The 53,350-nt window shown below is 39.6% G+C and carries 42 protein-coding genes; 24 read left to right on the forward strand and 18 right to left on the reverse strand.

All coding sequences use genetic code 11. The features are described from left to right. Window positions 1–413 precede the first annotated feature (413 nt). The 3 genes from H5116_RS18035 to H5116_RS18045 form a co-directional block, all read right to left on the reverse strand. Window positions 414–3,335 (reverse strand): TonB-dependent receptor, encoded by a 2,922-nt coding sequence (locus H5116_RS18035; protein WP_182716764.1) that lies wholly within the window; start codon window positions 3,333–3,335, stop codon window positions 414–416. A 416-nt stretch (window positions 3,336–3,751) separates the two neighbouring features. Next, window positions 3,752–4,450, reverse strand: a complete 699-nt coding sequence (locus H5116_RS18040; protein WP_182716765.1) for a metallophosphoesterase — start codon at window positions 4,448–4,450, stop codon at window positions 3,752–3,754. Between the two features lie 214 nt (window positions 4,451–4,664). After that, the gene (locus H5116_RS18045; RefSeq protein WP_024595039.1) at window positions 4,665–4,913 is read right to left on the reverse strand and encodes a YfhL family 4Fe-4S dicluster ferredoxin; all 249 of its coding nucleotides are present in this window, start codon (window positions 4,911–4,913) and stop codon (window positions 4,665–4,667) included. A 596-nt stretch (window positions 4,914–5,509) separates the two neighbouring features. On the opposite strand from H5116_RS18045, the gene H5116_RS18050 reads away from it, so the two are divergent. From H5116_RS18050 to H5116_RS18060, 3 genes are all read left to right on the forward strand, one after another. Then, a complete protein-coding gene (locus H5116_RS18050; protein ID WP_182725241.1) occupies window positions 5,510–6,037 on the forward strand; it encodes an RNA polymerase sigma factor in 528 nt (175 codons plus the stop codon). A gap of 63 nt (window positions 6,038–6,100) precedes the next feature. After that, complete coding sequence (locus tag H5116_RS18055) at window positions 6,101–7,078, forward strand: FecR family protein (RefSeq protein WP_182716766.1); 978 nt, start codon at window positions 6,101–6,103, stop codon at window positions 7,076–7,078. A gap of 24 nt (window positions 7,079–7,102) precedes the next feature. Beyond that, window positions 7,103–9,958: a TonB-dependent receptor gene (locus H5116_RS18060; protein ID WP_182716767.1), complete on the forward strand. Its 2,856-nt coding sequence runs from the start codon at window positions 7,103–7,105 to the stop codon at window positions 9,956–9,958. On the opposite strand, the gene H5116_RS18065 is transcribed toward H5116_RS18060, so the two are convergent. Then, window positions 9,955–11,742: a metallophosphoesterase gene (locus H5116_RS18065; RefSeq protein WP_182716768.1), complete on the reverse strand. Its 1,788-nt coding sequence runs from the start codon at window positions 11,740–11,742 to the stop codon at window positions 9,955–9,957. The two genes, H5116_RS18060 and H5116_RS18065, sit on opposite strands and share 4 nt — an antisense overlap. Before the next feature lie 180 nt (window positions 11,743–11,922). On the opposite strand from H5116_RS18065, the gene H5116_RS18070 reads away from it, so the two are divergent. The 3 genes from H5116_RS18070 to H5116_RS18080 all read left to right on the forward strand — a co-directional run bounded on the left by H5116_RS18070 (window position 11,923) and on the right by H5116_RS18080 (window position 16,997). Next, window positions 11,923–12,984 carry a Ca2+-dependent phosphoinositide-specific phospholipase C gene (locus tag H5116_RS18070; protein ID WP_182692789.1) on the forward strand — a complete coding sequence of 354 codons (1,062 nt, stop codon included), beginning with the start codon at window positions 11,923–11,925 and terminating at the stop codon, window positions 12,982–12,984. Window positions 12,985–13,005: 21 nt separating this feature from the next. Next, window positions 13,006–15,729 carry a TonB-dependent receptor gene (locus H5116_RS18075; protein ID WP_182716769.1) on the forward strand — a complete coding sequence of 908 codons (2,724 nt, stop codon included), beginning with the start codon at window positions 13,006–13,008 and terminating at the stop codon, window positions 15,727–15,729. A gap of 374 nt (window positions 15,730–16,103) precedes the next feature. Further along, entirely contained in the window at window positions 16,104–16,997 is an 894-nt protein-coding gene (locus tag H5116_RS18080; RefSeq protein ID WP_182716770.1) for a LysR family transcriptional regulator, read from the forward strand. Between the two features lie 34 nt (window positions 16,998–17,031). On the opposite strand, the gene H5116_RS18085 is transcribed toward H5116_RS18080, so the two are convergent. Both H5116_RS18085 and yegQ read right to left on the reverse strand, forming a co-directional pair. After that, window positions 17,032–17,904 carry an EamA family transporter gene (locus tag H5116_RS18085; protein WP_002961284.1) on the reverse strand — a complete coding sequence of 291 codons (873 nt, stop codon included), beginning with the start codon at window positions 17,902–17,904 and terminating at the stop codon, window positions 17,032–17,034. Between the two features lie 224 nt (window positions 17,905–18,128). Then, the gene (gene yegQ, locus H5116_RS18090) at window positions 18,129–19,514 is read right to left on the reverse strand and encodes a tRNA 5-hydroxyuridine modification protein YegQ (protein ID WP_182716771.1); all 1,386 of its coding nucleotides are present in this window, start codon (window positions 19,512–19,514) and stop codon (window positions 18,129–18,131) included. 275 nt (window positions 19,515–19,789) lie between these two features. Here yegQ and ndk point away from each other — a divergent pair, with 275 nt between their 5' ends. From ndk to der, 9 genes are all read left to right on the forward strand, one after another. After that, window positions 19,790–20,221, forward strand: a complete 432-nt coding sequence (gene ndk, locus H5116_RS18095; RefSeq protein WP_002961288.1) for a nucleoside-diphosphate kinase — start codon at window positions 19,790–19,792, stop codon at window positions 20,219–20,221. 170 nt (window positions 20,222–20,391) lie between these two features. Beyond that, a complete protein-coding gene (locus tag H5116_RS18100; protein ID WP_002961289.1) occupies window positions 20,392–21,522 on the forward strand; it encodes a bifunctional tRNA (adenosine(37)-C2)-methyltransferase TrmG/ribosomal RNA large subunit methyltransferase RlmN in 1,131 nt (376 codons plus the stop codon). A 126-nt stretch (window positions 21,523–21,648) separates the two neighbouring features. Continuing rightward, window positions 21,649–23,487: a type IV pilus biogenesis/stability protein PilW gene (pilW, locus tag H5116_RS18105; protein ID WP_182716772.1), complete on the forward strand. Its 1,839-nt coding sequence runs from the start codon at window positions 21,649–21,651 to the stop codon at window positions 23,485–23,487. Continuing rightward, entirely contained in the window at window positions 23,484–24,350 is an 867-nt protein-coding gene (locus tag H5116_RS18110; protein ID WP_002961292.1) for a RodZ domain-containing protein, read from the forward strand. Before pilW ends, H5116_RS18110 begins: the two co-directional genes overlap by 4 nt. A gap of 5 nt (window positions 24,351–24,355) precedes the next feature. Then, window positions 24,356–25,474 carry a flavodoxin-dependent (E)-4-hydroxy-3-methylbut-2-enyl-diphosphate synthase gene (ispG, locus tag H5116_RS18115; RefSeq protein ID WP_154904108.1) on the forward strand — a complete coding sequence of 373 codons (1,119 nt, stop codon included), beginning with the start codon at window positions 24,356–24,358 and terminating at the stop codon, window positions 25,472–25,474. Window positions 25,475–25,610: 136 nt separating this feature from the next. Continuing rightward, window positions 25,611–26,891, forward strand: coding sequence for a histidine--tRNA ligase (hisS, locus tag H5116_RS18120; protein WP_008168943.1), 1,281 nt, complete (start codon window positions 25,611–25,613; stop codon window positions 26,889–26,891). Between the two features lie 19 nt (window positions 26,892–26,910). Continuing rightward, entirely contained in the window at window positions 26,911–27,531 is a 621-nt protein-coding gene (locus tag H5116_RS18125) for a tetratricopeptide repeat protein (RefSeq protein WP_002961300.1), read from the forward strand. A gap of 10 nt (window positions 27,532–27,541) precedes the next feature. Further along, window positions 27,542–28,720 carry an outer membrane protein assembly factor BamB gene (gene bamB / locus H5116_RS18130; RefSeq protein ID WP_002961301.1) on the forward strand — a complete coding sequence of 393 codons (1,179 nt, stop codon included), beginning with the start codon at window positions 27,542–27,544 and terminating at the stop codon, window positions 28,718–28,720. A 93-nt stretch (window positions 28,721–28,813) separates the two neighbouring features. Then, complete coding sequence (der, locus tag H5116_RS18135; RefSeq protein WP_024597862.1) at window positions 28,814–30,280, forward strand: ribosome biogenesis GTPase Der; 1,467 nt, start codon at window positions 28,814–28,816, stop codon at window positions 30,278–30,280. 230 nt (window positions 30,281–30,510) lie between these two features. Here the strand turns inward: der and H5116_RS18140 are convergent, their stop codons facing one another. The 3 genes from H5116_RS18140 to H5116_RS18150 all read right to left on the reverse strand — a co-directional run bounded on the left by H5116_RS18140 (window position 30,511) and on the right by H5116_RS18150 (window position 32,488). After that, window positions 30,511–31,269, reverse strand: a complete 759-nt coding sequence (locus H5116_RS18140) for a hypothetical protein (protein WP_154904106.1) — start codon at window positions 31,267–31,269, stop codon at window positions 30,511–30,513. 100 nt (window positions 31,270–31,369) lie between these two features. Beyond that, window positions 31,370–31,873, reverse strand: a complete 504-nt coding sequence (locus H5116_RS18145; protein ID WP_154904105.1) for a zf-TFIIB domain-containing protein — start codon at window positions 31,871–31,873, stop codon at window positions 31,370–31,372. Window positions 31,874–31,900: 27 nt separating this feature from the next. After that, window positions 31,901–32,488: a DUF4202 domain-containing protein gene (locus H5116_RS18150; protein WP_182716773.1), complete on the reverse strand. Its 588-nt coding sequence runs from the start codon at window positions 32,486–32,488 to the stop codon at window positions 31,901–31,903. A 226-nt stretch (window positions 32,489–32,714) separates the two neighbouring features. On the opposite strand from H5116_RS18150, the gene H5116_RS18155 reads away from it, so the two are divergent. After that, on the forward strand, window positions 32,715–34,442 hold the full coding sequence (locus H5116_RS18155; RefSeq protein ID WP_182716774.1) for a DUF885 family protein: 1,728 nt from the start codon (window positions 32,715–32,717) through the stop codon (window positions 34,440–34,442). Between the two features lie 119 nt (window positions 34,443–34,561). Further along, entirely contained in the window at window positions 34,562–35,869 is a 1,308-nt protein-coding gene (locus H5116_RS18160; protein WP_182716775.1) for a DASH family cryptochrome, read from the forward strand. A 29-nt stretch (window positions 35,870–35,898) separates the two neighbouring features. Here the strand turns inward: H5116_RS18160 and H5116_RS18165 are convergent, their stop codons facing one another. Next, a complete protein-coding gene (locus H5116_RS18165) occupies window positions 35,899–36,975 on the reverse strand; it encodes a YeiH family protein (protein WP_154904101.1) in 1,077 nt (358 codons plus the stop codon). 121 nt (window positions 36,976–37,096) lie between these two features. Here H5116_RS18165 and H5116_RS18170 point away from each other — a divergent pair, with 121 nt between their 5' ends. Further along, window positions 37,097–37,975 (forward strand): LysR family transcriptional regulator, encoded by an 879-nt coding sequence (locus H5116_RS18170; protein ID WP_182716776.1) that lies wholly within the window; start codon window positions 37,097–37,099, stop codon window positions 37,973–37,975. A gap of 123 nt (window positions 37,976–38,098) precedes the next feature. On the opposite strand, the gene H5116_RS18175 is transcribed toward H5116_RS18170, so the two are convergent. From H5116_RS18175 to H5116_RS18190, 4 genes are all read right to left on the reverse strand, one after another. Beyond that, the gene (locus tag H5116_RS18175) at window positions 38,099–38,536 is read right to left on the reverse strand and encodes a hypothetical protein (RefSeq protein WP_076925004.1); all 438 of its coding nucleotides are present in this window, start codon (window positions 38,534–38,536) and stop codon (window positions 38,099–38,101) included. A 462-nt stretch (window positions 38,537–38,998) separates the two neighbouring features. Continuing rightward, window positions 38,999–39,457 carry a thioredoxin family protein gene (locus H5116_RS18180; protein WP_076924979.1) on the reverse strand — a complete coding sequence of 153 codons (459 nt, stop codon included), beginning with the start codon at window positions 39,455–39,457 and terminating at the stop codon, window positions 38,999–39,001. Window positions 39,458–39,564: 107 nt separating this feature from the next. Next, window positions 39,565–41,532: a hypothetical protein gene (locus H5116_RS18185; protein WP_182716777.1), complete on the reverse strand. Its 1,968-nt coding sequence runs from the start codon at window positions 41,530–41,532 to the stop codon at window positions 39,565–39,567. Between the two features lie 242 nt (window positions 41,533–41,774). Then, window positions 41,775–42,686: a LysR family transcriptional regulator gene (locus tag H5116_RS18190; protein WP_039488765.1), complete on the reverse strand. Its 912-nt coding sequence runs from the start codon at window positions 42,684–42,686 to the stop codon at window positions 41,775–41,777. A 174-nt stretch (window positions 42,687–42,860) separates the two neighbouring features. Here H5116_RS18190 and H5116_RS18195 point away from each other — a divergent pair, with 174 nt between their 5' ends. From H5116_RS18195 to H5116_RS18220, 6 genes are all read left to right on the forward strand, one after another. Beyond that, window positions 42,861–43,538: a glutathione S-transferase family protein gene (locus tag H5116_RS18195; protein WP_182716778.1), complete on the forward strand. Its 678-nt coding sequence runs from the start codon at window positions 42,861–42,863 to the stop codon at window positions 43,536–43,538. A gap of 105 nt (window positions 43,539–43,643) precedes the next feature. Next, entirely contained in the window at window positions 43,644–44,771 is a 1,128-nt protein-coding gene (locus tag H5116_RS18200) for a zinc-binding dehydrogenase (protein ID WP_182716779.1), read from the forward strand. Window positions 44,772–44,992: 221 nt separating this feature from the next. Then, window positions 44,993–47,551 (forward strand): CotH kinase family protein, encoded by a 2,559-nt coding sequence (locus H5116_RS18205; RefSeq protein WP_182692305.1) that lies wholly within the window; start codon window positions 44,993–44,995, stop codon window positions 47,549–47,551. Window positions 47,552–47,628: 77 nt separating this feature from the next. Next, entirely contained in the window at window positions 47,629–48,543 is a 915-nt protein-coding gene (locus H5116_RS18210) for a polyphosphate polymerase domain-containing protein (RefSeq protein ID WP_182695248.1), read from the forward strand. Window position 48,544: 1 nt separating this feature from the next. Further along, window positions 48,545–49,132: a DUF4956 domain-containing protein gene (locus H5116_RS18215; protein WP_033022227.1), complete on the forward strand. Its 588-nt coding sequence runs from the start codon at window positions 48,545–48,547 to the stop codon at window positions 49,130–49,132. A 1-nt stretch (window position 49,133) separates the two neighbouring features. Beyond that, a complete protein-coding gene (locus H5116_RS18220; RefSeq protein WP_182716780.1) occupies window positions 49,134–50,228 on the forward strand; it encodes an OprO/OprP family phosphate-selective porin in 1,095 nt (364 codons plus the stop codon). A gap of 116 nt (window positions 50,229–50,344) precedes the next feature. Here the strand turns inward: H5116_RS18220 and H5116_RS18225 are convergent, their stop codons facing one another. From H5116_RS18225 to H5116_RS18240, 4 genes are all read right to left on the reverse strand, one after another. After that, window positions 50,345–50,830: a hypothetical protein gene (locus H5116_RS18225; RefSeq protein WP_182716781.1), complete on the reverse strand. Its 486-nt coding sequence runs from the start codon at window positions 50,828–50,830 to the stop codon at window positions 50,345–50,347. Window positions 50,831–51,287: 457 nt separating this feature from the next. Continuing rightward, window positions 51,288–51,698, reverse strand: coding sequence for a hypothetical protein (locus tag H5116_RS18230; RefSeq protein ID WP_182716782.1), 411 nt, complete (start codon window positions 51,696–51,698; stop codon window positions 51,288–51,290). 146 nt (window positions 51,699–51,844) lie between these two features. Continuing rightward, window positions 51,845–52,336 carry a hypothetical protein gene (locus H5116_RS18235; protein WP_182716783.1) on the reverse strand — a complete coding sequence of 164 codons (492 nt, stop codon included), beginning with the start codon at window positions 52,334–52,336 and terminating at the stop codon, window positions 51,845–51,847. A gap of 326 nt (window positions 52,337–52,662) precedes the next feature. Next, window positions 52,663–53,253 (reverse strand): transposase, encoded by a 591-nt coding sequence (locus H5116_RS18240; protein WP_259398868.1) that lies wholly within the window; start codon window positions 53,251–53,253, stop codon window positions 52,663–52,665. Window positions 53,254–53,350 lie beyond the last annotated feature (97 nt).

The following is a 53,350-nucleotide window of genomic DNA, read 5'->3' on the forward strand; positions in this document are numbered from 1 at the left end:
GAGTGCCCACACAGATGATTGCTTTATATTGTTAAAGAACGTTTTGAGTCGCTTTAGCGTCTCAAGGGATGCGAATAATACACCCTTTATTTTTCGAGTCAACACTTTGTTTTAAACTTTCTTTTGGAAGATTTAAAACCGAAGTTTTATTTAACTCTGTGAGTAGTTCGTGCCTTGCTATGCTTCAGCGTTTCCCGTCTCAGTGGGGTCGCATTATAGGGAGAACAGATTTTTACGCAAGCGTTTTATTGACAAAACTTTAAATAAATCACTGTTCGCTGAGAATTTGAGCTAAACGCATTAAAAACACAACATAACTAGCACTTTATTAACATTTAACGCCTATTAAAGTGTTTGTTATGGCCTGCGCTATCAAAAAATACTGTCTACAGACCAGCTATTAAGTCATTTATCTAAAAGCTATAGTTAAAGCCCGCGTAAAAACGACGACCTGAGTAGCTAGTATTGAGTAATCGCGCATCGGTGTCATTTCCTAAACGCGTTACTGATTCAGATTTAGTTAAATTAATAACCGCTGCGGTAAAGCTAAGCCCGTCGTATAAATTTACGGATGCATTTACATCGAGTTGCTCGTAAGGGTCTTGGTATACATTTAATCCGCTATTTAAACCGAGTACTGTTTCGCCGCGCTTATTATAAGAAGCACGTACATTAAAATAATCTCCTTCATAATAAACAGAGGTGTTGTACTGATACTTTGCACTACCTATTAAGGCCGACTGACCAAATTCTTCACCATTAATTGTTACATCTGCTTTATTGGTTTTGTTATAGGTGTAATTTGCGTAAAAGCCAAAACCACTATCAAAGGCATGCTGAATAAATACTTCCGCGCCTTTTGATACTGCATCGGTGCCATTACCTACAGTGCTGTAAGGGGCTATATTAATAGTCCCTGCATCCACTATATTATTTTTACCAGCAAAGTTTTGCTCTACGTCGATCACCAGTGGCACAACAAAGTTATCTACTTTTTTATGAAAAAGTGCCAACCCAACAGCAGAACCTTCGCCATAATAATACTCAATAGATAAATCAGCTTGAACTGATTCAAATGGTTTCAAGTTTTTATTTCCGCCACTACCGCTAAAACCAGGAAGCTCGTTAAATGCGGCTCTATCTTCTGCCCATTCACCTGATACATAGGTAATGCGCTGCTGCGCACCTAAATCACTATAGTCAGAACGAGATATTACTTTAGCTATTGCCCCACGAATAACTAAATCGTCGGTTGCATCCCACGCTATATTAAAGCTTGGCAAAACTTGAGTGTCTTTGTTTTGCTGAGTGACTAATTGATAGTCTTCTACAAAACGAGCGTCACCTGTTACTGGCTCACCTGTTTCATCATTTGTGTGATCTAATTGGTAGGTATATAAGTCAGTAGATGAAGTAAGTGTTTTTGTTTGCACAACACGCACACCCAAATTACCTCTGACTTCACTAAATTCAAAATCACCTTGTATATAAAAAGCCGATATTTTTTCTTCTATATCGTAAACAAAATTATCTTCAATGCGCGTATAAGGTACATAACTAGCAGTGACCATATCGCGGTATTTATTCCAGTCGATACTTGGCATTTGGTTTATATCAAAACCACCTGCAATATTATTCTCACTAGTAAATACATTTTGAGCTAATGGCATTCCACCATTCCATTGGTAGCTATCAAAACGGGTAATACCTTGTTCACTTGCTTCCCCTGCAGCAATATCAAAATTTGGATCTAAAAAGAAGGTGTTGCCGGTTTCACGGTGAAGAATTGAGTTGCGGTACTTAACACCGGTTCTAATTGTTTTTAAAAAGCCCCAATCTACATAAAAATCCACATCAGCTTGGTAGTAATCTTCTTCTAGCTCACTGCGTACAAAGCTTGAGTTTGAAGAGCCCGTATCACGACCGCCTCCAACTCCATTTTGTAAATTAACTAATGTATTAGGGTCGATATTAAGTGACACATTATTTTGATTGAGCGACCAGCCAGCCGTTTGAGCTGCGTTTTGAATAGTGGCTGCGTTTTCGCCCGCGTTAGAACTTTTATACGCCGCTTCCCAGCTTTCTTCTGGGCCGCCCTCTGATTGTGTATTACCAATTACAAAGCGCGCTTTAAAATTATCACCTTCATAGGTTAAATTAAAATCAAAGGTATCGGAGGTAGATTCCTCACGTACGTAGCTGCCACGCATCCACGGAAATTGCATATCATTTTCGACACCACTTGCCATTGCATCGTATTGCATACCAGTAACAATAGTGCCCGACTCATCAAGATTTACATCCGTCAAAAAATCAGGATTTAAAGACCACTCTGGTATATCAATCACAGATTCTGTTCTGTCTTGCCCAAGTGTAAAACCAAAATAATTAAAGCCAAGCTCTAAACGATTTGTTGGTCGCCACTGGGAACTAAATTGAATCCCTTCGCGCTCACGTTTTTCGTTAAGAACAGAACCTCGAACAACTTGCGGAAACCAAACGCCATCGTAACTGTTGCCGTTTGCATCATTAATAGTATCCCAACCGTTATTGTTATCAACTGTATTACCATGTATATCTGTTGCTTGCCCAGTGCCAGTATAGCGCCATACATTAGCATCAGTACCGCCCGAAAGCGTTCTGTTTGTCCGTTCCTGATAGGTATAGCCAACTAATACACCAAAGTTTTCGTTGTCATTTTTCCATGAATATAAACCCGTAAACTGCGGTTCGTACTCTTTTGTAACATCAGCGTAAGTACTCTCTACATTAAATACACCTGAGTTTGCATCCATACTCAGAGGTTTTCGGCTATGCATTAATACAGTACCACCAACCCCACCTTCATCTAAGCGTGCTTCTGGCGATTTATAAACCTCTACGCTTTCAATCATTGAAGACGGTAACAAAGCATAATCAAACGAACGCGAAGGCTCCCCCGGGGAAGACGCAATAAAATTACCATTAAGTTGTGTAAAGGTAAGTTCTGACGATAAACCACGAATACTAACCGATGAACCTTCCCCGCCGTCACGCTCAATTACCACACCGGGTACACGCTGAAGTGAGTCTGCAACGTTTTTATCAGGGAACTTTCCAATGTCTTCCGCGGTAATGGCATCAACTACAGATCCCGACATACGTTTTACATCTAAGTTTTCGGCCATACTTGAACGGATACCACGTACTTCTATTACTTCCATACCTTTTGCGTGCTGCGGGTTTTCTTGCGCTGCAAAAGCACACGTAGAACCCAAAGCAGAAAAAATTGATATATAAAGTGACGACTTACAAAACGTTGAAAAAGGGAAAGGGTATATGCTTGCTACTATCATGTGAGAGGCTGTTCCATTTAAATCTGCTTATATAAAACCTAAAGCGAGAAGTTAGTCCTTTTACGTAAATTATTTACGAAATGGCAAAAATTGTTCCCAATTCTACACAGCCAAACTTAACCGTTTGTTAATCATCAATATTAAAACTAAATAAACGTCTCATATAACTGTATTAATACCTATTGAATGAAACTTAAAATCCAACCCACACTTCAAAACCACTCTCAATTAACAAACTAAGAGCGGCTTTGTGGTATTTAATAGCTTAATGAATAATTACAATGCATAAATCATCATAAAGTGTATACAAAAATACGAAGGGGATAATTTGATGTGGTAGTCAGCAGTTTATACTTTAAAAAGCAAAACTGCCGGATGATATTTGAAAGAAGTAATAATTGCTAAATAGCGCTTGGTTAATCAAGCGTAGCAATAACCTCTGAAAGCTCGAGTAATGTCGGCTTTCCACCATAATAATTTGTATCTATATGATAACTATCACCAACCCAAAAAGGCGCTTTAGTTGAGTTATGTCCATGTATTGAAAAGTCGACTCCATGACTTTTAACTACCTTATTTTGTTTAACTACTTCGCGATCCCACAACAAAGATTGCACGATTAGCGATTTATCATCAGGGTAATTTTCCCAATCCCACGATTGTGCAAATGTATGAGACAACCCTATTGTATAACCACGATACTCTAGTACTATTGAAAGCGGTTTAGTTAGTAACTCATCGCACATAACACTGAGCTTTTCACTCGATACCGACTTGTGCCAATTGCCACCATTGTCAGTCCATAATTTAAAAGCCGCTATATCATTACTTAATAATGATTCCAACATTAAATGCTCATGATTACCTAATATCATACATGCCCTAATGGCTTGTAAGTATGTAAATAAGTCATATGTTTTATCCCCGCGATCAACAAAATCGCCTAGGCAAAACAAAGTATCTCTTTCAGGATTAAAATTTACGTTATTAAGTGCGTTTTTTAAGGCCGGTAAATCACCATCAAGATCGCCAATTACAAATACTCGGCACTCATCATTAATAAATATGGCTTGTTTTGAAGATACAGCCTGAATAGCGTTAATACCTATATCCAAAATAGACTCCTATAGAATGCAATCTAAAACTTAGATTAATACTTGAGTTTATAAAGCCTTAAGATAACACAATATAGTTGATAATTAATGAAGGTAATAAGATTTGATTGAAACTAAAAATGCATGACAGAGGACCTTAGCTACAACCTAAATAATTAATGTAAGTAGTGTTTTTAGCCTAAATTAAAAGCTGCTTAGCAAAATACCTGACGAGTTATTTGCCAGTTACCCGCACAAATTTTTCTGCTAGTTCGTCCAAAGTTTCACGCTTATTCGGATCGGGCTTTATGCAGTCAATAGGGCAAACACTTACGCAAGTAGGTTTATCATAATGCCCTACACACTCTGTACATTTGTTTGCATCTATTTGGTATATTTTAGCGCCCATATAAATAGCCTCATTAGGGCATTCTGGGTCACACATATCGCAGTTAATGCATTTACTATTTATGAGTAAAGCCACTTATAAGCCTTTTCAATTAATATCATTACAAAACAAAAAGATAGATTTAAATGAAATGTTTTTTGACTGCTTTTCATACAATCCAAGTTCAATAAAAAACCTTTGTTTTTCATTAAATCGTAGCACACATTCGTAACTCACCATTTTATTTTTAGGTGTAAATTTCAGCCATAAATTATGCCTATTTTTCTCTGTTGCTTTGTTGATCCTAATCAATAAAAATAGCTGCACTTTTACTAAGTTTGATACTATTATTTTAACTTTTCTATGTCATTTTTTAAGCTAATATAAAACTAGCTGATCTGCCGAAAAGCGCTTAAGCCCTCTAGTCATACGCTAATCTCGCCAAAAGAACATTCAAATAAGTGATAACAAGGGAATATAGTACCTCCAAAAATTTAGTCTTTCTCAAAGCGTTATTTGCTCAAATACTCTATGCCTAAAATTAAACCCTATCTAAAGCGTTAAGATGCTCTAAATGATAATTTATTCTTCGTATCATTACTTTAATTTACTTAATCGCCCAACCGTACCTGTAATCAATTGGTCATATTATTCACTTAGTATTTATTTAAAATAAAATTCTAGACTGAGTAATGAAGACTTTTAAAAGCCCCCTGCCATCGAATTTAAATATTTCTTCTGAACAAAGCGATGTAAAAAACGTTATCAGCCATATTCGTAAGTTTGTTAGTCGTCGAACAAATAATACCGATGACGTAGACGACCTAGTCCAAGAAGCTTTGCTGAGAACTTTAAATAGAAATGACACATTAGAAATTGAAAACTTTCAGGCGTACATAAATCAAGTCGCAAAGTCTGTTATGTATAGTGATTGGCAAAAAAATAAAAGCCAACCAAATAAAGCAGAAGATATTGAGCTTTTTACAGATGATAATAGCGATCCAGAGGCGCAGTCTATTACAGAGCAAAAGCTCGAGCTTGTTAAAAGCGCGTTGGAAGAGTTGCCACCTTTAAGAAGAAAAGTATTTAAGCTTCGACGTATTAACGGATTAAGTCGCGAAGAAATTAGTCTGCAGTTAAATATGAGCCAAGAATCTGTAAAAAAACATATTACGCGCGCAATGATACAAATAACGCTTCACATAGAAAAAAATCAATAAAAATGTCCCCTTTATTACACTTTTACGCTCTTTATATTTAATCAACGCAGGTTAGGTTTTTTAATGAACGAACAACGCTTAGAACAGGCAGCAGATTGGGTAGATCGGATTAATGATTTAAATGATCATGACCGTAAAGAACTATCGCTTTGGTTAAAATGCACAGAAAATAAGGCTGCATTTGAGAAAATAGCCAATGTATTTGGCGATCCTGCTGTTAAACAGGCTCTACACATTTACACTAAACAATATAGTTTACCGACTCCAATAATTACGCCTAATGCTAAACGTTCTAGGGCTTTCCCTATGCTCGCCTTAGCAGCTAGTTTTAGCGCTATTGCTTTTGCAGTGTACTGGCTTTCTATATCTCAACAAGCGTTTACACCAACACCTATTGCAAAAACAGCAGTTGAAACTAACCTACCTCAGCTTTTAGAAGCACGTTTAGGCAAACGTGTATCTAAGTTATTAGATGACGGTTCATATTTACACTTAAATGCAGATAGTGAGTTGACTGCGCACTTACTACCACACTCTAGGCAAATCGAATTAAAAAAAGGACAGGTTTTTTTTGATGTAGCCAAAGATAAAACACGGCCATTTATAATAAATTCCGGACAAGCAAGCATTAAAGTACTAGGTACTTCTTTTGATGTAGAGCGCAATAAGGATGAAGTAGTGGTAACAGTGTACGAAGGCAGGGTAGAAGTCTCGGCCTTAGATAAAGTGATATTAATTCCCTCTCAACAAGCTGTTATAAAAAATGGACATATAGCTGTAGATTATAGCCAGCAGTTGACACAACTCCCTGCTTGGCGAATGGGTTGGATTGATGCAAAAAAAGAACCTCTAACCACTGTTATTAAGCAATTGCAGCGTTATAGCCCTATGGTAATTAAAGTAGATAACGCACTAAATAATACTTTAATTAGCGGACGATTTAATCTCGAAACGCCGCAACAAAGCCTTATGCTAATAGCATCTACTTACAACTGGAATGTAGAAAAAAAGAGCAACGAACTTCATTTAACGCGACCTTAAATGAAGTATGTTGATTAAACTCTTATGCTAAAACATGTGTGTACATTAAATAAACGTATTTTAGTGTACTTTTTTATTGCTGTTAGTTGCTTAACAGCAATACCAAGTGCCGCAAAAAACATACATACGTTTGTTTATATACCTGCCGGTTCTCTCAGTGACAGCTTAAGAGAAGTAGCAAATGCGTATGCAGTCTCTTTTAGTAGTAACCCTTCACTTATCGACGACAAAACTACATCCACCTTAATTGGCGATCATACACTTGCTCAAGCATTGGATTATTTGTTAGAAGACAGTGAATTAACATATAAAATTCAAGACAAGGGTTTTGTTATTTTTCAACAAAAAATAACGACCAATAAAGAAACACTTGAAGAAATAACAGTAAAGGGTATCCGCTATTCGTTGGCTCGCTCACGAAACTTAAAACACAATAATAAAACGATTAGCGAAGCCATTTCTGCACAAGATATTACCGACATTCCCAATACTAACTTGGCTGAAGCCTTACAGTATATTCCGGGTGTAGCCATTACTCGCGAAGCAGGCGAAGGTCGCCAAGTATCAATACGTGGCAGTTATCCTGATTTTAGTTTGGTAACACTCAACGGTATGCCTGTATTGGCAAATAATGATTCACCAATGGATAGTCGAGTGCAAAAACAGCGCGATCGTTCTTTCGACTTCAATATTTTACCTGCCGAACTATTTAAACAAATTCATGTAATTAAAGCCTATTCTGCCGACAAAATTGCAGGTGGAATATCTGGCACTATGGCACTGCAAACTATAAACCCCTTAGATAATGAAGGATTTAAATTTATTATTACACCAGAAGTCGGCTACAACGACTATGTGGGTACAGGCGCAAAACGCTATTCAAGCTTAATTTCTAACACGTGGAATAATTGGGGGGTACTTGCAAGCGTTGCGTACACAAACAGAGAATCGTTAGAGCAAGGCGCTAATACATTTCGCTGGCGAAATATTGCCATAGAAGGCGCTGATCTCTCGGCGTTAACTCAATCACAAGCTCAGCATTTAACTCAAGGCGATTATATAATCCCTCGCGGTAATCGCTACTCGGTATGGCAAGCAACCCAGCAGCGATTTGGGGCAAACCTATCTGTAGAGTATAAAAACGAAACCACGCATTTTGATTTTGATATGCTCTCAGGTTTTTTAAAAGGAGAGCGGCATGAATATCATTTATACCCTAGAGGGGATCAGTCAACGCCTATAATTAAAGGGCTAACAACAATTAAAGACATTCAAGCTAATGAAAATAATGAGCTTGAGTATGCACGTTATGAAAATGCACGCGTGGCAACCGAAAGCCGAACTCAAAAAATAAATACGGCATATCAGCAAGGCGTGCTGTCATTTTCCCAGCAACTAGATAAAAATTGGAAAATAAACGCCATATTAGGAAACGAGCGCTCAAAGTATGACATTCCTTACAGCAATAAAATTTATACCCAAGGTATAAGTGACGTTACAATTGATTATCGTAAAACGCCTTTTTATGCAGATATTAAGTACAGCGAAAACTTGAAAAATCCGACGATGTGGCAAATGCATCATGGTGATATAGAGCAATACAATTCAAATAGTGAGTACACCTTCGCAAAATTAGATTTCCAATATGACGTTAATAGTTTAATAACTCTTCAATTTGGGGCTGACTGGACTCTGTTTGAAAATAAAATGAATAACGCACAGCAAAACGATATTTTTTTTAATGAAATATCCGATACACCACAACAATTAATTGACCTTCCTGCATCGTATGTTTCATCGCAAAATGCACATAAAAAACAGCAGTGGTTAAAAATAAACACTAATGAGGCACTTAAGCTTTATGGCATTGACCCATTTAATGTACAAGCCAATAATTTTTTAATCAAGACTAAAGCTGAACACATAAAGGAATATAGCAGAGGTGCTTATACTCTATTAAGTACAGAGCAAGAAAAATGGGAGGCTCATATAGGTGTACGTTACCAATCAGAATCTATAACATCTTACACTCAAGCGCCTTACTCTCCGATTTTGTATAGTCTATGGCTTCCAACTTTTAATGGGTCATATTTTATTAACGATAATTGGCGATTTCGTGCAGGACTTTCTAAAAACTATTCAAAACCATTACTAAATTCACTCAATTTTGATGGCTCAAACGATACCCCCAATAGTACAAAATACATATTTAACTCAAATCTAAAACCTTACTTATCTTATAATAGCGATATTTCCTTAGAGGCTGATTTTAGTAGTCGCAGTTCGTTTAACATATCACTTTTTTATAAAGATCTAGAGGATTACATAGTCACAACACAAGCGCCTTTATTTGAAGATTCGCCGCCTACAACCTCCGATAGTCAATTACTTTGGCTAAGTAATGCAGAAACGGGCTATCAGTGGGGAGCCGAGGTAAGTTTAAACTACTTAATACATAATTCTGATTGGGGCATTAATATACAAGCGGCTTATAATAAAGGTAAAGTCACCTATTATGACTCAAATAGTGGCACTGCTTTATTTAAAAAAAACCTGCCTTTTTTATCTAAAATTACCGCATCAAGTATGATTTTTTACGACCACCCTAAATTCAATTTTAAACTCGGCGCTATTTTTAGAGATAAATATTTAGTGCGTGCTGGCAGCCTTTTACTCGATGAAAACGAAACCGGATTTATGCCGACCACATATTGGGATGCAAGTGTAAATTATTATTTTTCTAATTATTGGAAACTTAAATTTAGCGCATTTAATCTCAGTAATGAACAAGAGCGACAATACAGTAATTCAACCCTCAGAGCTTACAACTCAACCACAAGTGGACGTACCTTTTACTTAGGGTTGAGTTATCAGTATTAAATGATTTTTCCTGTTCTTAAATCAACGCGGAAATTCTCCCCCTGGGTATGTTGACTAAATTTTGCCATTACTTTTATTAACAGGGCTAAGTATTGCTGTATTTGCGTATCTGTTTTACATGTCGATTGTGCTAAAAAAGTATTTAGTTGTTGATAAGTAAGACGCTTTTGAGGTGTTATATCTGCTGTTACATCACCATTTCTTAATAAATAAAAATCTTGAAGCCATTCTTTTGTCGATACAGCTTCAAGCTGAGAGAGCAAATTAGGCGGTGCTTCATTTAAACATTGCATATTTGTAAACCAATCGGCTAAATGATGATTGTCATTTAACCATGCCACTAAATTTTTAGGCCAATCGCGTTTTAAAAAACGCTGTTTAATCAGCCCAAATAAATGTTGCTTGGTAAAATCACCATAACTCTTTGAGTTCAAAATAGTGCGGTCAAAATTACTAAGATTATGCAAGTTACGATACTGCCATTCCTTTTCATATAAACTAAATAAGTTATTAAAACCCGGCACATCGTCTAATGTATGAGTACTAATAAGCGCGGTTTGCTTAGCTAAATTTAGCTCTACAACTTTATAGGCCGCTTTGTAAGCCGCTAAACTTGGCACTTGCACATTGACTAACTGGGAGTGCTGATTACTGGTTATCAGCGCCGTATCATTTAAATGCATATGCCCTGCAAAATGGAGCGTTAACCCTGTATCTGCCAGTATTTTTGCTGTACGTGGTGTTGGCACTCTTGGTAGAGAAAAATGACCACGGCTAAACACTTTATGTAATTCGTCATTTGCATTGTCGTAAAACTCCCCCATTGGAAAGTGACTAAATGCAACCAGTGTTTTATTTTGCGTTTTGGCTCTTTTTACAACCGTTTTTATCCACTTTAACAATAGAGGCTTTGCATCAATTAAAGCATTATAGCCAGCACCAGACGACCCTTTAAAAGTGAGCGGTGAGTTTTGCCATTGCGGTGCATAAACATTGGCATCAATTGCCATTAACCAAACCCCTTTTATAGGCTCAACTAAATAACTCGCATCGGGCATGGTGATACAGTGTTTTTTGTTATTGGGGTTACACCATATAAACTCTCGGTTTTTATAAGGTGTTTCATATAGCACGTCACTTTTATGTTTGCTAAATCCAAAGTCATTGAGTGTGCTTAGTATTTCAGCGTATCCCCAGTTTTTTAAACCATCATCACATACAGACTGCTTAGCCATACACTTTTCATGTTGATAACTATAAACACCAAACTCTTTACCTTGCGCCATTAAAAAGTCAGCTTTACCTGCCGGTGTTGTATATGGTTTTACGGGATCGTGATTACCCGGTATGGCAAAGAAACGCATTCCATATTTCTTTTCATAATGACCTAAAATACGCGCCAGTGCCCGCACATTAATAGGTTGACCATCATCAGTAAAATCGCCAGGTAAGGCGACTAGTTTTATTTTTTTTTCGGCTAATTCATCTAATACATGTAAAAAAACAAAATAATTTTCATTAAAAAGACGTGTTGAATGAAGCTGGGCAAGCATACTACGCACTAGTAATGGTTGCTTTGAGGTAACATCCTTTGGTAGTTCTATATTATCTACGTCATGTAAATTAGCAAAAATATCATGTAGATGAATATCAGCTAAAAATGCCACTTTAACCGTCTCCATCTGCGACGCACTTTTAACCTCAAAGTACTCAATAGCACTTACTTTGCATGTAATACATAACCCAATCCATAGTGCTAACCATAGTACTTTGACTCTAATCATGATGGCTTTATCCCGTTTTTATTTCACTCATTATTTAGAGCGAGGTAATGGATAAAAGGGGACATAAAATTTTATAAACATGCTTTTCTATTATGAAACTTTTATTAAATGCATATTTTTGTGTCCCCTAATTTATAAATGCTCGCTCTTAGATAGCAAACTCAACAATTGAGACGTGCTATGCCATTTTTTATTTTTATTTTTTTTGCAGGTTATGTAAGCAGTGTTAGCGCTAAGCCATTAAACACCCTGCAAATGATTGGCTCACATAACAGCTATAAAAAAACATTAAACGTAAGCGTTAAACATAAATTAAATGATTTAAGCCCCAAGCTAATGGCCCGTATTGATTACGGTCATTCATCTATTATTAAACAGTTAAATAGCGGTGTTCGCCATTTAGAAATTGACGTTTTAAAAGACCCTAATGGGGGTTTATACATAAAACCTTGGGCTAATACTTTTGCAACAACGCCTTTGTTTAATGAGTTAGAAAAAAAGCAATTAGCTACTCCTGGATTTAAAGTAATGCACATTCCCGACATTGATGTGCAAAGCCATTGTGTGTTGTTTAGTGGCTGTTTGAATACATTGAAAGCATGGTCAGAGGCAAATCCGCAGCACTTTCCAATTGTTGTAATGCTCAATGTAAAAGAAACACGATCTGATTTAGTTCTGGGGAATAATCCACTTAAATTTACACCGAAAGATTATTATTTACTCGATGAAGTAATTCAAAAATCGTTACCTAACTTATTATTCACGCCAGATGATTTACGCAAAACGCCATTATCTTTAAACCAAACAGTCGTTAAGTTTGGGTGGCCAAGTACACGTGCCTTAGCAGGTAAGTTCATATTCTTATTTGATGGCAATACACAACAATCCGCACTTTATAAACAAAATAGGCCTTCGTTAAAAGGGGCTAGCATGTTTGCCCATTATGATGAAAACCACCCCGAAGCTGCTTTTATGATTGTGAACAACCCTATACGCGACTTTTATAAAATTCAGCAACTTGTATTAAAAGGCTTCATGGTGCGTACCCGCGCAGATGCAAATTTAAGTGCCACTAATTCGCAACGAACAATGCAGTTTAATGCTGCAAAAAATAGCGGCGCACAAGTAATTTCAACCGATTTTATACCCGGCTCGCCACAGCAGGCGCGCTTTAACTATGTGGTGCAATTTGACGGAGGTCATTTAGTGCGCACAAACCCTTTTATTAATAATCAACTTTAAATTAAAAACCAAGGAAGCATCATGTTGAACAAACCATCTCGTACGCTTTTAGCAACGGCTATAATGAGTTCATTAGGCGCGTCTAATTATGTGTATGCAGAACAATCTGCGCAAACAGAAGTGGAAGAAATTGTTGTACAGGGTTATCGCAACAGTTTGTTAAAAGCAAAAGATTTAAAACGAAATGCTGTGGGCGCACAAGATTCTATTGTGGCTGAAGATATTGCAGATTTTCCCGATCTAAATCTAGCAGACTCACTACAACGTGTACCTGGCATTGCCATAACTCGAGAGGGCGGCGAAGGCCGACAAATTTCGTTACGAGGCTTGGGTCCAAACTTTACACAAGTACAACTCAACGGTATGGAAGCTTTAGGTACATCGTCTTCAGCAATGGATAGCCGAGGTTCCGTAAGTCGCTCTCGCGCTTTTGATTTTAATATATTTGCGTCTGAGTTATTTCAGCGCGTTGATGTGAAAAAATCCTTCTCAGCCGAAATGGATGAAGGTGGTATAGGTGGAACTGTTGGACTTCATACAGCAAAACCATTTGATTTTGATGGTTTTAATACTGCAATATCAGGTCAACTTGGCGACAACTCACAAACCGATGATGTTAGTCCACGTTTTGCAGCTCTGATCTCAGATACTTGGGATGATAAATTTGGCGCATTATTTTCAATTGCATACAGCAAACGTGATGTAAATGAGCAAGGTTACAATACGTATCGCTGGCGCAAAAAAAATGCTTCAGGCTCTGATATCTCAAATCTTTCAGGTGAACTACAAGACAAAATAAATAACGAAGAAGTGAGCTTTTCACGCGGTAGTCGCTATTCGTTATTTGAGAATGATCAAGAACGCTTAGGGACAACACTTGCCCTGCAGTATCGCCCGAGTAATAACCTTGAATTCGGTTTTGACGCTCTATATGGTGAACTGAATAATGACCGCAGTGAATACCACTTACAAAACAGAGGTTCTAGCTCAACAGCTATTGGTTGTACTGGACCAGCTTATAACAACGAGCAAATATGCTCAAAGCTCACAACTCTTGAAATAAATGAAAATAACGACGCTATTTATTCAGTATACGAAGATGCCGCAATACACTCAGAAAGCCGCAGCCAATATGCAGACACTAAAATAAGTCAGTTTGTATTAAATAGCGATTGGCAAATTACAGAAGATTTAAATATGACCGCCTTAGTAGGGCGTTCAGAAACCAAGTTCAATACAGGCAGTGTTAAAGTTTACCTAGAAACATTTGGCGATGAAACTATTGATTATCGCAAGGATGCTTATTATGGGGAAAATACATACGGGTTTGATCCTACTGACAGTAGTTTATTCCGCTATCACGAAATTGATATATCTAAAGAAGAAATCACCAATACATTTGACTCTATAAAATTAGATTTTAATTACACGCTTAACAATACTTCAAATATAAAATTCGGTGTATCTAATAAAAAGTTTGAAAGTGAAAACGGTGAAACTAAATCTGATAACGTTAACCGCATCGATTGGGAAAATGGCGTACTGGATGACACGGTAGATCCAAGCCTGACATTTACAAATACCGCGCACAATAAACAGCAATGGGTAAGTGTCGATGTACTAGGCACCCTAGCAAGTATGAATATCGATCCTAATTTAGATAATCCTGATTTTACCGATAACGTACAAGAAAAAACCTTTGGGGCTTATTTGCAATACGAAGCTGAATGGGAATTGGGCTCAGGTTATTTAATGGGTAATGCTGGTGTACGCCATTACGATACTAAGACCAACGCCGTAGGTTTAATAAATGGAGAAGTAGTTGATGTTGAAAACACCTACTCAGGACTTTTGCCTGCTATAAATTTAGTTTGGGATAGTAATAACAGTTTAGTACTTCGTGCAAGCTATGGCGAAAATCTCACCCGCCCTTCGCTCGGTGCATTAGTGCCAACAGGCGTTGTACAAAATGATGCCACATCAACCAATGGCCTTAGCATCAGTTCAGGAAACCCAAACCTTAAACCTTACGAATCTGTTAACTTCGACTTTTCAGTCGAGTACTATTTTGAAAACATTGGGTATGCGGCCGTAAGTTACTTCCATAAGTCTATCGATAACTTCATTATCACCGAAACATATGATATCCCGTACAGTCAAACCGGATATCCTCTTAGCTTTTTAGGCGACGTAGACGAAAACGGTAATCCGCAAACAGCAAATACTGTTTTCACCGTTATTCAACCACAAAACTTAGATGAAAGTGATATTAGTGGCTGGGAGCTCGCCTTTCAACGAGATCTCGACTTTTTGCCAGCTCCGTTTAATAACTTAGGTGTTATTGCTAATTATACATTTGCTGATGGTGAAGCGCTGTACCGTAACGTAGGTAATTCGGGTATTGATCAATATAAATCATTCCCTGGGCTGTCAGAACACTCTGGTAACTTTACAGTATATTACGATTCTGATTCATGGGGCGCACGCGTTGCAGCAGCTTATAGAAGTGACTATATTGCAGCGGTACAAGCGGGTAACGGCGATGAAGACGAAAACGGTTTTCATGCCAGTACATACATAGATGCATCAGCATTTTATCAGGTTAATGAAAAGCTAAAGCTCACTATAGAAGCCAGTAATTTGACTAATGAACGAGAAGAGCAATATTCAGACTCCAATGATCGTTTATACAACACAACGATTAATGGCCGTACTGTTTATTTAGGTGCAAGTTATCGTTTCTAAATTATAAAAATGAGGCTCTACTTTTGTGTAGAGCCTCTCATTATTCTTTAGGGGTTCATCAAAAAAGACGACGTATAAATTCACTTAATTAAGCGAATTTATATAAAGCACTCGATGTAAATCACTATTTTAAGTCTATTTTCAATCGCTTTAGCAAATATGACTTAAAACTACTTTTAATTAATTTGCTGAACAGATTAAGTTACGTTATTTACCAGTGCTTTTATTTTAAGGTCATGAAATCAAAGTTATATAAAATTTGATTGCCTAATTTCAGTTCTCCCCCCTTTAATCTCTAATGAAATATTAAGGCGCCGCTGTTAGTATTAAACAACATAATCAATAATTAAGTCTTAATATGATAAGTGGTTTTGATGGCAGCTAATTATTCTCTCGATGATTTACGTTACTTTTGCACCATAGTAAAACTAGGTAGCTTTAAAAAAGCATCAATAAGCCTTGATATGTCACTATCAACTTTGAGCCGTAGAATACGTTTATTAGAGCAAGCTCTGCAATTAACGTTACTAAATCGAGATGCTCATCGGGTAACACTTACGCATACTGGCGAGTTATATTACGATCGCTATCGTAAACTGTTCGATGAAGTAGAGTGTATAGAGCAAGCACTTTGTGATGAGAAAGAGCAACCTAAAGGGAAAATTAGGATCTCTGCACCCATTTACATGGGTAAACACTTTTTAAGTGCTATTTTTTGTGATTTTTTACTGCAATATCCCGATATTCAACTAGATTTACGCTTTTCAAATAACCTTATTGATATTGAAAAAGAAGCGATTGATATAGCATTTAGAGTAAGAAATCCTGCTATTGATAATTGGGTTATTAGGGAGCTTAAGCTTACTCACAATATATTATGTACTCACTTAAGTCATGATTATCAATCCATCACTCATCCTAAGCAATTAGAAGAGCAACCAAAAGTTACGTGCGTTGGGTTGGTACCGTGGCAGTTAAAAAATCAGCAAACGAGTGAAGAATACAGTTTTAATCCAAACACGCATGTCCGGTTAGAAGTTGATGAAATTCAAATGATGAAACAAGCCGTTGAGTCTGGTGTAGGCATTAGCTACATTCCTGATTATATAGCATTGCCTCTTATTGAAGCCACAAAGCTTAAACGTATCCTTCCTGACTGGCAAAGTGAAGGGCAGCCATTTTCTATGCTTTATCGCGACAGAAAACAAGTATCTTATCGGGTACGACTATTAATAGAGCATACATTGCAACACTTCAACGAAAAGTAGCAATGTATGCTTTTAAAAGGAAAGCTTTAAACGTTTAAAAACTAAGCCTAAGTACAATTACACCTAAAAATGCTGTTGCTAATCCTATCACTTCTTGGCGGGTAAAAGACTCTTTTAGAATGATGCGTGAGTAGAGCAAAATAATTAAAATGTTCATCCCCGAAATCGCCGAAACGAGCCCTGTATTACCAATTGCAAAAGCCGATATTATTGCCACCATACCTGCCACGTTTGTTAATCCAATCAGTAACCCGCATGAAAATGTTTTACTCGCAGACCAATACCCTTGAGAAGTGCCTTGCTCTGCTAGCATTTTTTTACGCTTTACTAACCAACTAACAGCAAAAAGAAAACTACCAAAACCAAACATAGACGTTAGCGTTGCAAACGTATCGGCCTCAAGAAGTGTTGATTGCTTACCCATTAAATCATTAAATGCAAAGGCAAGTGCAGCGAGTAATCCCCATTGCGCACCTTGTAGGTTGTTCAACGAAATATCGCTTGAATAACGAATGATATAAAGGCCACCAAAAATAATGAAAAAGCCAATTAATTGAATTGTTGTTAAGGTCTCCTGCCACAATAAAAAAGCAAATAAAAGGACAAACAAAGGCGTCAATCCTGATAAAATACTAATTAAAGACGCTTTACCAACCGAAAACCCCTTATGCAACAAACCATTAGCAGCAAAAGAGCCAAAACCTAACGCTAGCCCAACCGTAATGTCTGCCCAGCCATACCATGTATGTTCAAATACCACAGTACCTAGCGCACTAATAACAAATCCTACAAAAAATACACCGAATAATAATAAGTTACGGTTAATCTTTTTCTGCGACGTCCATTGATACAACACTCCTCGGGCACCAAAAAAAACGGTTGCGAGTAATGCAAAAATTATCCACATACAAAAATGATTCCTTTAAAAAGTAATGGGGTAACAGTGAGGAGCGATTTAACAACACGTGTTAAGTACGAATATCCATTATATTCGCTTTTAAAATTTTATAAATAAGCATTAATGATAAGATAAATTCCATAAATGGTATTTAAAAAATAGCAGATGAAGATATAACTGCTCAGCGTCACTCTATTTAATAAAATAGCTTTGAGCAGTTATTAGAGTGGATCCTAACTGACCTTTTTGAACGGATTACGGGTATCTTGGTGCGCGTCTAGATTACGCATTAAAATAGCGTGATCTAAGTTAATGCCCTCATCTAGCTGGATTTTTACAATATGACCAGAGCCTTTAGCATCGCCAATACTTTTGCCTCTTTTGTTTTCCATATATTCAAGCGTAAAAGTAATGTTACCTTGTGGTGTCATAAGCTCTAAAGAGTGACCAGTACAAAATTTATTTTTAACGTCTATTTCAACTAATCCACTTTCGCAGCGCCCAAGTACTTCACCCACAAATTGCTGCTTAGTTGATACAGAGTGACCGTATTCATAGTTTTGATAATCTTGGTGGGCATGGCGTTTTAAAAAGCCTTCGGTATAACCACGATGCGCCAAGTTTTCTAATGTTTTAAATAAGCTAGTATCAAATGGTTTACCCGAAGCCGCATCGTCTATTGCTTTACGATAAACTTGTGCAGTGCGCGCCACATAATAAAATGACTTAGTACGCCCTTCTATTTTTAAACTATGTACCCCCATTTTTGTTAACTGCTCTACGTATTGCACAGCGCGTAAATCTTTGGAATTCATAATATACGTGCCGTGTTCATCCTCAAACGCAGGCATATACTCACCAGGGCGACCTTGTTCCTCTAGAATAAATACATCGTTGCTTGGCGCGCCTTCCCCCAGAGTAGGTATCACCTGTTTGGGGTCAATTTTATGCACCATTTCGCCAGTTTCGTTCTCAACACCAGGTTTTACATCGTAATCCCAGCGACATGCATTAGTACACGTGCCTTGATTTGGATCGCGCTTATTTATGTAACCAGAGAGCAAGCAACGCCCCGAATACGCCATACACAGTGCGCCATGTACAAATACTTCAAGTTCGGTGTCTGAGCAGAGTGTGCGTATTTCGGTTATTTCTTCGAGCGACAGCTCTCTTGATAAAATAACCCGTTCGATCCCCTGCTTTGCCCAAAATTGTACACTCGCGTAATTTACCGCATTTGCCTGTACTGATAAGTGAATGGGCATCGCAGGCCATTTTTCACGAACAAGCATAATTAAACCAGGGTCCGACATAATCAGCGCATCGGGCTGCATCGCAATAACTGGCTCTATATCACGTAAATACGATTTTACTTTCGCGTTATGCGGCGCAATATTAGAGACCACATAAAACTTTTTATTTTGCGCATGCGCTTCACTAATACCAATTTGCAGCGTGTCTAAGTCAAATTCATTATTGCGCACACGCAAACTATAACGAGGCTGCCCCGCATAAACCGCATCTGCACCATAAGCAAACGCGTAGCGCATGTTTTTTAAACTGCCTGCGGGGCATAATAATTCAGGAATAAAAGGCATTGAAGAAATAACGGGTAACATGTGCGCTCCATACATCGAACTGGGTTTAAACCAGTTGCATGAGTTTTACCAATTTGATTGAAAAATTAAGCATTAATCCAGTGAAATTGGTGTTATTGAAAAATACATAAACACAAGCGCAGCAGTATAAATATGGCTAATAATTTAAATTTGATCGAGATCATAAAACAGCAATCAAACTGGTTTTTAATAAAATTAGGATTTTTCACTTAAAACGCGTATAATTCGCGCCCGTTAATATTCACACTTTTACTTAAAATTATTGGAGCATAAAGATGGCTTTAGAGCGTACTTTCTCAATCGTAAAACCTGATGCAGTTGCTAAAAACCACATTGGCGCTATCTACAACCGTTTCGAAACTGCTGGCCTTAAAATCGTTGCAGCTAAAATGGTTCACCTTTCACAAGAGAAAGCTGAAGGTTTCTACGCAGAACATAGCGAACGTCCTTTCTTTGGCGCTTTAGTATCTTTCATGACATCTGGTCCAGTAATGGTTACAGTTCTTGAAGGCGAAAACGCTGTTCTTAAAAACCGTGAAATCATGGGTGCTACTAACCCTGCTGAAGCACTAGCTGGCACTTTACGTGCAGACTACGCTGATAGCATCGACGAAAACGCTGTTCACGGTTCTGATGCTGTTGAATCTGCTGCTCGCGAAATCGCGTACTTCTTCGCTGACGAAGAGCTTTGTTCACGTACTCGTTAATTCGAATTCGTTAACAAAATGAAAAGGGCTTTCGGGCCCTTTTTTAGTCATTACGCAAAGTATCCATAAGTGCATTTTTTGATATTTTACTTAATGATTAAAGTGAGTGAATTGTGTACAATTCGTCCTCGTAAATTTTTATCTCCACCGTCACCGATTGAGGTTGTTTCATGACCGAGCAAAAAAAGATTAACTTATTAGATTTAAACCGAGATGCAATGCGCGAGCTATTTGCATCGTTCGGTGAAAAGCCGTTTCGTAGTGACCAGGTGATGAAATGGATTTATCATTTTGGCGTAGATAACTTCGACGAAATGACTAACGTAAATAAAAAGCTTAAAGAAAAGCTTAAAGCTGAGTGCGAAATTGTAGCGCCAGAAATAACAGTTCGCCAACAAGCAAGCGACGGTACTATTAAGTACGCGCTTATTCTTGAAGGCGGCCAAGAAGTAGAAGCCGTTTGGATCCCTGAAAAAGAGCGCGCTACGTTATGTGTATCATCACAAGTGGGTTGTGCGCTTGAATGTACTTTTTGTTCTACTGCTCAACAAGGCTTTAACCGTAACTTAAAAGTATCTGAAATTATTGGCCAAGTTTGGCGTGTAGCTAAAGATATAGGCCTTGATGGTCATAGCGAAAAGCGCCCAGTGACTAATGTTGTAATGATGGGTATGGGCGAGCCTTTACTTAATCTTAAAAACGTAGTGCCAGCAATGGAACTAATGATGGACGATTGGGGCTTTGGTTTATCTAAGCGCCGTGTAACATTAAGTACTTCAGGCGTTGTACCTGCTCTTGATTTACTAAAAGAAAAAATTGACGTAGCACTGGCTATATCTCTTCACGCACCCGATAACGCACTGCGTGATATTTTAGTGCCTGTTAATAAAAAGTACCCTATTGAAGAGTTTTTAGCGGCGTGTCGTCGTTATATCGACGGTTCAAAAGCTAATAAAGACGTAACTGTTGAATACGTTATGCTTAATGGCATTAACGACAGCACTGATCAAGCGCATGCATTAGTACAAACGTTAAAAGGCACACCGTCTAAGGTAAACCTTATTCCGTTTAACCCGTTCCCGGGTAACGAGTACACACGCTCAAGTAATAGCCGTATCGACCGCTTTTCAAAAGTACTACAAGCTGCAGGTGTAACCTGTATTGTTCGCCGTACTCGCGGCGATGATATTGACGCAGCTTGCGGTCAGTTAGTCGGTGACGTAGTTGACCGTACTAAACGTTTAGCTAAAAAGAAAATCCGCGACGATAACGCGATTGCCGTTAATATCCACCAAGCATAATCTGTAACAGCCTTATACGAATAAACCATATAAGGCTGTTAAGTTGTTTATTTTTAAATAAATGATGCAAGAGTAAAGCTTTTAGGTAAGATAGGCGACATGGACTAAAAATAAAGAGATAAGGTAATGCGATCTATACTTGCTATAACACTATCAACACTTGCCCTAAGTGGCTGTGTGAGTGAAAGTAGTTATAACGGCAGTAATAAACCCGTCGTCGAAAATAAAGTTAATAATACTGGCGCAGCACGAACACGAATTGCTTTAGCCCTACAGTATTTAAAAACGGGTAATAATTCTCAAGCCAAATACAATTTAGAACGTGCAGCAGCATTTGCTCCTGACCTACCTGAAGTACATTACTCTCTTGCTTATTACTACCAACAAGTGGGCGAAAACCCGCTAGCTGATAAAGCCTACCAAAAAGCACTTGAAATCAAGCCAGACGATCCTAACACCCTCAATAACTACGGTGTGTTTTTATGTGGTATTGATGAATACGATCGTGCAACTGATCAATTTTTAAAAGCCATTGAAGTACCAAGTTATATTCGCGTTGCCGAAAGCTACGAAAATTTAGCCCTGTGTGCTATTGAATTTGATGATTTTGAAAATGCAGAAAGCTACTTTCAACAGGCACTTAATCACAGCTCTCAGCGAACATCTACATTAATTAGCTTAGCCGCACTGTATTACGCTAAAAGTGACTTGTACAAAGCCAGTGAACTTTTAAAACGCTATGAAAGTTCGGGCCGAGTATCTTCTCGCGCATTAATGCTTAGCTATCTTGTAAAAAACCGAATGGGCAGAATTGAAGAAGCTGAAAAAATTTCCAACACTATTTTGCAAACTTACTCTACCAGCAACGAAGCCTATGCGCTAAAAGAGAAAAGAACACGTTTTAATGAGTTTGAAATACTGCGAGAAAAATACCGTAAAGCGCAGTTAAAAGAACTAAAAAATGACGCAAGCGGCGCGCACGTTAGTTCAAAACCAAAAATAAAAGTTATTAGAAAGAAACGTTCGCCAGAGGACGGTTCAACAAGCTTGGTAACAAACAACGAGCAAAAAACAGATAAAAAGCTCGCAACAGCAAATAACCAAGATGTAAATCCAGTTATAGCAAGAGAAGAGCAAGCTCAACCATTGCCAAATACGCTCAGTACGCAAGCCGACGAAGCAACCGTAATAGCAAAACAAGTAACGACCCAAAAAGAAGAGGCTCCTAAAGTCGTCGCGCCAAGCAACCCTACCGATACATCGGCTGTTATGCTTGCACTTACTACTGAGCACGACTCTGCAGATTCTATAGTAGCAGCGCCTGAAAAAGCGCAACCCGTTTTAGAACTTCAAAAAGAAGTTATAGCAACAAAACAACCGGCTAAAGCCGATGACGAGGTAACAATAATCTCGTTTGGCGCACCTAAAACAGGCCAGTTTAATTCGCAGCAAACTAGTAACTACAGTAATTCTGCACCTGCAGTTACAAATCAAAAAAACAGTAGCGACGTGGTATTCTACGAAGCGACTAAAAACACAACCGTTTTTGAAAACAGTAACTATCAAAATAATGCTGATATTGAATTTAAAAGCTACGAAGCAGTGCAAAAAACTGAGCTTCCAATGCTTAATCCTAAAGTATCGCCTTTACGCGTGCCATTTCATGTAATTGCTGTTGGCGAAAACCTATTTAGCATTTCGGTGCGATACAATGTTAAACTACAAAAACTCCTGCAATGGAATGGTTTAAAAGAGTCGGATCGGGTAATGAATGGAAGTAAAATATACCTAAACGATCCTAATATTTATTACGAAATTAAAGCTGGTGATTCCCTTTACGATATAGCTACTCAGCGGCATGTATTAATTGATGAATTAATGCGATGGAATAAATTAAGTCCTGATATAGCATTAAAACCAGGGCACAGACTTTTACTAGTGGATCCAGACTCATACACATTATGAATGAAGAAAATACGCAAACACAGAGCGAACAGCCAACTGTAGGCCAAATACTAAAAAATCATAGAGAGCAAGCAAACGTTAGCATCGCAACTATCGCTGCACCGTTAAAGCTGTCTGAACTTCAAATTAAACGCCTTGAAAATGATGAATTTGCGTTACTAGGCCCTATCACTTTTGTTAAAGGCTATATAAAAAATTATTGCCGTGAATTAAAAGTCGATAGCGCACCTATATTAGCAATGATGCCGGCCCCACCAGAGCCGACCAAGCCCGCTAATATGCAAAGCTTTTCGCGCCGAACAGAAAAAGAAGCAAGCGACAGCCGTTTAATGTTTTTTAGTTATTTAATTTTAGCGATTGTTATTGGCTCATCTGCTTTATGGTTTTGGCAAAACGCCACCCCCATTGAAGAGCAAACCAGTAAAATAAACGTTGCCAACTCAATAATGAGTGAACGACAAGCAGCTCAACCCAGTATTTTACAGCAACAGCAACAAGCCGAAATTAACGACGAATCACTATTAGAATCAAAAGATACGCTTGAAACATCAACAAGCTCAGAAGCCGTTACAGAAACGGCTCCTATTACATCTAACAACGAAAGCCAAGAAGATGCTAGCAGTACAATTGTTATGAACTTTAACGGCGAAAGTTGGGTTGAAATTTACGATGGCGAAGGCGAAAAAATAGCATTCGGCGTTAAAAAAGCAGGCTACATTATGACCGTAAGCGGAACGCCTCCTTTTTCAGTTGTGCTTGGTAAGCATGACGCTGTAGACATTACTTTAAACGGCGAACCTGTAGATGTTTCTGCATTTCCTAAAAACCGTTTAGCCAAATTTACATTACCACTAGCAGAGTAGTCGCTATGTTTTCAGAATCCCCAATTAAACGCAGAAAATCCACCCGTATCAATGTAGGTAACGTCCCTATTGGTGACGGCGCCCCTATTGCTGTGCAATCAATGACCAATACCGACACCATGGATGTTGATGCAACCGTTGCACAAATTCAGGCAATACAAGATGCAGGTGCCGACATAGTGCGTGTATCAGTACCGACTATGGACGCAGCTGAAGCGTTTAAAAGTATTAAAGAACAAGTGACTATTCCGCTAGTAGCCGATATTCACTTTGATTACCGTATAGCCTTAAAAGTGGCAAAGTACGGCGTAGATTGTCTGCGCATAAACCCAGGTAATATAGGTAGCGAAGAGCGTATAAGAGCTGTGGTCGATTCTGCTCGCGAGTATAACATTCCTATTCGTATTGGTGTAAATGGCGGCTCACTTGAGCGCGACTTACAAGAAAAATACGGCGAGCCTACACCTGAAGCCTTATTAGAATCAGCAATGCGCCATGTAGATATATTACGCCGCCTTGATTTTGACCAATTTAAAATATCGGTAAAAGCATCAGACGTATTTTTAGCGGTAGGCGCCTATCGCTTACTCGCTAAAGAAATAGACCAACCACTGCATTTAGGTATTACCGAAGCGGGCGGCATGCGATCTGGCTCGGTTAAATCAGCCGTAGGTTTAGGTATGCTACTTGCCGAAGGTATTGGCGATACACTGCGAGTGTCGCTTGCAGCTGACCCTGTTCAAGAAATTAAAGTAGGTTTTGATATTTTAAAATCGCTGCGCATACGTTCGCGCGGTATTAACTTTATTGCCTGCCCAAGCTGTTCTCGTCAAGAGTTTGATGTAGTAAGCACCATGAACCAGCTAGAAGAGCGCCTTGAAGATATTATTGAGCCTGTATCGGTTTCGGTAATTGGTTGTGTTGTAAACGGCCCAGGTGAAGCCCTTGTGAGTGATATTGGCCTTGCCGGTGCAAACCGTCGCTCAGGTTTATACATTAATGGTGAGCGCCAAAAAGCGCGTATTGACAACAACAACATTGTTGACCAGCTCGAAGGCTACGTGCGCGACTTTATTGCTCAAAAAGAGCAGCAAACACCTATCGATATTAAAATAGTCGAATAAATACCGTATAAAGCGCCAAACAGCGGTGTTTGGCGTTTACCTTTATGACCAGAACGCTATAATAGCGGGTCAATTTTTAGCATTCTTGTTGTGTAAGCATTTTTTATTACACATAAACAGCATTTAGGATTTATCAGTGGCAAAACAAATTCAGGCAGTTCGCGGTATGAACGATTGTCTGCCGGGCGATACACAAGTTTGGCAGAAAGTAGAAAGCATTTTACGCGAGACAGTAGCATCGTTCGGTTATCAAGAAATTCGTTTTCCTATTGTAGAATCAACCGACTTATTTAAACGCTCTATTGGTGAAGTTACCGATATAGTAGAAAAAGAAATGTACACCTTTGCCGATCGCAATGGCGACTTATTAACACTTCGCCCAGAAGGCACCGCAGTATGCGTACGTGCTGGCAACCAAAATGGCTTACTATATAACCAAGAACAACGCCTTTGGTACATGGGTCCAATGTTTCGTCACGAGCGTCCGCAAAAAGGTCGTTACCGTCAGTTTCACCAATTTGGTTTAGAAACATTTGGTATTGCCACAGCCGACATAGACGCAGAAGTTATTTTATTAACAGCGCAACTATGGGAAGCCTTTGGTATTACTGACCACGTTCGTTTAGAGCTAAATTCTTTAGGCTCTAACGAAGCGCGTGCAGATTACCGTGATGCGTTAGTAGCCTACCTTGAGCAACACATTGATGTGCTTGATGAAGACTCAAAACGTCGTATGTATTCAAACCCATTACGCGTACTTGATAGCAAAAACCCAGACGTACAAGCAATTTTAACTGATGCGCCTAAATTGTCTGAAAACTTAGACGCTGAATCAAAAGAACATTTTGAAAATTTATGTGAACGTTTAGACGCTGCTGGCGTCTCATATACGGTTAATGAAAAGTTAGTACGTGGTTTAGACTACTACAACCGTACCGTATTTGAATGGGTAACCGACAGCTTAGGCGCACAAGGCACAGTATGTGCTGGTGGTCGTTACGACGGCTTAGTTGAACAGCTTGGCGGCAAAGCAACGCCAGCTGTTGGTTTTGCAATGGGTCTAGAGCGATTAGTGTTATTACTACAAGCGCTTGAGTGTGTAGGTGACATTCGTCGTAATGCTGATGTATATTTAGCAGCAATGGGCGACAAAGCAAGCATTCAAGCTCCTGCAATTGCAGCGCAACTACGTAAAGACGTACCAGGTTTACGCGTTATGGTGCATGCGGGCGGCGGCAACTTTAAAAAACAATTAAAACGTGCTGATAAAAGCGATGCACTTGTTGCAGTGATTATTGGTGAAGATGAATTAGAAAAAGGCGTTGTGACCATCAAGTATTTACGCGAGCGTAAAGAACAAGTCACATTAGAATTAGAACAAGCTAAAGCGCTATTAGCTGAGCTTATTAACGGCTAAGCGAACATTAGAGGTAAGAATGGATATTTATTCAACAGAAGAACAACAAGCAGAAGCCATTAAACGCTTTTTCCGTGAAAACGGCATTTCACTTGCACTAGGCATACTTGTTGGCCTTGGTGGCTTATATGGCTGGAAAGCATATAACCAAAACCAAATTACTACCGCTGAAAAAGCATCAGATTCATATACAGCGCTTGTTGAAAGTGATGATGTATTATCTTCAGCTGATGCGTTTATTAGCGAAAATAAAGATACAAACTACGCAACACTTGCTGCATTTGTTGCTGCAAAAGACGCTGTAGAAGCAAAAAAATTAGACGTAGCAAGCGAAAAGCTAAGCTGGATAGTGTCTAATACTGAAAATACAGAATTAAAAGCAATTGCGATTACACGTTTAGCGCGAATTCAAATTGCACAAACTAACTATGACGATGCATTAACTACATTAAATGCACCATTACCTGAAGCATTCAATGCAAACGTTGCCGAGCTTAAAGGCGACATTTACACACAGCAAGGTAACAAAGATCAAGCACGTACTGCATACCAAGCAGCAATAGATGCGGGTGGATTAACAAGTAACCCACTATTACAAATTAAGTTAGATGACCTAGCAGTAACTAGCCCAGCGGCATAAGGTTTTAGGCATGAAAAAATTTACAACAGCAGCCCTTGCCCTATGTATGGCAACACTGATGGGTTGTTCATCAAGTGATGATGAAGATGAACTAGTACTTCCTGAAATTGTAAACCAATTTGAAACTGACGTTGTTTGGCAAGAATCTGTAGGTGATGGCGTAGAGCATTACTTTTCTCGTTTAACACCAGCTGTTTACAAAGATACTGTATATGTTGCTAGCCGCGAAGGCCAAGTAGAAGCACTTTCGCTTACTAACGGCGATACCAAGTGGGAAACCGATGTACGCCAAGATTTATCGTTTTGGCCATGGGCTGACAACGGTAATGCAAAATTATCAGGTGGTATTTTGCAAGCCTATGGTAAAATTTATATAGGTTCTGAACACGGCTTTATTATTGCTCTTGATCGCGAAACCGGTGAAGAAGTTTGGCGTAAAAATGTACCAGGCGAATCACTGTCTAAACCGACAGCAGGCGATGGCTTAATATTTGTAAATTTAGGCTCTGGTAAATTGTTAGCCCTTCACCCAGATACGGGCGAAGAGCGTTGGAGTTTTGAACAAGAAGTTCCACCACTAACATTACGCGGACAAAGCTCGCCAACTGTTGCTAACGGTGGTGTATTAGTAGGCCTTGAAACAGGCAAGCTAAGCGTTTTAATTTCAGACAGTGGTTACTCAGCATGGAGCGCAGAAATTGCGGTTGCTAAAGGCGCATCAGAATTTGAACGCCTAGTTGATGTAGACACTCAACCGCTTATTAGCGGTCCATACGCTTACGCTATAGCTTACAACGGCAACTTAGCTGCTGTAGATATTCGCTCTGGCAACGTAGTTTGGAAACGTGAGTACAGCAGCTACCGCGAAATTGCGATGGATGCACAAACAATTTATTTAGTAGATAGCGATGGTGTTATTTACGCATTAGATAAAAATTCAGGTATTGAACGTTGGAGCCAACCCGCTCTACGTGGTTGGTACCTAACAGGCCCTGCAGTTGCAGGTAGCCACTTAGCTTTAGGCGACCAAGAAGGTAACCTACATTGGCTAAATAAAGAAACTGGCGAGCTAGTATCTCGAGAAGACTTTGACAGCTCAGGCTTTTTTGTTGAGCCAGTTGTTGCCGACGATAAGCTAATTTTATACACCCGCGATGGTGAAGTTAGTATGGTAAAAATACCAAACTAACTGACTGCTATTAGTATAACCTGCTAATAGTTAATTGTTTTTTGTAAGGCTTCGCACTGCGAAGCCTTTTGTTGTTTTTTAAAGAGGTAGTTTATGCTTCCCGTGATCGCTCTAGTTGGGCGACCCAATGTGGGCAAGTCCACATTATTTAACCGTTTAACACGTACTCGTGATGCACTCGTAGCCGATTTTCCAGGTTTAACACGAGATAGAAAATATGGCCAAGCTAGTTACGATGGCTATGAATTTATCGTGGTAGACACGGGCGGTATTGATGGCTCAGAAGAAGGCATCGAAATCGAAATGGCAGATCAATCTCTGCTAGCCATTGAAGAAGCCGACATTGTTCTGTTTTTAGTAGATGCTCGTGTAGGTATGACCGTAGCTGACCAAGCCATTGCTAATCACTTGCGTAAACAAGAGAAAAAGTGCTTTGTTGTTGCCAATAAAACCGATGGCATTGATGCAGATTCAAACTGTGCTGAATTTTACCAATTATCATTAGGTGAAATACATCACATTGCAGCTGCACATGGCCGTGGTATTACCCTATTACTTGAACAAACACTTCAGCCGCTTATTGCTGAACTAGCTGCTCAAGATGAAGAAGTAACAGGTGATGACGAAGAATTAATCGATCTTTACGAAGAAGGCGAAGGTGATGATACCGATCATCAAGCGTTTGCAGACAAACCTGTAAAGCTTGCTATTATTGGTCGCCCTAACGTTGGTAAGTCAACACTTACAAACCGTATATTGGGTGAAGATCGTGTAATTGTATATGATATGCCAGGTACAACGCGCGATTCTATTTATATTCCAATGACGCGTAACGACAAAGAGTATGTGTTAATTGACACAGCCGGTGTTCGTAAGCGTAAAAAAGTAAGTGACGTAGTTGAAAAGTTCTCAGTAATTAAAACATTACAAGCAATCGAAGATTGTAACGTGGTTTTACTTGTTGTGGATGCGCGCGATGGTATTTCTGATCAAGACTTAAGCTTATTAGGTTTTGCGCTTAACTCAGGTCGTTCGCTGGTTATTGCCGTTAATAAATGGGATGGCCTTGACGACTACGTTAAAGATCGTATTAAAACAGAGCTTGATCGCCGTTTAGGCTTTATTGACTTTGCACGCTTACACTTTATATCTGCACTTCACGGTACAGGTGTTGGTCATTTATTTGAATCGGTTGATGAAGCGTACGAGTCAGCAACTAAGCGTATTAGCACCGCAATGCTTCGCCGTATTATGGATATGGCACAGGCCGATCACCAGCCGCCACTTGTTCGTGGTCGTCGTGTTAAGCTTAAATATGCGCATGCCGGTGGTTATAACCCGCCACGTATTGTAATTCATGGTAACCAAGTTCACGATTTACCAGATAGCTACAAACGCTACCTGATGAACTACTACCGTAAAGCACTTAAAATTATGGGCACCCCAATCAAAATTGAATTTAGAGAAGGTGATAACCCATTTGCAGGGCGTACTAATAAAGTAACGCTTTCGCAAAAACGTAAAATACGTGCGTTTGCAAAAGAAAACCGTAATAAATAAACTGCATAAGCGTTAATTTATTACAAAAAAAACGGCGTACTATTTAGTACGCCGTTTTTTATGCTTTATACCAATTAGCTTAATTAAGTGATCTATTTTGAGATTTGAAAAACATGTTGCTAGCTAGGCAAAAAATTCGCTATTTAGTGGTTCAAAATGAGAATTTTTAACGCAGGGAGCGACATATTTAGCTCCGCAAAATGATTAAGTATTATTGCAGATAAGTACGCTTATAATCCTTCATATTCAGCTTCCCTTGGCTTTAAAATATGTTCTTGGCAAGTCATTTTGTTCCAACAATCCGTTTCAGGTACACCGTAATACCAGGCTCTAAAAATCGGTTGATACTTTTCAATCACCCGTTGTTGCATACGTTTTGAAAAATGGGGTAAGTACATAGTTTTGATCACCGTAATGTGCCTTTTAATCGTCTTTCCTAAATTAAAGCGCGCTTGGCGATACCGAATGTCTGCTTTTTTATATTCCCTGCTATCAGGTGTAAAGTTTTGCATGTCTTGCTTAGGGCCAGTCGCCCAGCCAGCTACTTTATTCATTTGTTCAGCAAACGGCTTAACGGTAAACGTGATATGAATAGGGTCATCAGCATCGGTGGGCGCAAAGCCTCGCGGAAATCCGCGGTGGTGATAATTAGGATGAGTAACAGTAAACTCAATCGATGCATAGGCGTTGGGCTGTAATAAATCCAAACGCTCCCGTGGGAAGGTAATTGGCTCATTAGCATAGGCCGTTTTAAAATATTTATAACCAAAGTCAATACCACAACTACTATGACCACACGACTCTGAATAGGCCGACTTTATCAAAAAAGGGAATTCTGGCACTGAGCCATCCTCTGTTTCAATCGTCACAACAATAGGCCCACGATAGCCATGCGCTTTATCAAATACCGTAGTGCAACTTGTTGTCAAAAAACACGCCAGTAGCACACAGTAAAATTGCAGTGCAGTTTTACACTTATAATCCTTCATACTCAGCCTTCCTTGGTTTTAAAATTTGTTCTTGGCAAGTCATGCTTTTATTAGCAGCACTTGCGAGCTTAAAATTAATGTAGCGTTCATGACTACTTTATTATTCAAAGTTAAGTAATGCTAATTGCACCAGCCGTTCAACAGTGGTGCCTTGAACGTTTTTAGGCGCTTTGGGGTAATACTTTGATTTTGGTGGCTTAATAGTTATAAAGCCATGATTGGTTGCCATTTCATGTGCTAACAGCTTTCGCTCTCGGGGTGTTAAGTGGTTTTCGTGTATTTTTGCCAGCTCACCACTATCAAGCCATATTCCTGCACAACCCGGGCACTCGTCTATCTCAACTACTTTGAGCGGTGAAAAATACCGGCGCATCATCACTATGCTTGCGCACTTTGGGCAATTTACTCGCGATGATACATCGCCCTCACCTTCAATGTAATTACTCAAATACTTAAGTAATACCTGACCATGCTTTAACTCTGGAGAGCTAAACTTAAAAATTTGGCTGTTATCAAAAAATACGCCGCCTTGCGCTGACGTAAAAACAGTAATGCCGCCAACAAGTAAAGGTTCAAGTGGCGTATTACTACGAGGACAATACATTTAAAATTCCTTTTTATTTATGTTCTTTTACTCAAGCGCTTTATGAATAAGCCCAACAAGCGGCGCTGGCAATGTAATATTACCTGCAAGTACAAACTCATGCGCGTCATCTGACATTTTTTGCCATGTACGGCGAATAATACCAATCCATTTTTCTTCATTGTAATCTGGTTTTGCATTGGCAAACCCAAGCATATAATGTTCAATAAATACAAGGCTTGCTACATCTTCTACTAATTGGCTGTCTGGGTTACGTTTAATATTTTTTTTAGCGACCGCATCGTACACTCGGTTTTGCTCAGCTTCACCGTAACCAGCTTGCTTCATGAGCGCAACCACGCTGCTAGCATGAAATATATAAAGTGCACTGCGCCACTGATGATAGCCCTGTTTGTTCATTTCAAAATCACTACGTGGCGACTTCCAACGCTGAATATGCTGTGCACGCACTGCAATTTGCATGAGTTCATCGGCATCAGGCTTAAAGCGAGTTAGCATGTCGCTCATACGCTGTGAGTATAAATACTCTTTTGGAAAACTTTCTCCATTGTGCTGCTCAGTATTCGGGTCTTGGTTATTAGCTTCATCAATCAGCGTTATTACTTTATTAAACATGACGGTCATTTATTGTAATTAGTTTTAATCATTCTAAACGCTGGTAAAACAATAAACTAGTGCCCCACTCACTTCAGCGGTGAAATTTGTTCAATCAAAAAGTAAAGCCAATTAATACAGGTTATAAAATTAAGCGCATTAATAAAGTTAACTTGGTACTATATTAAGTACAAATTAAAATAAAAAGCGCGATAAATAATAACTAACTCGCCAATAACGGATGACTATGTTTAAAAAAAGTATTCTAGCTATATGCTTAGCGGTTGCATCGCTACCAAGCTTAGCCGACACTAACACTGATTTAAAAACCATTATTGATAACCACTGGCAAAACGCCAAAGCTGAAAAAATATTTTTTCGTACCGACCCAGACGGCTGGAAGCCAAACGGTACATTGCCAAATTGGAGCGAGCAAGCCATTGCAAAGCGCCAAGCTTATAACAACAGCGTACTAAAAAGCTTAGCCAGCATTGACCCAAAAACGCTCAACAACGAGCAGCTAATGAACTACCGCTTATTTAAATATGAGCGAAAAACCGAGCAGCAAAGTTACCTTTTTCAAGATAAGTATTTTCCGGTTAATTTTTTAAGTGGCTGGCATACTTATTTTGCCGAAGCCCCCGCTAACATGGCATTTTTAACACCCGACGATTACAACGCATTTTTAATCAGCCTTGCCGACTACCCTCGCTTTAATCAGCAAAATATTGATTTAATGAAAGAGGGTATAAAAACAGGCTTTACTCATTACTGCAAAACCTTTGAAAATTACAGCCAAAGCATTAGCGCGCATATTGTTAAGCAACCTGAAAACAGTGCCCTTTACGAGCCCTTTACACGTATACCAAACACGTTTACAGCAGAGCAAAAATCTACATACCAAAACAAAGCTAAGGCCTTAATCAGCTCAAAAGTAGTACCTGCTTATCAGCATTTTTACGACTTTTTTGAGAACGATTACATGCCTAACTGTAGAGCGCAGCCGGGTATTTCAAGCGTTAAAGGCGGGCTTGAGTATTACAAATATGCAGTTAATTACTACACCACAACCAATGCCACACCAAAGCAAATACACGAACTAGGCTTAAAAGAAGTCGCGCGTATAAAAACGCAAATGCAAAACATTATTGATGAAGTAGGTTTTGATGGCACATACAGCGATTTTTTAGAATTTTTAGCGACCGATAAGCAATTTTACGCAACAGACGCGCAAGACCTGCTAGAAAAAACCGCTTTTATTACGCAAAAAATGTATGGCAAGTTACCAACCTACTTTAATCATTTACCGCGTAATACCTTTACTATTAAAGGCTCAGCGAGTCGCGGCGCGTTTTATATGCCACCTGCTGATAACCGATCCCCCGGCACTTATTTTTTAGCCTCAACACCTAAACTACAGCCTTTATATAATTTAGAAGCACTTAGCTTACATGAGGCAATACCAGGGCATCATTTACAAAACGCTATTGCTATGGAGTTAAATGTACCCGAATTTAGACGCACACTTAGCCACTCTGCATTTGGCGAAGGTTGGGCACTATACACAGAGCGCTTAGGTAAAGAAGCCGGCTTTTATCAAAGCCCGTACAGCGACTTTGGTCGTTTAGGCTACGAAATGTGGCGTGCAGTAAGACTTGTTGTTGATACCGGTATTCATGCCTTTGGTTGGAGCCGCCAAAAGGCTATTGACTACTTGGCAGATCACACTGCTTTGCCACAAAGCGCGGTGGAGGATCAAATAGATCGTTATATATCATGGCCAGGCCAAGCGCTTTCGTACAAAATGGGGGAGCTAAAAATACGCGAACTGCGTGCAAAAGCCGAAAAAGAACTAGGTGCTAAGTTTGATATTCGCAGCTTTCACGACACCGTTATAGGCCAAGGCTCGCTGCCTATGGAAGTATTAGAAGACGTAATAAACGATTGGATAGAAAAACAAAAATCGGCTATTTAACATTAAAGGAGGCGGTATTATTTGCCGCCTCTTTTTAAAACCCTCTTAAACACCTCAAAACTAATCCCTACCCGCTTTTGCTTCGTAAAGCTCTAGAGTTTAAAAACCTGAGCAAACCTATGAGCAAACGTATTTTATATTGGCTACAAAACGATTTACGAATAGACGACAACCCTATTTTAAGCGAACTTGCTACTGAGCAATGCGCGCTCGATATTGTATTTGTTATAAACCCGCACTGGTTTAAAAATAATAACTATCAACAAAAGCCGTATGGCGTGCATAAACAGCAGTTTTTAATGCAAAGCTTGTATGAACTCCAACAAGCACTTATTGAGCGCGGGCAAACACTGCATGTACTTGAAGGCGAACCTGTATCGCTTTTGAAAGCGCGTATTAATGAGCAAAATATTGATGAAGTTGTATACGGCGAGCAATTTGGCCTGTACGAGCAACGCCAAATAAACTTACTCAAAGCACATTGCCCTAATACTAAATTTGCAGGGTCGCAGCAAGACACGCTCTTTAAACAAAGTGACCTACCGTTTGATTTAAGCGAATTACCTAAACACTTTACCCCGTTTCGTAAAAAGGTAGAGGCCGCCACTAGCCCCATTTCACTTTCAATATTACCAAACGGTTTTCTCCCTCAGCCAATAACCTTGTGCGCTAAAAAACCTTTAGAGCGTATAGCAAATAATGGCGTAATGCATGGCGGGTTAAAAAGTGCGCAAACACATTTAAAGCAATACTTTTCAGGTTTACTACCAAGTACTTATAAAATAACTCGAAACGAGCTTGATGGCTTTAATAACACCACAAAATTTAGTACCTGGCTTGCTTTAGGTTGTGTAAGTGCGCGGCAAGTTTATAAAGCAGTTGAGGCGTACGAACATAGTCAAATAACAAACGAGTCTACTTACTGGATTAAATTTGAATTGCTATGGCGAGAGTATTTTAAATGGCATGCACTTAAGGCAGGTAAAAGCCTGTTTAGCTTTAAAGGCCAAAAGCAAACAAAACCCCTTACTACATTTATGCCAAACCGCTTTGCTACCTGGTGTAATGGCTCAACACCCTACCCATTAGTCAATGCCATTATGAATGAGCTTAACGCTACGGGTTATATATCAAATAGAGCAAGGCAAATTGCAGCCAGTTGCTTAGTGAACGAGCTTGGCCTTGATTGGCGATACGGTGCAGCTTATTTTGAACAGCAACTGATTGATTACGATGTAGCCGCTAATTGGGGTAATTGGCAATATATAGCAGGTGTAGGCGTAGATCCGCGTGGTGGTAGGCACTTCAATATTGAAAAACAAACGTTACAGTTTGACCCGCACGCTGTTTACATTAATAAATGGCAAGGCAATGAAAATACCAGCACGCAGCTGGATACCTTAAACGAAGTTGATTGGCCAATTTAAGCCGCCAATCAACTTTTACCAAGTAACGTTTAAAACAACTCAGCAATACCCACATTAATAGCGTAACCACCCAAGGTTAAAAACAAAAATAAACAGCCTGCTAATAACAGCGGTTTTATACCGGCTTGGCGAATAGCGCCAACATGTGTGCGTAAGCCTAAAGCCACCATCGCAATGGTGAGTAATATATTATCAAACCAAACAACTGCGCTTGTAGCGACTTGAGGAATAACTGATAGCGAATGCACACCACTTGCCACAATAAATAACACAGCAAACCAAGGGATTGTAATACCCGCTTTTTGCTCGCCGCCAGGCGCGTTTATATTTGCATGCTTTTTACTTTGCCAAAACGATAAGCCCACTAAAAATGGCGCAAGCATCATCACCCTTAGCATTTTTTCTATAACGGCGGTATCTGCAGCATTAGCGCTTACAGCTGTACCCGCTGCAACCACTTGCGCTACTTCATGAATGGTTGAGCCTACAAAAATACCGTAAGCGTGCTCGCTCAATCCCATGTAATCAAACATGATTGGGTAGGCGAACATGCTTAACGTGCCAAACACCACCACCGTTGCCACCGCTACCGATACTTTATGCGCCTGCGCTTTTATAACCGGCTCAGTTGCCATAACCGCTGCGGCACCACAAATAGAGCTACCCGCGCCAATTAATATGGTTGTTTGTTCATCAAGCTTAAATACGCGCTTACCTAGCTGCACTGCCAAAATAAATGTGCCTAACAGCATTACTATATCGGTTAATAGGCCATGCCAGCCTACACCCGCTACTTGCGCAAAAGTAATTCTAAACCCAAATAAAATAACGCCCGCTTTGAGTAATATACTTTTAGCGTAATCAACGCCTACATCTGTACGCGTAGCAATGTGCGCAAACACGCTGTTGCCTACAATGATGCCAAGCACAATACCAATCGTTAAAGAGCTAAATTGCGCACTTTGCATTATGGGTAACTTACTTAATGCAACAGATGCCCCCGCCAAAACAACCACCAGCAGCATACCTAACCACCAGCGCGTATCGCCATATTGCTTAGTATTAATACCCAAAGGCTGAAACCCATTTTTAATAGCGCTAAGCATAATATTCCCTCAATTGAACAACGTTAAACTGTTGACTTCATTTTAAGAAAGCGCAAAATATAACTCCAATACATTAAAATCATGATTCGATAACTTAAAGTTATGTAATTTGAGAGGCACAATGAACTTGCATGCACTTCGGGTGTTTTATACGGTAGCAAAGCTTGGTAGTTTTTCAGGCGCAGCTGAAGCGCTTTTTATAAGCCAACCGGCTGTATCTAAAGCGCTAAAAGAGCTTGAGCACCAATTAAATATTCAACTTATAGAGCGTGCATCTAAAGGCAAAAAACTTACCTTAAGCGAGGGCGGCCAAGCCTTGTATGATCATGCACGTAGCATTTTTGCTATTGAAAAGGCAGCCATTGAAGATATTAAATCACGCACAGGGCTTAAGCGTGGCACGCTCGTTATAGGCACTAGTACAACCATTGCCAGCTATTGGCTACCGCCCTACTTAGCTAAATTTTGCGCGCAGTACCCTGATATAAAAGTAGAAGTACAAGTGGCTAATACAGCGCAAATTGAGCACGCCCTACTTGAATGCACTATCGATTTAGCACTGGTTGAAGGCACACCTACCGAGCCGCATATAATAAGTAAGCACTGGCAAAACGATTTAATGAGTGTCGTTATACCCAGTAACTTTAAGCCCGCTAAAAACTTAAATGCATGGTTAAACAAACAGTTTTGGCTACTGCGCGAGCCGGGCTCGGGTACTCTAGAAATGTCGGTAAAGTTATTAGCCCAACATGGCGTAATAGCAGAGCGCAGTATGCAATTGGGCAGCAACGAAGCCATAGCAAGGGCTGTTGCTCAAGGTATGGGGGTCGCTTTATTGCCAAATGTAGTTACTGAGGATTTAGTGCAGCTAGGTAAATTAACACGCCTGAGCCCAAAAAATAACGAGCAACTTTCTCGGCCACTTTATCAACTGCATTATAAAGACAGACCGTCTTCACACGCTGCGCAAGCGTTCGAAAAAAGCCTGTTTAGTGAATAATGCTCACAATCTGTAAGTAGTAAGGCACCAGTAGCAAATTTAGATAAAGTTTAATATATGAAGTCAAAATTTGAGCCCTTTAGTCTTTCTGATGCCTATTAGCTAAGTTAAAACTCACTTGTGTTACGTGATACACCTTTCATGCTTCACTATTAAATTAAAATAATTTTTAAACATGTGTTCAGAACTGATATCCCTTAAATCCACATCAAAATAGTAGCCGCTTTCTAAAAGTTCCAAACTTTCTAAATCATTGCAAATGCGTTCAAGAATTAAATATTTATACTTTGGAGTTATGCTTTTAATGTCATCCGGAATAAGCCCTTCGGCATCAAAATTCAAAACAACTCTTAAACTGGTACCTGAATAGCCATAGTTTACAAAACTAATTCGGCTATCAATAGATGAAAAAAAAGCGCTGTAGTGATTTTTATCTTCTTCGTATTCCCATTGAGAAGCATCCCCCCAAATCAAGACAAAAATAACGCCAAAAGCAGCTGCAGCTACAAACAATTTGTTGGCATTTATCAAAAACCACAATTGAACTTTTTCAGATCGCATTAACTTCATAAGTCACATAACTTTTAAGTAAAAGACTAAATCAGTCGGATAAAATAAAAGACTAATAATCAAAACTAAAGTCTTGCTCATTCACATGTGTGGATAATATAACTAAGGTTAAGAAAAATACCTTGATGCTACACCAATGCCGATAAGTAAAATAATTAATAAAACCCAATATCTTTTTGAACCATCTAAATTTTCACCGCACACTGGGCAAGATGATGACGCGATTGGAGTCCCGTTAAGATTTGTCGTTTTAACTATTGGGGAGGTAATTCCTGATTTACACTTTTTGCACTTCATAAATATCCATATTAATTATAAATAAAATCGCGGGATGATGCTCACAAAACGCTTACCTAATTGACGTTAAATGACAGGCTATAATTAGCAACAAATCAAAGAATGCCAAGCTTTATACATCCTTTTAATTGAATTGCCATAGCATAAGAATAGACCTTACAAACCCTTAGTTAAATCTTGCGCTAACGTGCCCGTTGGCTTTTCAATTACGCGTACTAACTCTTTACCATTTTGCTTAACAATAAACGTTGGGGTGTATTGCAAGTCGTTAGCCTGTGCAATACCTGCATCGTCTTGCTTGTTGTAACCTACGGCCACATATTCAATGCTTGCAAGTTGTACTTTTGATTCATCTAGTAACTTAACTAAACGCGGTACTTCGCGCTCACTGTCGTGGCACCATGTACCAAATAGTACAATTAGCTCTTTACCTTCTAGCTTTTGCATTAACGCAATGTCTTGTGTTGTAGGCGTAAAAGCCTTGTATTGTTCGCTAAACTTGTCGTAGTCGCTTAGCAGTACATCAGTGGTAATTGCGCCCGAAAATGGTGCGTCAGCAGCACAGCTTAATAACGGCATGCTTAAAGCACACAATAAAATTAATTGTTTAAACATAAGGTTGCTCTTAATTAGATATTAAATTAGGTATTAAAGTTAGGTATTAAATAAAGCATTTAACGACTATACCCAATATTGAGTGTGGAGTGAACAACTCAAGACCGTTACTTTTTCTCCATAAAAAAGTTAACTTGCGATAAGTTAGTTAAATACTCGCGTCTTACGTCTTTATTCTCGGCTAACTTATCTAAGTCACCAATTAAAGTGACTAACTTATTGTGAGAATGGCTGCTTGTTTTTTTAAATTCGTCTTGCTTTTCATCACTCTCAACACGCTCTTTTTTATTCATGTTGTAGCTGTTTTCGTTTTCTTCAAGCCAAATATCGTCAATTAAACGAATGTCGCTTTTACTAACGGTTTGCTCTTGCATCGCCATTTGCAGTTCGTATTGGTTAGTTTGCGGATTAAACGCATACATTTTTGTATCAACATCAACCTCGTGAGACTGATCAAGCCCCACAAGCTCTTTATTTTTAACCGCAGTACCTACGTTATAACTCTCTTCTTTGTTGTAGTAATCAGGGCGACTGTATTGATAATCAAAGTGGCTACTTACATTTTTACTTTGCGTTACACCGCTAAGATCCCCTAATGGGGTTTGATCAGTCGCTTGGCTTAGCTCAATTGTACTTTTAGGCTGATAGTCGCCGTTATCCAGCGCATAAGAAAACGTGGCATCAAAATCAGCGAGCTTAGAAATACCCGCTCCCAATGTATTTGGCGCTTTATTACTAAGCCCTTGGTAACGGGTATCGTTTGTAATCATGTTATCAACCAAATCCGCAACCATAGCGCGCCCGTCATTAAATTGCTGTTCTGCAAGTGACTCCAAATTGCTATAACGCTCAGCAGCCGACGACATACTCGCAAAAGCGCCTTTAAACAATGCAAAACCTTGTTGCATTGCCTCATCGCCACTTTTACCAAATGCAGATGTTTTATCATCTTTAGTACTGTTTACTCGGCTATCTTCTAGGCTTTGATCTAGCGACGCTAAATACCGCTGCATTTGCTGCGTGTCTTTAGCGCCAATGGTTGACATACCGAGTGCAAAATCAATGTCGTTTTGCCCACCTGCGGCTGTAAACACAAGTGCTTGTTGGTTTGATGCTTCATCAATGGAGTAACTCAAATCAAGCGTGTTCTGGACAGTATCAAGCGCATCATTTTGCGTTGTTGAAAACGACACATTAAAACCGGCTAACTGTTCACTATTAAAGCCCGCTAAAAAGTCTAAGCTCATGTCTGCTTGGTTTGGCACTATAAGAGGATTGAATGAATTTTCACTCACTTTAAAAAACTCATCAGCCATTTCGCCAACACCCGCCATAACCTGCGTTAAAGCGCCATGTTCAGCCTCAGATAAATTGCCATTAACTTCGTAACTTATGCCAAAGCCATCTATCGCTTCACCGGTTTCTTCGTCATAACCTTGCGATGAGTTAAAGGTAATGTTTATAACATCACCCTCTTTAGTTTTTACCGAGAGCTCAAACAGGTAGTTATCGTCATCCTCGTATTTTGCGCGATTAAGGCTTTCCATGTAAGGATTAAGTGAGCGCTCAACACGTTGCTGGCTTGAGGCTAAAAACGTTTTTTGCTCATGCCCAAGCTGACCTAAACTCGATAAAATATCGCTGGTATTAGCATAAGCACCCTGAATATTTTTAACTGATGTATTTAATCGCTCAATTAATTGGGTGCTGTTTTCGTTTTTTAATAACCCCTCATGCTGAGAGCTTATTACGGTGCGCAGGGCGAGTTCTTCATCGGAGAGTTTATAGTTAAGCGTGCTCGGCGTGCTTGAAATAGTAAATAACGAGGTAAGCTGCTGTTGTAAGACGTCCTCTATTTTTTGATTACTAGTTATTGTTTCGTAAAGCGTTTCATCATTTAGCTGGTTTAATAACTCGTCGGTTATTTTTGACTCGTTAGTTTGTAAATCATTAATAGCTTGAAGGTCGCTGCTGGTGTGTAGCGAAGGACTCACAGAGCTTTGGGTAGCGTTATTAACTGATTGGGCCAGCAAAGTGCTTAAATTAGCCTGGCTGCCAAGAGTACTGTTGACCATGATTATCCTTAATCGCTAAACCCTATTAAGTAATTTATCGGACGCAGCATTAAAAGCTTTAGCTTAAGGAGACGTTTTTTACCTATTATTTATACAAACAACCCATTAATAAATTAAATAAGCATAAATCTAAATCGAATAAGCGTAGGTCGGATAAGCGCAGCGCCATCCGACAATTCACCAATTCACCACTCTATTTATCTACTACCCACCTGACTATTAAGGGCTATTCTGTTCGCTCATTACTCTTCATTTGTTTCTTTTATTCTTTGTACTAAAAAGTCGACCGCCGCTTTTACCTTTGGTACTAAATAGCGCTGCTTTTGATACAACAAATAAACCGCCATAGTCGCATTTTGGCTTATCGCTAACTCATGCTCAAACTTAAGCTCTTGCAACTGGCCAGACTCAAGGTATGAGTCGAGCGCCCATCGAGTTGACATTAAAATGCCCTCGCCATTACATGCTTTTTTAGCTAGCCACGATCCGTTATTTGAAATAGCGACCGCAGGCCCAGAAACGTCGTGCCATTGCTCATCCACTTTACATAACCAAGGCGTTGGCCCCGCTGGCGTTTTAAAATAAAGACCACTGTGGCCCTTTAATTCCATAACATTAGTAGGTACACCGTATTTTTGTAAATAGCAGGGTGACGCAACAGGAATAAAGCCGTTATCCATTAGTTTTATTGCCAACACGCGTTCATTTGGCGCATAGCCACCGCGAATCGCAATATCAACATCGTCACGCCCAAGTGTCGACAGCTCATCACTTAAGCTAACATCTAATATAATTTCGGGGTATAGCGCGCTAAATTCATCAAGCAGAGGCAGTAATATTTTGTCACCAAAACTTACCATTGAGCTTATACATAATCGCCCCATTGGTGTTGTTTGATAACTGCGTACAGTTTCGTGGCTTTGCTCTAGCTGATTTAATATTTGCTGAACATCGTTATAGTAAATTTGCCCAACTTCGGTCAATTTAACTATGCGGGTCGAACGCTTTAAAAGCGTAGCCCCTAGGCTTTTTTCTAAATCAGCAACTCGCCTCGACAACGACGAGGGCGGCACATCAAATGCTTTGGCGGCTTTGGTAAAACTGCCCGTTTCAACCACCTTAATAAAATACCGTATGGCTTTTAGTTGATCCAAGTTGCCTCTCCATTAAATAAAATGCTTTATTGTCTTAAAGACAAAAGTGATTCGCATTTTCCCCTATATATAAGCAAATTAAAACAAGTAATAATGTACTCAACCTAAAGACAGGGACTTAAATTGCATTTTTTGGCAATGAGTATCTTCACGTTAATGATGGAAAGCTGACTTATGATTACTTTGCACGGTTTTGCTGCTAGCAACTATTACAACCTAGTTAAACATGTACTTTTACACAAACAACTGCCATTTAAAGAACACCTTGTTTACGGCGGTAGCGAAGAGTTATTAGCAACCAGCCCTGCAGGCAAAGTGCCTGCAATCACAACAGCTAGCGGCCTTAATATTTCTGAGTCGAGTGTTATTTGCGACTTTATAGAAGAGTCGTACCCACAAACCCCGCTATACCCTGAAGATGCAGGTGAGCGCGCAGTTGTACGTCAAATTATGAAAATGGCAGAGCTTTATTTTGAACTGCCGAGCAGACGGTTCATCCCTTATGTATTTTCAGGCGCTGAAGTAACCGACACAACTAAAGGCGAAGTACGCCAAGTATTAACGCGTGGCGTAACCGCTTTGAGTAGCGTGTGTAAGTTTTCACCTTGGATTGCAGGCGAGCAATTTACAATGGCAGACATTTACGTTTATTACGTAAACACCATTGTTAGCGCCTTTGGCTCAAGCCAGCTTGATTGGGATGTACTTGCACAAGTACCCGGCATGAAAGAGTGGAACGAATCAATGAGCCAATTAGCTATTACCCAAAGCATAGAGGCCGATCGGCAATCAAATATGGCTGAATTTATGCAAAAAGTGAAAGCGCAAATTCAAGCAGCCAACGCTAAATAACGCGTAGCTACAAAAGTATCTATTCTAATTTTTAATTACTAAGACAGATCGCCAATACAATAATGCTATTGGCTTAACAAATTTAATTCTTTGCAGGAGACACCTATGACAGATAAAAATATCCAACTTACTTCAACTATCAGCGAAGACAATAAACTTACACTTGCCTTAAAAAACATCGAGATGCCAAAGCCAAATGCCGATGAAGTGGTTATTCGTATTGAAGCTGCACCATTAAACCCATCAGACTTAGGCGTTTTATTCAGCGCAGCTGATATGTCTACTGCAAAGCAATCGGGTACTGATGAAGACCCAGTAATTACTGCCGATGTTCCAGCTCAATTTATGCCATCACTTAAAACTCGTGTTGGAAAAGCAACCCCTGTAGGTAATGAAGGCGCAGGCACCGTAGTAGCTGCGGGGTCATCACCTGCTACACAAGCATTAATGGGTAAAACCGTTGCAGTAATTGGCGGCGGTACGTATCGTCAATTTATATGTGCCAATGTACAAAGTTGCCTAGAGCTAAAAGAAGGGACTACTGCCAAAGAAGGTGCATCATCTTTTGTTAACCCACTTACCGCACTAGCAATGGTAGAAACCATGCGCGCTGAAGGCCATAAAGCCATTATTCACGCCGCAGCGGCCTCTAACCTTGGCCAAATGCTAAACCGTATTTGTATTGCCGATGGCGTTGATTTAATTAATATTGTTCGCAAACCAGAACAAGAAAAATTACTGCGCGATATGGGTGCAAAATATATTGTTAACTCAAGCAGCGACACTTTTCTTGCTGACCTAACAGCTGCAATAATCGAAACCGGTGCAACTATAGCGTTTGACCCTATTGGTGGCGGCCAACTAACAAGTGACATTCTTAACTGTATGGAAGTTGCAGCTGCGCGCGATATGAAAGAGCACACAATTTATGGCTCTGATACATTTAAACAAGTGTACATTTATGGCGCACTAGACCGCGGCCCTATTACACTAAACCGTAACTTTGGTTTTGCATGGGCTGTAAACGGGTTCTTGTTATTTAATGCCTTAGGTAAATTAGGCACAGATACAGTAATGAAAATGCGCAAACGGGTTGCTGATGAAATCACCACTACATTTGCGAGTAACTACACGCACGAAGTGTCATTAGCTGAGGTATTACATTTACAGTCAATCGCGGCTTATTCTAAACAAGCCACCGGCGAAAAGTACTTAATTAAACCTCAAGCTTAATTATATATTCTTCGTTAAAAATTAAAAAGCAGATGCTAATTAGGTATCTGCTTTTTTACGTTTAAATATACGCACTTTACTATTGCTAGGTTTGCAGTTAACGCGTCCTTAAAGCTGTCATAAAACCATCACAAAAACGTAATTTACTAAATGTTTACACATTGTTTGCACCTTTTATTCTTATAGTTTATCCACTTTAATAAAATAATAAGCGTGCCTACATGAATATAAAACCTTTTATATTTTATTCAGTTATTGCCTCTACTACATTATTGTATGGCTGCGGCGGTGCTGAGCAAACTACCGACACTAGCACAGAGCAAAGTACTGATTCATCATCAACAATCACGTCAACTGGCTTAGTTATAAATGAAATTGTCGCAAGTCCAAGTGATACCTCCTACGATTGGATTGAGCTATATGCCACTGAAGATATAGCCGATTTGTCGGTATTTTCACTTGTTGATGATAACGCCGACAGAGAGCCTCAAGCATTACCCGCAGTAGCGCTTTCGCAAGGTGAGTTTATTGTTATTCAAGCCATTGATGAAACCGACACACCGCCCGATAACGGTTATTACGTTACCTTTAAACTAGGTAGCGACGACGCTGTTACGCTTTATGAAAATGGCACTGCGGTGTCTGTACTTGATTGGGAAGAAGGCGAAGCCCCTGAAGGTTTTAGCTACGGCTTATACACCGACGGCACCGGCACCGCGCAAACATTAACACCAACACAGGGCACAGCTAACCAAACAGCCGACACCTCAACACTTGTTACCACGCTAATTGCTGAAGATGCCCCACTGCGTATAAACGAAGTAGTAGCAAAAGACAGCAGCGGCTCCGAGGACTGGATAGAGCTTTATGTAACAAGCAGTAGCGATGTTTATTTAGCTGACTACACACTAAGTGATGACAATAACGAGCAATTTTCCCTACCCGACATTACTTTAGCGCCCGGTGAGTTTTATCGTATTTACGCCAGCACCGATGATTTAGGCGACCTCCCAAGCGTAGCGTTTAAATTAGGCTCAAGCGATACCGTAAGCCTTTACAGTAACAATGTAATTATAGAGCAGTTATCGTGGAAAAAAGGCCAAGCCTTGAGTGGTTACAGCTATGGCCGCTACCCAGATGGCAGCGATGCAACAGCGGTATTAACTCCAACAGAGCTTAGTCAAAATAGCAAAGCAACTCACGGACCACTCGTTATTAACGAAGTGGTGGCAAGCGCTGCAGACGATGGCAACGACTGGTTTGAGCTATACAATAACAGCGAAAATACTATTAACTTAGCCAACTACCAAGTTATTGATGAAAGCGACGACATAGACCCAGTAACCCTGCCCGACATAGATTTATACGCAGGCCAATACATTACTATTTATGCCACCGATGAAGATCCAGGTACTTACTACGTACCGTTTAAACTAGGTAAAGAAGACGAGTTAAGCTTAATACTCAACGATGAAGTAATTGACTACATTGATTGGGACGAAAGCGATGTAGCCACAGGCTTTAGTTACGGCCTAAGTAACAGCACCGACTTTACTCATGCGTTTTTAACCCCTACTCCAGGTAGCGAGAATACCGTTGCAACCGCATTTACACCCACAGCTGTTAATACGCTTTCTATTACAATTACCGACGAAAACTGGCAAGACATTCTAGATAACCCACTTGATGAGGAATATCACGAAACTGCTATTACTTTTAACGGTGTAACACTCGATAGCGTGGCTATTCGCACTAAAGGCGGCTCAAGCTTAAGCAGTGTTGCCAACTCTAGCAGTGACCGATACAGCTTTAAGGTCGACATTAACGAATACGTGTCGGGCCAAAAGTTTTTTGGGCTAAAAAAATTCACACTGCAAAACTCGTTTAACGACCCGTCGTACATGCGTGAAGTAATTGCCTACGACCTAATGGATGAAATGGGCGTACCAACGCCTGAGCATGCTTACGTTAACTTTTATGTAAACGGCGAACTATTTGGTTTGTACTTAATGGTAGAAGCCATAGATGGTGAGTTTGTAGAAAAACACTTTGCCAACAGTAACGGCGATTTATACAAGCCTGATGGCACAGGCAGCGATTTACTATGGCTAGGTGACGACATACAAAGCTACACCGACATAAACTTACAAACTAACGAAGAGAGCACCGATAACGGCGCATTTATTAACTTTGTAGAATCGCTCGATGACGGCGAAACCAGCGCCATAGAGGTAGATACACTTTTACGTTATATGTCGGTTAGCACTTCGCTTTCTAATTTAGATAGCTACCACGGTACGCTTGCTCATAACTATTATATTTACGATGACGATGGCGTATTTAGCATTTTGCCATGGGATTTTAACGAGTCATTTGGCACCTTTAACATGAATTGTAATGGCGTAGATGTAAGAGAGCTCTACATTGATGAGCCAGTAAGCGGCGCATTAAATGAGCGCCCGTTAATTGCTAATGTATTTGCCGAGCAAAGCAACCTTGATGTGTACCACAGTTACTTAACGCAACTTATTAATGGTTCACTTTCAAGCGACACATTTAGTGCCCGCGTAAATGAAATAGCCGACTTAATCCGTGAGCACGTACAAAACGACCCCACTAGTTTTTACGGCTCAGATTACTTTGAGCAAAACCTAACCTCTACTACGGGGCAGTTTTACGGTTTAACGTCGTTTATGCAGTACCGCGTAGCAAATATGACCGCGCAGCTTGATGGCACATTGCCCTCAGCCGGCGACGGCAGCGGCTTTTGCGCTAGATAAACAACCCATCCTTCATGCAGTGCCAGCACGCTGGCACTGCACTCTGTAACTTTGCAATTTAATAATCTGAGAAAATTATGACAATTCAAGCACGTTTAAAGGATGAATTTTTTGAAAAGGACGCTTCAATTGCACCTGTAGCAATTACTGCAATAAACACTAAAAATAAGCAGGCCCAACCTGAAAAGCCAACCGCTGATAGCCCATTATCAACATTAATTAACGAGCTACTCACCCCGTTTGAAGGCTACGGATTAAAAGATCTTAATAACGCCAACTTAATGAACCGTGTAGACAGCAAGTTTATGCTGCCACTGTCTTTTTTACCTGAGCTACTAACTCACTTACATGGCCAATACCGTGTGCTTGATATACAAGGTAAGCGTTTATTTTCTTACTATAATCAGTACTTTGATACGCCCGAGCTTGATTTATACAAAGCCCACCATAACGGTAAGCTTAATCGATACAAAGTGCGCCAAAGACGCTACGTTGATACCGCCACCGAATACCTAGAAGTAAAACTAAAAAACAATCAAAGCCGTACGGTTAAAACACGTATCAAGCTCGAAAAAAACAACGAGCAAGCTCATTGTACTGCATTTATGAAAGAACAAATGAAAAACAGCTTTGCACATTTAAACGTAACCCAACAAAGCGGCTATAACCGAATAGCCTTAGCCAACGAAGAAAAAGCCGAACGCTTAACGCTTGATTTTAACCTGTGGTACAACACCCCAAAAGGCGATAACAAAATAACCCTACCGGGCTTTTTTATTGCCGAACTTAAGCAACGCAAAAAAACAAAACACTCGCCATTTTATAAGCTGATGAGCAAACACCACATATTCCCTGCCTCGTTTAGTAAATACTGCATTGGCTGTGCTTTGCTCTACCCCGAGCGCTTAAAAGTAAACCGCTTTAAACCCGTTTTAGCCCGTTTAAAACACCTTAACCGCACTAACCCGCTTTTACCTTTAGAGAATAATTAAAATGACAAAATTAGATCTTATTTTTCTTTCCCGTTTTTTAGTAAACATCCTATCGCTGGCTGTACTTTGCTATGGCTGTTACTTTCGCATAAGTAAAAATGCAGTGGTGGCAGGCTCGTTTATTTTATTTGGCGTAGGCGTTTTTATTATTACCTTTTTGCTGCATGGCGTTGATATGTCAATGGAATTTGCATTTGGTCTATTTGCCGTATTTACCATGCTAAGGTACCGCACTGAGTCTATTTCGATTAAAGAAATGACTTACTTATTCCTTGTTACTGCTATTGCTTTACTTACCTCTGTAGGGCAAATGAGCTTAATTGAGCTAAGTATTCTTAACGGCATAATTTGCTTAATTGCCTTTGTAATTGACTCAAGCATATTTGTAAAACGCTACGAAGTACAAAGCGTTTGCTACGAGCGCATAGAAAACATAACCCCGCAAAACCAAGCCACACTCATCAACGATTTAAAATTGCGCACAGGCCTAAACGTAGTTGCTGTAGACATAGAGCACATCGACTTTTTAAAAGATGTAGCCCAACTAAAAGTGAGCTACTTAGCCGAAAAACAAACAAAGGTAGCCTAACATGACCTCTAAACTAACTATCTCTACAGTGGCGCTTTCAACACTATGTTGTTTTGTTAGTAACGCAAGCTTTGCCAAAATTAACGATGATATAGACCTAAGCGGCTATATCATGCTCGACTACAACAAGTTTGATACCTCATTATTAGAGGATCAATACGACAGCAGCAGCTCAGAAAGTACCTCAGAAATACGCCGCGCTCGCCTAAGTTTTAAATCAGACATAAGCAAAGACTGGAAAAGTAAATTTCAGCTTGGCTTTGCCGATGGCGAAACCGAAATAAAAGACGCCTACCTAGAATACTCAGGCTGGAAATATGCTGATTTAACCATAGGCCAGCAAAAAGAAGGTTTTGGCCTAGAAAAACTAACCAGCTCTCGTAATTTATTAATGCTTGAACGCAGCATGATAAGCGAAGCGTTTTCGCCAGGGCGAAGTTTAGGTATTAGCCTTTCAGGAGAGATAGCCTCAGTAAATTGGCAACTTGGTTATTATCAGCCCGACGAAGACGAAGCAACATCAGCTATTACAGGGCGGGTAGCCTGGGTGCCATGGCAGCAAGATACCAACCTATTACACTTAGGCGTCGCATTTAGTGAGAGGCAGTACGACGGTAACGAATTTAGAGTAAATGAGCCACTTGAAGTTTATACCGCCGACTCATTAATAGAAGGCGATAAAATTAATGCCGATAACCTCTCGCAGCAAGGTATAGAGCTGTTATGGATTAAAGACAGATTGACCATGATGGCCGAGTGGCAACAAGCACAAATAACCAGTATTGAAGAGTCAACCAATGATTACGAAGGCGGCTATTTGCAATTTGGTTATCAACTAACGGGCGGATACCGCAAGTATAAAAACGCAAAACTAGGCGCAAGCTCAGAGCCAGGCTGGGAGCTCACTGGCCGCTATAGCTTACTTAAGCTCAAGCAAGAAAACCAAGACGCAAAAACCTACGCACTTGGTGTTAACTACACCGTAAACAAAAACATAAAGTTTATGGCCGACTACATTAAAGCCGACTACTTTGAAGCGGGTGGTACTATCACATCGGGCAATGCAATCTCATTAAGGCTGCAATATTCGTTTTAATGCGTTTGCGTGTTAAGCCAGTTAATCTAAAACTATAAAGCCCTATGCTAAACGTTACGTTTAGCATAGGGCTTTATAGTTACTTAGTAAATAATATTTAAGTTAGTTTATAAATACTAATTACCAGCGCCTGCAAATTGTATTGGGTAATCCATATCGCCGCTGCGGTTAATACTGTTACACAGATTTTTATTAAAACTACCCAGTGATGGGTCGATGGTGTGCTCATTAACTACAATACCGTCACTTCGCCTTTTAACCTCAATAGATCCGATTGTTTTAATCGCTGATAAATTATCGCCTACGTTTTTAAATATAAAATACTCTATGTGTTCAGTAATAGACACCGCGTTTTCGATATCTCCCTTAACGGCAGGCACTTGGTAGTTAACACCATTACACGTTAAATCATAAACTTTTACTAATTCTAGCTCGTCAGCTCCTTGCACATCAGCAATAACTTTAATCGTGGGCTGCGCTGCTGTTTCAAGTAAGTATTGTGTTTCACTCATTTCGCTTAAAGAAAACGAATCAACGCTTTTAGCTATAGAACAGCCCGATAATAAAGTAAAAACTAAAAACACTGCCCTATTAAAAAACACCTATAAATACCTTATTTCTAAAATTTATTTGCTTAGTATTACCATAACACTAAGAGAGGTTCTAAATATAACCTCTAAACAGCTAAAACAACCTCACTTATATTCTTTCTCATTCAAGCTTGAAACAGGGCTTTATATAAGGCGAGGCTTTGATAAGTGAATTTCCAATAGGAAGTTGGAATATTTCCCATTCAATGCTGGAATTGAGCTTATTTCTCAATTAACGCTGGAAGGGATCACCCGTACGTTGCTAGCCACTCAAGTACATTAAAGGTTTAAGGATATAGTTAATTTGATAGGCGTACTCTGGCAAACTTCGCTAATGCGACATCAGCAGGCACTGGCAAACCTTGATGTATGAAGTCAAAATTTGACTCTTTTGACCCAAAAATTGTTGGCTAAAATAGGCGACGCAGGAGCAAAAGCCCACTGTTTTTAGTCCTTGTTGATTTTCTTGTTAGCAGTACGATAACTCAAACTCTGAATTATTTAAAATACTCTCGATAAGTTTCTGATAGCTATTGGGATTACAAACATAACCAGAATAGTTTTTGTTATTAAAACTAAATTGATGGAGAGAAGAAAGCACAATTTTTTGACTATGCAGATACTCCTCAAATGAGGTAAGACTCACGGCAGAACAAGAAAAATTAAAGAGACCATTTATTGATAATTCAGTTATTACACCTTCAGATACTTGGGTATAAAACCACTGTAATTTAGAAAGTTGATTACTAAGATCTCGTAAACACAAAGATACGGCTTTCTCGGCTGTTTTCGATGAACTTTTGACCAAGGCATTAGATGGAAGATGAATTACACTCCCAATAAAATTTCCTGATTTTTCCTCGACACCTATTTCTAACACTGAACTTTCCTGTACTGCTAACGCTTTGCCAAGGGGCAAATGCGAACGTTGTTGGGCGAAGCCCAGTGAGTATTTGTCCCAGCCGCGCTTTTTGCGGCGAACTTTGGCAACTTGTTAGGTTCCGGTTTTAGGGATGTTACATTTGATCATAAACCAATTCTTTTGCTTTCGTTAAGCATAGCGAACCCCATATTTTCTTCGCCGAAATGGCAAATTCTTGTTTTTGATGGATTTCCAAAAGAAAAATAGCCTTCTCGACGCTTTCCGCTGTCTTCATAAGAAAATGCCTTCATGACAAACCAAACACCATCAAAGTACTGAAACCAAATTAATTTGATTCCTTTACTTTTAGCGAATGAAATGAATTCATCAAGTCGGCCATCAGAAACTTCTACTTTCTTTTTAGTCCCTTTCATTGAAACGACATTTACCGGCAGGTTTTTACCATCATCTTCATCTATCCACTGAACAAGCTCAAATTTTCCTTTCTCAGCCAACTTAATCAAATGCTCTAAGCTACTATGATGTTTCGACAAAAAGCCTTCTGCTCTTTTTTCTGCCTTGTTTTTGAAAGGATTATACTCGTCAGAACACCCCAGCACTAAAAAACCAACAGCAAGAATCGTGAGTAATCTCATAGGAACCTAACACTTTAGTATTTATGCGACACGCAGTTTGTGTTGCATAATCGCTTGTTGGACTGAGGCGCTACCTGCTCGGTGTGTCAGAGTTGGTGTTGTTTATGCTATGGGAATTTGCTTTTTAGAGGCTCTAGCTAAATCAGCTAATTTAATAAGCTTACCTATTATAATTTAAGCTTTCCCTGCATTGCTCAGCGTTTATTATTTATTCATTAAACCGAATGTTTAACCGTTAAGCAAGGATATTTTTCGCTCGCACAGTCGCTATTAGCCTGAACAATTAAGCAGGTTAACTTATTGATTTGATGCAGCAAGCAAGGCTGCTAACTCGTTCGCGCTATTTTATTTGTCGCCTCATCTAAATTCATCACACCAATAAATCGTAAGGTACCCGTCTTGCATGACTGGCAAGACCAATGGGGTATTAATCGTTCTTGCTCTACCTTCGGCTTCACCGCTTTGCATGGGGATGCTGATACTTGAGCCTTTATTAACCCTAACTTTCGCTTGCGACATGCATTAGCTAAAAAGCCATAGTGGCGAATGCGCATAAACCCTTTGGGCAATACATGTTGTAAGTAGCGCCGTAAAAATTCATCACAACTCAGAGTCATGACTTTATCGCGGTTGTTCTCTGCATAATCGCGGTATTTAAAGCTCACTGTTTCTTCAGTCGCTGACACTAATCGCGATTCTGACATCACGCCTTTTCGGGTATAACGTGCAAGGTAACTGACTAACTTTTCACTGTACGTTAAACAGGCTTTGCTATACACGCACCATTTGGTTGGTGTGCTTACCTTCGCGAATGAACTATCGCATTCATTGAGCGCCGCGAGCATTTTCCCTCTAAACACTGTTGATAATGCTTTAACGGGGTATAAATCTGTCTCTTGATCACAAGTCTGACTCAAGAGATTTTGCTAAATCGTAGCCTTCCAGGATGGCTTGTAACTTAAGCCATCCTTGCCATAACACTTTCACAGATGCACGCCCTGTGCGCTTGGTATC

Source organism: Pseudoalteromonas sp. SG45-2 (genome assembly GCF_014164115.1).
GTDB classification, from domain to species: domain Bacteria; phylum Pseudomonadota; class Gammaproteobacteria; order Enterobacterales; family Alteromonadaceae; genus Pseudoalteromonas; species Pseudoalteromonas distincta.

What these genes read in the sequence shown, in the direction of transcription:
- H5116_RS18035 (WP_182716764.1), bottom strand. Translation starts at nt 3,335, where the DNA reads ATGATAGTAGCAAGCATATACCCTTTCCCTTTTTCAACGTTTTGTAAG.
- H5116_RS18050 (WP_182725241.1), top strand. Translation starts at nt 5,510, where the DNA reads ATGAAGACTTTTAAAAGCCCCCTGCCATCGAATTTAAATATTTCTTCT.
- H5116_RS18055 (WP_182716766.1), top strand. Translation starts at nt 6,101, where the DNA reads ATGAACGAACAACGCTTAGAACAGGCAGCAGATTGGGTAGATCGGATT.
- H5116_RS18060 (WP_182716767.1), top strand. Translation starts at nt 7,103, where the DNA reads ATGCTAAAACATGTGTGTACATTAAATAAACGTATTTTAGTGTACTTT.
- H5116_RS18065 (WP_182716768.1), bottom strand. Translation starts at nt 11,742, where the DNA reads ATGATTAGAGTCAAAGTACTATGGTTAGCACTATGGATTGGGTTATGT.
- H5116_RS18070 (WP_182692789.1), top strand. Translation starts at nt 11,923, where the DNA reads ATGCCATTTTTTATTTTTATTTTTTTTGCAGGTTATGTAAGCAGTGTT.
- H5116_RS18075 (WP_182716769.1), top strand. Translation starts at nt 13,006, where the DNA reads ATGTTGAACAAACCATCTCGTACGCTTTTAGCAACGGCTATAATGAGT.
- H5116_RS18080 (WP_182716770.1), top strand. Translation starts at nt 16,104, where the DNA reads ATGGCAGCTAATTATTCTCTCGATGATTTACGTTACTTTTGCACCATA.
- H5116_RS18085 (WP_002961284.1), bottom strand. Translation starts at nt 17,904, where the DNA reads ATGTGGATAATTTTTGCATTACTCGCAACCGTTTTTTTTGGTGCCCGA.
- yegQ (WP_182716771.1), bottom strand. Translation starts at nt 19,514, where the DNA reads ATGTTACCCGTTATTTCTTCAATGCCTTTTATTCCTGAATTATTATGC.
- ndk (WP_002961288.1), top strand. Translation starts at nt 19,790, where the DNA reads ATGGCTTTAGAGCGTACTTTCTCAATCGTAAAACCTGATGCAGTTGCT.
- H5116_RS18100 (WP_002961289.1), top strand. Translation starts at nt 20,392, where the DNA reads ATGACCGAGCAAAAAAAGATTAACTTATTAGATTTAAACCGAGATGCA.
- pilW (WP_182716772.1), top strand. Translation starts at nt 21,649, where the DNA reads ATGCGATCTATACTTGCTATAACACTATCAACACTTGCCCTAAGTGGC.
- H5116_RS18110 (WP_002961292.1), top strand. Translation starts at nt 23,484, where the DNA reads ATGAATGAAGAAAATACGCAAACACAGAGCGAACAGCCAACTGTAGGC.
- ispG (WP_154904108.1), top strand. Translation starts at nt 24,356, where the DNA reads ATGTTTTCAGAATCCCCAATTAAACGCAGAAAATCCACCCGTATCAAT.
- H5116_RS18125 (WP_002961300.1), top strand. Translation starts at nt 26,911, where the DNA reads ATGGATATTTATTCAACAGAAGAACAACAAGCAGAAGCCATTAAACGC.
- bamB (WP_002961301.1), top strand. Translation starts at nt 27,542, where the DNA reads ATGAAAAAATTTACAACAGCAGCCCTTGCCCTATGTATGGCAACACTG.
- der (WP_024597862.1), top strand. Translation starts at nt 28,814, where the DNA reads ATGCTTCCCGTGATCGCTCTAGTTGGGCGACCCAATGTGGGCAAGTCC.
- H5116_RS18140 (WP_154904106.1), bottom strand. Translation starts at nt 31,269, where the DNA reads ATGAAGGATTATAAGTGTAAAACTGCACTGCAATTTTACTGTGTGCTA.
- H5116_RS18145 (WP_154904105.1), bottom strand. Translation starts at nt 31,873, where the DNA reads ATGTATTGTCCTCGTAGTAATACGCCACTTGAACCTTTACTTGTTGGC.
- H5116_RS18150 (WP_182716773.1), bottom strand. Translation starts at nt 32,488, where the DNA reads ATGTTTAATAAAGTAATAACGCTGATTGATGAAGCTAATAACCAAGAC.
- H5116_RS18155 (WP_182716774.1), top strand. Translation starts at nt 32,715, where the DNA reads ATGTTTAAAAAAAGTATTCTAGCTATATGCTTAGCGGTTGCATCGCTA.
- H5116_RS18160 (WP_182716775.1), top strand. Translation starts at nt 34,562, where the DNA reads ATGAGCAAACGTATTTTATATTGGCTACAAAACGATTTACGAATAGAC.
- H5116_RS18165 (WP_154904101.1), bottom strand. Translation starts at nt 36,975, where the DNA reads ATGCTTAGCGCTATTAAAAATGGGTTTCAGCCTTTGGGTATTAATACT.
- H5116_RS18170 (WP_182716776.1), top strand. Translation starts at nt 37,097, where the DNA reads ATGAACTTGCATGCACTTCGGGTGTTTTATACGGTAGCAAAGCTTGGT.
- H5116_RS18175 (WP_076925004.1), bottom strand. Translation starts at nt 38,536, where the DNA reads ATGCGATCTGAAAAAGTTCAATTGTGGTTTTTGATAAATGCCAACAAA.
- H5116_RS18180 (WP_076924979.1), bottom strand. Translation starts at nt 39,457, where the DNA reads ATGTTTAAACAATTAATTTTATTGTGTGCTTTAAGCATGCCGTTATTA.
- H5116_RS18185 (WP_182716777.1), bottom strand. Translation starts at nt 41,532, where the DNA reads ATGGTCAACAGTACTCTTGGCAGCCAGGCTAATTTAAGCACTTTGCTG.
- H5116_RS18195 (WP_182716778.1), top strand. Translation starts at nt 42,861, where the DNA reads ATGATTACTTTGCACGGTTTTGCTGCTAGCAACTATTACAACCTAGTT.
- H5116_RS18200 (WP_182716779.1), top strand. Translation starts at nt 43,644, where the DNA reads ATGACAGATAAAAATATCCAACTTACTTCAACTATCAGCGAAGACAAT.
- H5116_RS18205 (WP_182692305.1), top strand. Translation starts at nt 44,993, where the DNA reads ATGAATATAAAACCTTTTATATTTTATTCAGTTATTGCCTCTACTACA.
- H5116_RS18210 (WP_182695248.1), top strand. Translation starts at nt 47,629, where the DNA reads ATGACAATTCAAGCACGTTTAAAGGATGAATTTTTTGAAAAGGACGCT.
- H5116_RS18215 (WP_033022227.1), top strand. Translation starts at nt 48,545, where the DNA reads ATGACAAAATTAGATCTTATTTTTCTTTCCCGTTTTTTAGTAAACATC.
- H5116_RS18220 (WP_182716780.1), top strand. Translation starts at nt 49,134, where the DNA reads ATGACCTCTAAACTAACTATCTCTACAGTGGCGCTTTCAACACTATGT.
- H5116_RS18235 (WP_182716783.1), bottom strand. Translation starts at nt 52,336, where the DNA reads ATGAGATTACTCACGATTCTTGCTGTTGGTTTTTTAGTGCTGGGGTGT.